The following is a 57,671-nucleotide window of genomic DNA, read 5'->3' as shown; positions in this document are numbered from 1 at the left end:
TAGTTTGGTTTAATTGAGCAACTGAATCCGAGTCATCCGATATAAGATTAGCTACTCGCCCATCTGGAAAAACAGAAACCATACTGTTATAGGTGTGATCTATACCTACGACAATATATCCATGACTAACTAACTGTTCGATCTGGAAAGTGTTCTGATTTTTGTGTCCACTGAAGCCATGTGAGAAAATAAGTACAGGATAAGTAGATTCCTGATTGGATATCCTCGCATTTTCAATGGCATGTGTTTTAACATATCCAAAAGTTGTAAATAAAAGTTTAGGTAGATTCATCATGCTACCGTATGCCTTGGCAAATACATCCGCATTAGAATGGTACTTAACCCCTTCACCTTCAGCTGTAGCATCAGCAGGATACCAGATTTGTACCATTAACTCTCGCTTGTCGCCAGATTCCGGTGTCAGAGTTTCTTCCCGCTGATTATCCCGCCAATCATAGGTTACTGTACCAATTTTGTACGAGCCTGTCGGCTTCTCAAAGGTGAACACTGGAAGTATAAGTGGCAGAGCCACTGCTACGGATGAATAAATCACAGCTAGCGCTGTTAGCGTAATCCGCTTTACAGAGGATGCCTTTATAGCTACTCTCTCCTCAGGCTTGGATTTCAATCTGCTGGCTAGAATTACTAGTGGGACTACTGTCATCGTATAGGCAGGAATCATTTGCCAACGCATGCCTTCAATAACCCCATGCAGCAATGTAATGATGGCGGAAATACCAAAACCAATAAGTAACTGACGCTGCGATTTGTTCTTAGCGAATATGAACCAACCAAATAGAAAAATATTGAAAACAATCAACAACATTTCAAAAAACCTCATAATTTTATGACCTCCGCATGATGCTAGTTTGTCCATTTGCTAAACGCGAGCAGTTGGAAGATTGGTAGGATAGCGATCCACAATTGCTGTAGTCAAATTTTGTTCCCACTGAGAATTTTTCATTTTTTATAGTTTTCAAGGTGTTCTAGCGATTCTTTCGCGGTTAATTTTTCAGTCTCGTTAACACCCATTGCTCCAGCTAAATACATATAATCAACTAATCCGCTTGAACAAGATGTCTTATTGTCACAGGTTGCGCATGTGTTCCAAGAGAAGGTACATACTTCAAAATTGAATCATCTAGACTCAATTTACCTTCTTTCTCTAGCAGTAAAATTGCAAATGCTGTGAATTGTTTAGAGACTGAAGCAATATTAAAAATCGTTTTTGTCCTTATCGGCAGTTTTTTCTCTATCGAATCCAAACGAACGCCGTAACCTTGTACACTCTTGTGTACAAGATTTCTTTAAAAAGGAGAACTCCTCTATCGTGAGAGCTTGAGGATAGCTCAAAATTTTGAGCGGTAATTCAGGATGCCCTTTCTGAAGAGGAGGTTGCACATGTTCAAAGGATTAAGACGAAACCCCAATCGCTCATAAAAACATATTCTTTGCTGTGCCAAGTCCGTAACAGGAGGTTACACTTCCAATAAAATTGGCTTTACGGACTCTTCGATATACTTAAAAGTATCTTTACTGCCACCATGGCTATTAATATCTTGCTTTTCCAATTATGAGTGATATTCGACGACGATAATATTCATTTTTGTTCCTCCTTCCTACAAACGGTAATAATGGATGAGGATAAAGTAGAAAACGGAGTTTTATCCCAGTCTAAATATTGGCTTTCAATACAAAATCCGTGGCTTGTTAACATAGACTTAAGAGTATCATTATCAGTAAAACGACATGCAATTCGGGAAGTAGATTTCTTATATCCCCAATCACGGAAAGTAACCCAGTGCATGATATGATTTCTTTCATCATAAGATTGCGTTCCAGATACCTTCACGTGAAATCCATCCTTATCTATAAATTATCCCCAAGTTGTTTCTTCTTGGCTTGATAAGTCAGTTCCCATAGGGTTACGTGTGAAAAATTGCAGTCAAACCTTTTGCTTTAATCCGTGCATATTCAAGCATTGTTGAAGAAATATCAACACCAGTAATATTTATACCAGACTGTGATAAAGGTATTGTTGTTAATCCTGTACCACATGCAAGCTCTAGAACTTCTCCTGGGTTCGATTTAGCAAGTTCAAGATAAAAATTATTTTTTTAATCTCACCACCAAATTCTAGATCATAATTTACGGGGTCTCGATATTCTTCAAGATTATTGTGCTCGCTTAGCATAGTATCACACACCATTAACAAATATTCTGAAGTAATATAACTCTCACGATAGCATTTATAACGGATTCTTCAAAGTGTATTCAAAATGGTGTTATAGACTTCTTTTTAGCTTTACTAAGTTCATCAACCACTGGTGATACACGTTTAACAAAAAATGTAGATAGAAATCCCAACAGTAAGAAGCATGCCAAGATTGAGAAAGTGAGGACGTAATTATCCGTTCGGAGCAGCTGAATGGCTAGGATTGGCCCAATGGTAGCACCTGAATTCACTACAACCGAATAAATAGAAATCGCCGCACCTCTTGAGGCTCCGCCTAGTTCACCGACCAGTGAAACCAATGAAGGGATGGCGATTGCAATGCCGGATACAAATACGACGCTCATGACAATAATAAACACCATATTTGCACCAAATCCTAAGAGGATCAATCCGATAGCAGATAGGATTATTGAGCTTCTAAGTATCGGTAGCACGCTATATCGCTTAATCAGACCGCTGGAAAAAAGAGACACAAGCATCCCTAAAATCCCTACTAAACGCACATATAAAATCTGTTGGTTCGTGAATCTGAAAAGAGAACTGCTTAAAAATTCCCCCAATGTAGTGTACATGCCCACAAAGGAAAGTAGCATGACTAATGCGATTACATAAGCAAACCATAGTGACCTTTGCGCAAGTGTCTTTCTCATTTGATTAAATGCATTCGCAACACTAGTGCCGTTCGGCGGGAGATTTGGTATAAAGAATAATATTAGTAGTGTTAATAAAAAATAAATCGCCGCCAAAATGATGAACACATACTGCCAACCTAGATGAGAAGTGACGAAGCTACTGTACACTTGCCCAATAATTCCAGCCATTAGAAAACTTGTACTCATGCAGCTAACTGCAAATAACCTTTTATTTTGCGGGAACAATTCCATCACATAGGGAAGCACTACGGGAGAGAAAGTAGCTGCAGTCAAGCCTTGTATTCCTCTGAAAATAATAACTGAGGATAAACTGCTTTGAAACCCTAGAAAGATAGTAACAATCGTTAACGCAGCTAATCCCCAAAGCATGATTTTTTTTCGGCCAAAACGATCAGATAATGGTCCAAACAGTAAGCATCCAATAGCAAAACAAAGCGTAAACATGCTGCTTATCCATACAGTTTCCCCTTCTGAAACCGAAAAATCCTGTGAAAGCACGGGGATTAAGGGGATTGTAACATACAAGCTTGACATAATTACCAATCCCGCAAAAAACAATAACAATATAATGAAAGAATTAGGTTGTGCTGTTTTATCTAACTTCTTCATTCATTTTATCTCCTCTTAAAATTTTACTACTCAACTTAACGAAAGCCGCCGATTGGGCCAGCGGCTTTCGTTGGGAGTTTTACGTTGTTTAATTATTTTTTATCTGATATGAATTGTTTTAATGTATCAATATGAACAGCTCCAACAAATTTATCGATCGGCTCACCATTTTTAAAAAGAATCGTAGTTGGAAGGCTCATAATTCCATAATGAGCGGCAGTATTTGGTTGTTCGTCTACATTGACTTTTAGCACCCTCACTACTTTGCTATACTCCTGATCAAACCCCTCGAGTATAGGTGCAAAAGAGCGGCAAGGTCCGCACCAAGGCGCCCAAAAATTAACTAATGTAATACCTTCATTTTTCAAATCACTTTCAAAGGTTGTATCCGTAGAGTGACAAATAGTCATGTGTATCTTCCTCCATTTCATAATTTTTCACTACCAATAATGAATCGACTGGATATCATCACCTCCTTAAACAACACGTTTGAAATCGTAAAGCTTTGCTACGTACATCCCCAATCCAACTCCATGAAGATATTAAAGACTTTTTATATCCGTAATTAACCCGTAGGTGAACTCCCGCGATTTGTAAAATCTTCCTCCGTCAAATCCATATTTACGCTCATTGCGGTTCGGCTGCCGTCCGCTGCAGCATAAACCACTTGGGAAGGAGCCACGTACGAAGTATCTCCAGCGATATACAAACCAGGTATTGCTGACCTCCCCTTTCCGTCCGTCTCAATCCCGCCCGAGGTCGTCATTCCACAGCCTAATCGTTCTGCGAACGGAATGCTTTGCACAAATTTAGGAGTCACGAAGCCGCCAGCCCTCGGAATTTGAGTTCCGTCTGCAAAGCGAACATGTTCAAGCTTCCCATTTTGGCCAATGAAGGCTACAATAGGTTGCTCCATTACCACAATATCCTTTGATTGAAGCTGCTTTTTGTGCTCATCTGACAGGGACGTCTTGCCGTTCGTACAGACAACCAAATCCTTGCTCCAATTGAGAAGCAGTTTAGCCGTATGAAATAGGTTTGAATAGTCGGAGACAACAACAAGCGGTTGATCTTTGAGCTCCCAGCCGTCGCAATAGGGACAATTGAACAAGCTTTTCCCGTAAAGCGGATAAAAGCCTTCAATATCTGGATATATCTCCTTTACGCCTGTTGCCAAGATCAGTTTTCGCGCCTTAAGGTGAAGGCCAGCAGAATCAACTAACTCAAATCCGAATTGGGTAGTGTCAACGGAAACAACTTCGTTTTGAAGATGATCGACTAACGGATAACTTTTAACCTCCTCAAGAGCAATTCTGCGGAACTCGGACGGTGTTACGCCGTCTCTCGTAATAAAGCCATGAGACGCATGTGTAACAGCATTTCTGGGTCGATTGTTGTCAATGATAGCCACGCTTCTCCTTGCTCTTCCAAGGATGAGGGCTGCATTCAACCCGGCCGGTCCTCCACCAATAATGGCGCATTCGTAAATCATGATGCTCAGCTCCCTTATATAGACTTTAAAGACTCATTATATCTATGATTAGATAAAAAATATTTTTATATTATCAAACTGCTCTCCTCCTTTCAATATAAAATGGCTCAACCTTAAATCTGCGTTTGCTTTTGGACCAGATCCGTCAACTTCGTGTTTTTAAGATGGCTTTCCATTTTCTCTTCCGCTTCCTTCATTACAGCTTGAATCGTGCATTCGTCGCCGTGGACAAAATCACATTCAAATAAGGATGCGGTTCCCTCAATAGCGTGGATAATATCCAAAAATGTAATGTTGTCTTTTTTGCGAGATAAGCGATATCCTCCGTTGACTCCAGAAACAGACTCGATCATCCCTGCTTTCACGAGCCTTGTTAAAATTTTGGATAAATAGGTTGGTGAAACACCTTGCAATTCTGCTAACTGCTGAACACCTATCGGCTTAACTGGAGAAGCGTCAAGGAGCGCGAGCATGGTGTGCAAAGCATAATTTGTTGCTTTTGTAAATCTCACGGTAACACCCCATTCAAAGACTTGATGTATCTATAATATCCTCGAAATTGTCAATGTGTCAAGTTGTACCTTTTTATGATTTTCGCAATATATGCGGTTCGATGCTCACACTCATTGCCATCGCGTGTAGTGAGCCGCCGGAGGATTATTGCCGCTGGTCCGTTCGGTTGCTGCCAACCGCTTGAAGAAGCGCAAATTGACTGCGTCATGGCGGACATGGACCGATAACGGGGAACGGTGGGATAACCGCCGTTTTTCGCTCCCCCCCTCGATTGGCATTAGACTTCTCGGGCTGTTGGCGTGCCTGACACACAAGCGCTCACGACAATGACGGTGATTTTTCGCACCGACAAAGTACGTGAGCGCTGAACATTTTCGTTCCGCATTTTGGTTATCTATAACGTCTAATTCCACCCCCCGTTTGCCGCTTTAAGCCAGACGTCAAGGACAGCACGTTTTATTTGGCATCCAATGTAGGTCTTATTACCGTTTCTTCAACCAAGGTGCCCTTTTTGGTCGTGTGGTGATTGACGAAGCGGTAATTATTAGATTGATTATCCCACTTCACTTCTCTAAGTGTAGCCCCTTTGAAATTAGCGTCTTGATTCAAGACCGTTTTTGGCACTTGCGATTCAATTTCGTTCGCGTCGTCAAATTCCATGACTATCTGGCTTACACGTAAATCAGTTTTGTTTTGCGAAAAGTCGCTACTTAGTTGAACGGTAAAGTTCTTTCCAGTCAAGGCATACGTTACAAGATCTCTTAATTTAGCATTCTTGTCATCATAGTATCGATACATGATCACTTCTTTGTCAAATGCGTAGGTTATGTTTGGATACAGCTTTTTCAGCTCTTGAAGGGCCTTATCCTGATCCTTTTTACTGATTTTATGGAGTGGGAGCTTCTCGCTAACAGTTATATACTTAACGTCTTTAGTATCAAATAAGATTCCAAATTTTCCGTCTACCGATTCAACTTCCACAAACTCCGTTTCGACGGCATCATAACTGAACTCGCCAACATCCTGTAACTTGACCTCTTTCCCTGCTACTTGCTTTAACACTTTTTGCAGCTTTGCGGCTACCGTTTGGTCGAGCTGAATCTTCTTCTTCTCTGGTTGCTGCTGATCTTGCGTAGCCTCAGCAGCTTTTGAATCCTGCTCTGCTTGCACGGAAGCCTTTTGCGGTATGCTCGCGGCGTTGCTTTCCTTAGCGTTCACCAACGTCACGCTGCCAAGCGCGAGAATCATTCCCAACCCCAAAATGGACAGACGATAGGATTTTTTGTTGAATTGTTTAATCATTATAAGTCTCCTTTTCATTTCTTTATGTGTCGCGGACAAGCCGGCAAGCCCCGGTTGATGATTGCCGCCTGAAAAATGCTCCAGCACATGAATAATGGTTTGTCCGTATGCACTATTTTGCTGCGGGCCCATCCGGTCCAACACGCATGCATCGCAGGCCATCTCCTGGGCCTGTCTTGCTTTATATGCGGCAAGCCATATCAATGGATTAAACCAGTGGAGAATAAGGATGATGTGTATCACCCAATTCACTGCCACATCCCGCCGCTGAATATGTGCGAACTCATGCGCCAGAATATATTGAAGCTGCTTCTTCCGCAACGTGACGAGCAGTCTTGGCGAAATGACGACCGCAGGTTCACGAAAACCGACTACGGCAGGTCCAGGAATCCGTTCCGATGCTACAAACCGAACTTTACGATTTATGCCCAATAGCTGCTTCGTCTCTTGAAACGCTGCCGATAAAAATGGCGTTTCGATGGATCGACCTGCACGCAGGGCCCGCTTTAATCGAAGCTGGTCGTATACCGTTTTCGCAGCAAGAAACAATACCCCCGCAAACCATACCAGCATCAGCCCATTGGTAAATCCCAGTTGCTTGATCTTATTCCACCAGAAGCCGCGCTCCTGCACGGTTCCCGATTCATGGGATAGAGCAGGTATTCCCGAAATTTCGCTTGTTTCCGGTTTTAAATAGCGTTCACCATGAACCGCCGCCTCACTTGCTCTCCCCGCTTCCCTCAAAACCGAAGGATCTTGGGTCTTCTGATGAATTCCGGGCGCTATGGCCTCCAGAGACAAAACATTGTACAGGCTAAGCGAAGATTCCGGCGCCCAAGGAAGCAGCAGACGAATCGCCACAGGCAGCCAAATCAAATATTTCCATCTAGCTTCTAGCTTGTTTTTTAATAGAAACTGCAGGATCAGGACAAGTAGGACCAGGGTGCCGGCCATAAATGATCCGCGGATCACCCAGCCAAAAAACGATAACAAGCTTGCATGTAATGTTGGACCCATCAGCTATCTCTCTTTTCCGGCCCGCCGTCTATGCAGTTTTCGTCAAATAAAGCCTTCAGATCCTCGATTTCCTGCGCATTCAGCTTTTTATCCTCTAAAAAATTGGCTAACATTGGCTTTAATGCACCTCCATACAACTTTTTCACAAAAGATGTGGTTTCAGACCGTAGATATTCCTGCTCGCTGATGATGGGGTAAAATAGCTGGGTACGCTTCGAACCCTTTTCCAGCTTTGCCCCCGCTGCTTCCTTCTGCACCAATCGATTCAGGAGTGTCCGCGTTGTGTTTGGGCTCCAGCCCATTTTCTCTGCCATCTGCTTTACGACTTCGCTGGAAGGGCAATCCCGATTTACCCATAACACGCGCATAATTTCCAGCTCTGCATCCGTAACCGCTGGTATTTGGTTCATACATGTAACCTCCAAGGTCAATTTATAAGACTACGTATGTAGTTATAAATCCATCCTACATTTGTAGTTTGGTAATGTCAACATATTGTTACATGCAAAAATCCGTTCATTTTGTATAGCTCCTCCCATATGATTATCATACAAACTACAACTGTAGTCTACTTCTTATATACTACAGTTGTAGTTATATGATGTCAATACCTTTGTTACAAAAAAATTTCATCTTACTATGCCTATTTTGAGAGCGGGCTAAAGTCCAATTGTTGCGATTGTGCATCCTTTTCAGGCGCTATGTGAGGGCATCCCCTTCACGCGATTTTGGAGAATTTCGGGGTTTGTCAAGTGTTTTCTTGAGAAATCAGCCACATTTTAAGCATATTTTTTCCAGATCGAAATAGGGATGCATAAAAAAATCCCCCTACGAAAGTGGGAGGATTGCAGATTAGGTGGCGCAAGGAAATCCTTGCCCCGCCTGCCTCGGCGAATGCCGAGAGGCTATTATAGCTATTATTTTGGACCAGTCTTGGTCATTGTGTTATCACCTATTTAATGAAAGAAAAACTTTCGCTCAAAAAAGTGATTTGTGTAGGTACAGCCCCCCTTTTCGGATTGTATTTAAACAGTTGTCTGCAGTAGGGTAAATGATTTACCCCACTGTTTGTTATTCATGAAAACAAACTTTTATAAAGGCAATAAAACGGTAAATATGCTGCCTTTACCCGATTCACTTTGAACACCAACGTCACCGCCGCAAAGTTCCACTATGCGTTTTACAAGTGGAAGTCCAAGTCCGTATCCTGTTTTGGAATGAGAAGTATCGCCCTGATAAAATTTATCAAAAATATGAGCTTTAGTCTGATCGTCCATGCCAGGTCCGTCATCTTGTATAACAAACCGAATCTTGTCATTTTCATAAGCAAGGGTAATATTTATAAAGCCACCTTGATAGGAAAATTTAATGGCGTTATCTAAAAGATTAAGCCATATCTGCTGTGTCAAATCTTCATTTCCGCTATAAATCACCTTATCTAAGTCCACATTTACGGTAATCTCTTTTGCAGACCATTTGGGCTCCATTAAAACGATAGACTTTCTAATTTGTTCATCCAGCCTGAACGGGGCTTTATCCGCAACAATTTCAAGGTTCTCGTATTTTGACAAAGTAAGAACATTGGTGGAAAGTGCAGCTAAACGCTCTGATTCCGTTATGATAATGTCAAGATACTCCCGTCGTTCTTCGTCCGAAAGATTATTTTCTTTGAGCAGTTTTGCAAAGCCACGTAAAGATACGATAGGTGTTTTAAATTCATGGGAAAAGTTGTTGACAAAATCGCTTCTCAGTGTTTCAATGCTCGAAAGTTCTTGTGTCATTTTATTAAAGCTCTGAGACAATTCTTCCAATTCTCCAATGCCTTTTAGATCTACCTTAACGCTAAAGTCTCCTCCGGCCACTTTATGTGTGGCATCAATTACCTTGCGGATGGGATTCAGCGCTTTTTTGCTGAGAAAGGCCGTAAGTGCAGTTCCAAGCAAAATGCAGAGACCAAAGGTTATAAATAACGGGAATAGAGGATTTCCATTGGTTCCTCTCGAATTCTGTGCAAAATGACCAGAAAGAGAAATAACGCCAATATGCTGTAATAAGACGACACTTCCTCCAATCAGCACAAATGTTGACACCATAACACCGAACACAAACATCACCAATGTTATAGCAAGACTCAATCGCTTCTTAATAAATTCTCTCATGTTTTTTTCACCGCCTTATAGCCAAGACCCCGAACTGTAACAATATCAAACTCTGACCAATCTCGAAATCTGTCCCGCAAGCGGTTTATATGAACATTAAGTGTGTGGTCATCGGTTTCGGATTCCATTCCCCAAATCTCATCCATAAGTTGAAGACGGGTAAAAATCATATTCGGATAAGAAAGCAGCTTAAATAATAGGTAAAACTCTTTTTGCGGCAGTGCAATAACCTTATCTTCACGGGATACAGTGAGCGCATCATAATCAAGTACAACCTTGTCGACTGTTAGCTTATGTTCACTGGCAATCTTTGCTCTGCGAAGAAGTGCCTTAATACGAAGTACCATCTCCTCCTCATCTACAGGTTTTGTCATATAATCATCCGTACCAACAAGAAAACCCTTCCTTTTGTCCTTTGGCTCCTGCTTAGCTGTAACCATCAAGATGGGCAGATTCTCCCATGAAAGCCGGAGTTGCCGCGTTAATTCATAGCCGTCCATATTCGGCATCATTAAATCAAGTACTACTAAATCAAAGTGCTGCTGTTCCATTAAATTAAGTGCGATGATGCCGTCCTCCGCCCAGTATGTTTCAAAACCGTTCTGTTTTAAAACGGCACACATTAACTTTCTGGTGTTAGTATCATCTTCTACGACTAATATTTTCAGCATATTCAATGCCTCCATTTACCTTATTATTGCTAATTAATTTTACCATCAAAAAGTAAACTGAAAATCAAGTGTATTGTTCCATCCAATTGATATTCAGTTTACTTTACACTGCTACCCTATTGGTACACACAAAAAAATGGAGGAATGTTTATGCTGAAACTCAAACTGGAGAAAATTAAAAAAACATATAATAGCGGCGAAGTAGTTACCGCCTTAAAAAGTATATCACTTGGATTTCGAGAAAATGAACTTGTTTCCATACTCGGTCCGTCGGGCTGTGGTAAAACCACACTTCTTAATATTATTGGCGGTTTAGACCAGTATGATAGTGGCGATTTAATAATAAACGGTTTGTCCACAAAAGAATATAAGAACAGTGACTGGGATGCTTACCGTAACCGTTCTATAGGCTTTGTATTTCAAAGCTATAATCTAATCGGACATCAAACGGTATTGCAGAATGTTGAAATCGCTATGACTTTATCTGGCGTATCAACTTCCGAAAGAAAACAACGGGCGAAGCAGGCACTAATAGAAGTCGGGCTTGCAGACCATTTGAACAAGACGCCAAATCAATTGTCTGGCGGTCAAATGCAGCGTGTTGCCATAGCAAGGGCGCTCGTGAACGACCCCGATATTATCCTTGCGGATGAGCCGACCGGAGCACTTGACAGTCATACCAGTATTCAAGTTATGGATATTTTAAGGGAAGTGGCCAAAACACGTCTTGTCATCATGGTGACCCATAACGGTGAACTGGCAGAGGAATATTCAGACAGAATTATCCGTTTTTTAGACGGTGAAGTTCAGTCGGACAGTAATCCAATTGTGGAAGCTGAAACAGGAAAAGCATCCGTACAATCACCCAAAGAACAGAAGTTTAAGAAAACCTCCATGTCACTGATAACAGCAACGGTGCTTTCCTTTAAAAATCTACTGACAAAACGAGGCAGAACGCTTATTACAGCATTTGCAGGAAGCATTGGCATTATCGGTGTTGCGCTTGTTTTGGCTCTTTCAAACGGACTGTCTACCTATATGAGCAGTATGCAGTCCGATACACTGAGCAGCTTTCCCATCACCATCGGCACAGGCGAGCAAATTATAGATTTGACCGAACGTGGTCCTGATGGTCTTGAAGGAAATAATGATGCTGCAGGATATACAGAATATCCGAATGAAAACGTTATGTACTCCTATGACAGTGAGAAAAACAGTACAAAGCATAGAAATATCATTACCGAAGATTATCTTAATTATATCGGAAAACTTGAAACTGAATTACCTAATGCAGTCAACAACATTTCCTATATGCACGGAGTAAACATCAATTTGTTGGCAAAAGGACAAGACACAGCCGTAAAGTTTGAAACAACTTCAGCTCCAAGCGGAATGGGAATGATGATGGGTAGCAATAGCACCTACTTGCAGGAGCTTCCTGAAAATAATGACTTTATTTTATCTCAATATGATTTAATTGGTGAAGGAAGCAGGATTCCTACAGGAAAAAACGAAGTCGTTTTAGTTATTGATAAATATAACCGCATTGACAAAGCATTTTTTGAAAAACTTGGTATTACTGAGGATACCGAAAATTATAAGCTGACCGATTTTATTGGCAAAACAATTTTAAAAGTAATACCGAATGATGATTACTATACTAGGAATGGTGATTTATTCACTGCGGCTGCGCCTACAGATTATGAAAAGCTATATGACAGTAATACTGGAACAAAACTCACGATTACCGGCATTCTGCGTTCCAAACAGGATGTGTCAAGCAGCTATTTGTCACCGGGTATTGCATATACCACGGCTCTCACCGCAGCTGTAGTTGAAGATGCGCAAAAGAGCGAAATTGCAACCGCCCAAAAAGATTCGGATAAAGATGTTATGCTTGGCACCCCTTTAGACAATAAGGCGAAGGATAATGCATTGATAATGCTTGGAGCTGATTCCACTCCAACGGGTATCAATATTCATCCAAAAGATTACGAAAGCAAAGACAAGATAAAGGAATACCTTGATAAATACAATGATGGTAAATCAGACGATGATCAACTGATTTATTCTGATATGGCGGAAATGATTTCTTCCATAACAGGAACACTACTTGATACCGTAACTTATGTTTTGACCGGATTTGCTGCTATTTCTCTCTTGGTCTCCACAATTATGATCGGCATCATAACGTATGTTTCGGTAATTGAGCGCACCAAAGAAATCGGCATCCTTCGCAGTGTGGGTGCACGTAAAAAAGACATTTCAAGGGTATTTAATGCGGAAACGCTGATTATAGGATTTACTGCAGGAATGATTGGGGTAGGTCTTTCATATCTGCTTCAAATACCGATCAATAGCATTATATCTAATCTGGCAGGAATTTCTGGAGTTGCAAATCTTAACCCACTTCATGCAGCAGTGCTTGTTGCCGGAAGTATGATACTCACCTTAATTGCTGGATTTATTCCATCAAGAATGGCTGCAAAGAAAGATCCAGTTGTTGCACTTCGAAGCGAATAGCATTCTTTAAAAGCTAAGCCGCCTACCTGGCATGAATAAAGGAGAACACATATTATGACTATATGTGTCCTCCTTTTATTCAATTAAAGCGCCCAATAACGATGTTTGATTTCAGCGAGTAGTCCAATGCCATTTCAGGGCTTCTTTTTCTATTTTTTTGACAAAATCATCTTTACCGTCACCATATCCATCAATGTCAGTTGGATATTGGTCTGCAAGCTTTCTTTTTAATTCTCCGTATTCCTTACATATTTCTGGGCTTTGGCGAAGATAATCTCTGAACGATAGGTGCCTTTCGATTTCTTGAATATTATCATACTGGAAAGCATGAATTTGATGAGTGCGATTGTCTCCACCCTTACGGAAGTATCTCCTTCCTTTAATTCCAAATTCGCCCATAACCTCATATCCAAGATTTTCAAATTGTACAGAGTAAGCATCTAATTCATTGATGTCGTTAACTACAAGCAAAATGTCAATGATCGGTTTTGCTTTTAAATTTGGAACAGAAGTACTCCCGACATGAAAACTATTCACAAATACACCATGGAGAATCTCCTTTATTGCATGTTCTTCTTTTAGATATTCGTTTTTCCAATTTGGATCATATTCTACTACTATGATATTCATTTCTTTGCCTCCTTATAAAAATAATTCCACGCAAAATTATATAAATAATTTTAACACAAACACTTGACCTTAGGTCTGACCTAAGGTGTATCGTTAAGATATTCCAAGCCTTATCCTTAGGAGTGAACTTTATGAAAAGTGAAATTACGATTAGTGAATTAGCCAAGCTTATGAACGTTTCTGTTCATCAAATTCGTTATTTTGAAGAGAAAGGTGTTCTTGGGCCCGCTTACACAGATAACAATCAGTATAGAATGTACGGCATCGGGCAAGTATACCAGCTTGCACATATTCTATTGCTTCGCAAGCTGGGAATGTCTGTTCAGTCCATAAATGATTGTATGACCTCCTATTCTGCGGATCAATATCAACAGCTTCTTCATCATTCCTTGCGGGAAGTGGATGCGGAGTTGCTCCGGCTCAAAGAGCTTCAGCATTTCATCAAAAAAGTATTGCATGAACAGCAGAACTTTAATTCGCAGTCCAACCACTATCAAATAAAGCGGCGAGACACCACCTATTTTGAACGTTGGATTGAAATGAATTCAAACACTAAGGTTAATGCCAAACTATTGGCTGAACAAGCGAAGCGCGTTCCGAACTTGTTCGAATCGGACATTCATTATGTATATGATCGTTCGAGCACAATTACCTTATGCTTAGAAACTCAAGGACCTGGCGATTTTTCTTTACCTGGAGGCAATTATCTTTCCATGCAGAGCCTAATTCATGAAGATGATGAGCTCGAACAAATGATTGAACAGTTGTACGACTATGCTGCTGCGCAATCATATACCATAGCTGGCCCCCTTATCCTTGTTGAAAGATCCTATTTATCGTTATTTAGCAAGAACGGGTTGCATTACGAGTTGCAATTCTTGATCGAATCCGAATCGGCAACAAAGGGGGAACCATCATGACTACAGCACCGATAACAATTGAACCCATGCAGACCAAGTATAATCTACAGGTCAGTCGCCTGCTTGTTCAAGGGTTTCGTGGAAAATTTCAAAAGTTAACGAACATGAATGATGACGATCTCGCTCTTTTTTTCGAAAAGCTGTTTGAACATTATCCCACCGAACCGGCAAGTCATAGAATGGTCGCCCTGCAAGATGGAGAAGTGATCGGAACGATATCTATCAAATGGATGCCCGAAGCTGACATAATGCAAAAGCAAGGACTTCCTTCGTCGAAGAGCTTTATTAGGTTGGGAAAATGGAACCTTTTAAAAATGCTGATCGGGTTATCTTTGTTAAATCATAAACCACAAGTTGGAGAATGTTATATTGCAGACATTGTTGTCCATCCGGACCATCGAAGTAAGGGGATTGGAAAGCTATTATTTCAGTGGGCGCAGCATTTTGTGCAAACTGAGCCACACCTAGATGTGCTGAGCTTACACGTCGTAGGTAGTAACCCACGTGCCAAGCATCTATACGAACTCCTGTCATTCCAGACTCATTTACAAAAGAAAAGCTTAGTGCGGCATCTTTTGTTCAATGAATCGAAATGGGATTATATGGTCTTAAATTTAAAATGATATGTAAATTTTTAAAGGGGCTATTGTAACAGCCCTAAGTGTTGGCATGGTGGCTTCAATGGGTACCTTTTTATTAGCAAATGGAGCGAAAAGGTTCCCTGATGTCAAAATTAGAGCAGTTACAATGGTTCCACACAATAATGAAGATGAACAAGTTTAACTACAAAAGACCGTGCATTTATTGACGGTCTTTTGTACGCATAATGAATATGAAAAAAATTATTGAACTAACCAAGTGTAAACTCTGCCCTTCATTCCACGCTCTGTAACGGTAAGTTTTCATGTATGCTACTTACAATTCAAAATAGGCAGGAATAATCAAATCAATCCGATATTAATTTTGAATAGATATTGAGATCGTTAAACTTTCCGTCTACTCTTTCATATTGTCTTAGTGTTCCTTCAAACGTAAAGTCTAGCTTTTGTAAAAGTTTTATTGAATTCACGTTTTCGGGTTCAACTTTTGCTTCGATTCGATTCATCTTTAAAGATGAGAATGCGTAATCTAACAAAGAATAGACAGCTTCTGAAGCATATCCTCTTCCCCAAAATGATTTAGCAATGTCATATCCGATTTCTGCTTTTGCATTTTCAAAATCCAAGGAATTATAACCACAAGAACCTATGATTTCATTGGATTCTATTTTAATTATAGAGAAACGAATAGCTTTTCTGTCTTGAGAAAGATCATCAAGGAGAGTAATCATTTCTTTTGCTTGATTTTCATTAGTTAAACAACTAACATTCATAAATTTAGTAACATCTGGATCAGACCAAATTTTAAACAAGCTAGACGAATCCGACACCTTCATTTTTCTCAAACGTAACCGTTCTGTGTGTAACTCTGTAATCAATACTTTTACCTCCATTATATTTTAATAGTTAGGTTGAAAATATTGACATCTGCGCATAGTTCAGTCCCTTCATATTTGAAGATAGTTTCATTAGGCTGACAAAAAAATTGTTATTTCCTATATCGCTGCTAATTTTAAAGCCTGCTCTTCAGCTTCTTTATATCCTTTTTTTAATACTTCATTTCTATCCAGAATAGCTGTTCCTTGAACTCGAATTGTTTCAAAATCTTCGATACCAAAGTAATTAAATATGGACTTCAAATATTTATGAGAGTATTCCACTTCGGTATACCAGTCATCATTGGTATAGATTGATCCACTAGCTTGAATTACAACCATACTTCTTCCATCTTTTAGAAGACCGACCGATCCAGTATCGAGATATTTAAACGTTTCCTTTGCAATCATAATATTATCCATATAATCCTTTAGTTTTGATGGGATATTAAAGTTATGCAATGGATAAACAATTACATACTTATTAGCACTTTTGAATTGTTTTAATATCTCATTCATGCGGTCTGTAACGTCTTTTTCTTGACTTGTTAATTCTTCACCTTTTGCTTGTTTCGCCCATGCTTTAAGAACAGTTTTATCTAACATGGGTACTTCATCGTCGTATAGATTAATTTGTTCAATAACTTCGTCATTTGGATGCTTCTCTTTGTATACTTTCAAAAAGTAATTAAGTACATCTAGACTTGCTGAGGTTTTAGAATCAAATTCTGGATGTGCATTGATGATAAGTAGTTTACTCATGGAAATTCCCTCCTAAAATTGAAAGTTCATTTAAATTATTGTCGATCATATTAATCGTCGATTATAGTAATCGTCGATTAATATAGTCTATAATAATACTTTCCTAATTGTATGTCAATTTATACAGCGATGTAATTATGTAAATTTACAAAATGAAATTGATGTTATACTATGTTTTTGGTAGCCTATTAACATGAAGGTAGGTGATTTTATATATGCAGTATAGTGTTATGGTTGAATATGCTTTGCATAGCCTTGTCTATTTAATAGACATACCAGAAGAGGAGAGCATAGGAATAAAGGATCTTTCAGAATTCCAAGGGCTTTCAGAAACGTATCTTTCGAAAGTTTTCGGTAAATTGTCTAAGGCTGGAATTGTTAGTTCTACACCTGGTGTAAAGGGAGGATATAAATTAGCTAAGATCCCTGAGGAAATTTCGTTTTGGGATGTAATTGAAGCGGTTGAAGGAAAAAAAACTATTTTTCAATGTAAAAACATATTAAAAACGAATTTAATGTATAGAGATAATGAAGAATGTACTTCATGTACTCAAAGCAATCCTTTATGTTTGATTAACTTGACAATGCTTGAAGCAGAAGAGCATATGCGCAAGGTTCTACGTAATAAAACTCTTGCTTGGTTAAATAAGGAACTGGATCGTGTTTTACCTGAGAAAGTACGAACTGATAGCCAAAACTATTTTAAGAATAAAAATTCAAACTAAAGCAATACAAAAATTTATAATAAAATGTATTTGCAAAGTACTACTCTATTTATTACACTAACCTGCCCCTTTCACGCAATCGACGAGGGGGACGTGAGAAGGATCCGCCGCGGCGGATCCTTCTGCTGTTTTATCGAGCTCCTACAATGGGCTACCAAATGTCGAACGTAAACTTCTTCACGAGCCCCCCCCTCCTCCTATGTGACATTCATGGAGCTCGAACAACCACAAAGAAGCCATTCCCTCAAGGGTATGGCTTCTTTGTAGTGTGGGTAAGAGTGAACTTCGCGCTCATTTTAGGACAACGCACTCGCTTCTGTTCGAGCTCTGAAGTTGAGTTGATGTCGAATCTGAATTCGGGCATATTCATCGCTTAGTAATAGCGAGACAGCTTGCTCGCCAATTGCAGTCTGATGATAATCCACACTTGGGAAACCTAATATTTCACTTATTGGCGTATTCTCCTCGCCAATAATCTCGAAATCTTGCGGGTAACTGTAGCCGTGCGTTTGGGCGGAAGCTATAATTCCTGCAGCGACTTCATCGCCATTCGTAAAAATCGCATCCGGGACGATCGAATTTCGAAACATGAGGTCGCCAACTCTTTTCCCATCTTGATAGTCGAAGCACTGGTCGAAGAACTGACTTTCATACGCTTCGGTGATGGTTTCTTGATACGCCTGAATACGTAATCGCGTGCTAGGACTCGATTGAAAATCTCTTCCCGATGTGAAATGTATACGCTTATAGCCTTTGTTCTTCAAATAAGTGAAGACTTCAATATACGCTGCAAATCGATCTGGGAACACAGACGGAACAAGCTCGACGGGGCAAGCCTCGCAGCATACGATTTTTCCCCACTCGGACAAGGCTAAGATCTGCTCAGGATGAAGTGTATGCGAAGTGAGTAAGATTCCATCGATCATTTTCTTTTTCAATAACGTAAGATAGCTACTCTCTATGACGTTCTCATAATACGAAGGCAGCAAGAGAACTTGATAGTGCAACTCATGCGCTTTCTTCAGAATGCCGTTAATGAGTTCATCATAACAAGAGTTATTGTTATACGGTACAATGACACCAATGGTATTTGTCTTTCCTTTACTTAGCTTCACCGCGTTGCCATTCACCGAATAATTCAATTCCTTCATAACCGCCATAACCTTTTCTTGCTTGTCCTTGGCGACATAAGGATACTCATTGAGAACGCGGGATACGGTTGCAATCGAGACACCTGCCATTCTAGCGACATCTTTGATATTCGCCATAAGGATCCCCCTTTTCTTCTGCATATTCGGAATCATTGTAACATGCCGATTTCTTTTTTAGAAATATGGTTTTGAATGCTTGACTTGAAACGCATTTCATTCTTTACAATGAAAACATCAGCAGGATGATCCCTATTTCTAGAAGGAGGTTAAGGCATGAGAACCTTTGCAATCGCTTCGTATTCATTGTATTTTCTAGCAGGACTTGTCATTACAACGATCGGTTCTGTGATGCCGCAATTGCTCGCTCACTATGAGCAATCTTATACGGTTGGCGGGCAGATGGTATTCGTGAGTGCAGTAGGCTTTATTGCGGGCGTGCCAATTTCGGCATGGCTCATGAAAGTGTTGATGAAGGAAAAATACGTACTCGCGCTCTCTGCGATCGTCATTGCGATTGCGCAGTTCAGTGTATGGTCACTTCCGCCATTCGGCTGGGTTGTGGCATTAAATTTCTTGAATAGTGTCGGTGTAGCAGCAATAGAGTGCGTTGTTGCGACATTGATGATGGAAGTATTCGTGGGCCGTCGAGCTGTGGTGATGAGTTATCTAGAGGTCTCGTTCGGGATCGGTGCGCTCTGTATGCCGCTCATCGCTAGTGTATTGATTGCGAATCAGGTTTGGCGGTATTCCTTCCTCGTGACGGCATGTCTTGGAATCATTATGGCGGTCATATGGTGCTTCATATCTTTTGCCAAGGAGGAAACAGAAGGCGCGGAATCTTTGGATGCCGGCATTGCACCGCCGCCGATGTTCAAGACCAAGCAGATGAAGCGGTACATTCTCTTCGCATTCGTCTTTTTGATTTTCATGTACAGCGGGATTGAGGGGAGTCTGAATCATTTCATGTCCTCCATCTTCCTGAATCATTTAGAGGTTACCCCTTACTACGCCTCGTTGAGCATTGGCTTGTTCTGGACAGCGATGGTGATTGGCAGGGCTGCTACAGGTTGGATTATTCGAAAAGTAAATTATGCGAGTTATTTGCGCTGGAGTATGTTCGGTACGCTCGTGGTGATCGTCATGTTTGCGTTATGGAGAGATGCTGTCGTCGGCTTTATCCTGGTCATCATGATGGGGTTAACGATGTCTGGTGTGTATTCGATCACGATGGTGTATGCGAATCATACGTTTCCCGGCATGACGCGTCTCGTGACCAGTCTGGTTACAGCTTTTGCCGGGTTCGGAGCCGCGGTCTTCCCTGCACTAATTGGATATTCGATGGACCATTCAGGCACGGTGTCTGCGCTGTGGTATATCGCTGGCTTTGCGGCGATCTATTTGATCATACTGCTGCTAGGTATCGGCAGATTCTACCGTAATCAAGCAAACGTGACCTTAAATTAATGCATAAGGGGAGGACTTGAACATGGATGTACAAATCATTGCCGTAGACATGGATGGCACGTTTCTGAATGACCGCAAGGACTATAATCGAGATCGCTTTCTGGATCAGTATGCGCAGATGAAAAGAAAAGGCATTCGGTTTGTTGTGGCTAGCGGGAATCAATATTACCAGCTGCGGTCGTTTTTTCCTGAAATTGAGCATGAAATTGCTTTTGTTGCGGAGAATGGCGCTTATATTATAGACGGGAAAGAGGAAGTGTTCACAGGTCGAATGTCTGATGAGACGATTGCGAAGACGCTGGAGCTTTTGAAACACTATCCTTCCTCGAACATTGCATTATGCGGCAAACAAGGTGCTTACATGCGGCATGATGAATCAGATGACTATTATAACTATTCGAAACAATACTACCATCGATTAAAGAGAGTAGAGAATCTAACGACTATTGAGGATCAATTGTTTAAATTTGCCCTTCGTTTTCCACTTGAAGATCTGGACCAAGCACTTGTGAACTTGAAGCTTGAGTTAGGGGAGGAAGTTACGGCCGTATCATGCGGTCATGGGGATGTGGATATTATTGTGACGGGCATTCACAAGGCTCATGGAATTCAGCTTCTTCAGCAAAGATGGCAGATTGCGGACGATAAGACGGCGGCTTTTGGTGATAGTGGCAATGATGTCGAAATGCTAAGGCATGTACATTATAGCTATGCGATGGAACATTCAAGTGAACTCGTAAAGAGGACGGCGAAATATCAGATCGGTTCGAATAATGCCGAAGCTGTGCTGGATGCGATAGACCTGCTATTATGATAAATAAAAGAAGCCATTCTGATGATGGTCAAGACCCCATTTAGTGGACACTGAAAAAAGACCCTAAGCTGCAAGCTGGTGTCGGTACTCAACCGGCGTCAGCTTCTTTAATTTGAATATATGTCTCAATTCTCCTTTGTGCTTCGTCTAATGTTCGGATATTATAAGGATAAAGTCCTTCCGTTTCAAGTTAGAATATCTCCAAGAGAAAGGGCTGACGCTTCGTTCATTTTAGTGCCATGACTTCTAAGGCGCCTGGATACTCCTGTACTCCACATTTGCAAGACTTCCCCTAGGAACCGTCTATTATTCCACCTCAGAATTAAGGGTATTTCCAATCATCTAAAAACTTCAGTTACTGGAAACGTGAATAAACTGTTCATGGAAATTCGTCCAGTTGGCCATAAGCAGGTCCGTTACCATAAGCAGATCTATTACCATTCCTGTAGAGCGTTAATTATTAGCTTTGCAAAAAATAAGCGCCTCGGTACGATGGGAGTACGCAACGGGTCATAGCCCTTAAAATCCCATCATCCAGGAGGACGCTCTAATATGAAGTTTAAATCGCAGGGCAGACAAAATCAACTCATTGAAAAAATTACCGCCCAGTATCTGGTCGTCGGGATTGACATCGCCCAGCAAACACATGTCGCTCGTGCTGTTAACTTTCGAGAAATCGCGGTCGGTAACCCCCTATCCTTCTCCAATGATGAAGAAGGCTTTCAAATCCTTCTTCGGTGGATCCAAATGTTGCAATCTACTCACGCTTTAACGGCGGATATTGTTGGCATGGATCCTACCGGACACTACTGGTTTAACCTATTCAACTGGCTCTCGGATCGTCATGACTACGCTTTTGCCTGGAGCTCCTGCAACCTGCTAGAAATTGACTCGCTGTCAGGAAATATTGCGGCAGCACAGGTCAGAATGCGGAAAGCGTCCTCTTTGTGGCCATTCCACGTTAATGCTTCGGTGATGCGCATAAATTCAAAATCCACTAGATAATGCTTGTCTTGTTGCATACTATTGATGCGATGATACTCTTCCATCGCCTTCTCCACTCCATTAGATACGACTAAGTCTGCAACTATGTGTGCCATTGATCGCTTTATTTGGTGAATGTTCGAACCAAGCAATAGATCAAGTATTGGATAGGTTACGCTACCCAGCCAGACGTAATCACAGTTGGTCATCACAGAAATAGCGATTTTTTCATCGGGAAGTAGAATTAGATCACTTAGAAAACCGGTATCCCATCCGGAATGTGAGACGATCCTGAACCCCTTATATTCTCCCAAAAACCAGCCCAGACCTATCTGCGCATTTTCTTGTCCGTATCCAGTAGCTGCATGAGGCTTCCACATTTCATCATAGCTGCCGGACTGCAAGGAATGATATCCATCCTTTGCAATTCCTTGGTTAAGATGCATTAGCATATATTGGCACATGTCTTCAACATTGGTATATAGAGTGGAACTGGGTCCATGCGCCCTGTTGTAAGGAAAAACATCACTGATATAGCCGCCATATCCATCGGAAGTCCTGAGCACATGAGGTGCGGCAAGATGAGCTTTCACCTCCTGTTTCAAAAAGGAACTGGACTGCATTCCTGCCGGTTCAAGAATATACTTTTTCATATACTGCTCGAAGCTTATTCCGCTAACCTTTGCTATCAAGTCTCCCAAAATCTCGTATGCTATATTACTATAAGCAAAATTAATACCAGGTTCGCTCAGAAGCTTGTGACGACGGATACTTTTTACGTATCTTTCAAGACTTTGCTCGTCGTATTCAGGCCGGTCCCATGCATAATCTTCTTCATCTGGCATACCAGAAGTATGGTTCAAAAGCTGCCTTATAGTAATATGTTGATACCGCTCGTCCTCCATTTTAAAGTAAGAAAGATATTTCGTGATCGGTGAATCCAGATCTACTTTTCCACGCTCAACCAATTGCATAATGGCCGTAACAACGAATGTTTTTGAGACGGAGGCTTGGTGAAACAAAGTGCTACGAACAACAGGATCACCAGTCGATAAATTGGCTGTTCCATATTCACCAGTAAAGATAATATGGTTGTCCTTCACTATTCCGACGGCTAATGCCGGAAACTGTCCATTTTCAACAAAATCGGTTAACATTACGTGCAACGAACTCTCAGTTTTCTGATATTTGTCCATTTTGTCCTCCCTAATATCCAGCATCAGCATTCCATGTGTTCACTATATCATTACCTAAGTTCACATAAAATGGATAAATCGATTTAAACTAAACTGCCCGGTATAGCTTCTCCTCCTGAGCTAAGAGCACTCCACATGTGTGGTTATGTTAATTTCATACTACCGATTCTATTCGCAACTCTACTTTTCGTTTTATGACTTTGATGGGTGATAAAAAACATCAAAAAAATACGAAATCAGAGATTCAAAAGCAAGCTTAGAAAAAGACAGAGCTTAATTCAAAGGTAGGAAACCTCAATGAATTAAGCTCCTATTTATTTATATTCCATATTTTCTTGCTAATTCTTTTTGCGGTATTTTCCAAAGCTCTATCCACTTTTTGATAGCGGCAATAATAATGATTAACCCTAAGACCAACATAAGGATGGAAAGAACGCCATTTAACATACTATAACTTTTGGAAGCTGTATTCAGATACACATTCTTAACCATCCAGTAGCCTGCTACGTTGACTGTTACATATAAGTAAGCAAGTGGAATCAAGCATGTGAGCATATACCAACGTTTATCTGCAATTTTCAGGACAATTGTTGCACCGATAATTAATCCAATGGATGCCATTAACTGGTTGGAAACTCCGAACAGTGCCCAGATCGAGCCGATATCCCCTGAATAGAGAAGATAGCCCCAAACAAAACACGCTAACGCACTTGCAAAAATGTTACCAGGTAACCAATTCGTCTTCTTTAATGGTTTATAGAGATCTCCGAAGAAATCTTGAATCAAATATCGTGCTACACGAGTACCAGAGTCGATTGCAGTTAAAATAAAGACTGCTTCAAAGAGAATGACAAATTGGTAGAAGAAAGAGGCTAAGCTTTCAAACCAAGGAAGTTTAGTGAAAATATAAGTCATACCCACAGCTAGTGTGACCGCTCCACCCGTACGTCCTTCTAGATCCATTCCAATCTCTGCCGCTAATTCTTTCAGATGAACGGTATCCATCCCGAGTGTTGCGAATACTTCAGGTGAGGAGTTAATTGCAAAATAATCTCCTGGCTGAAGGGAAACAGCAGCAATCAAAGCCATAATGGCTACAAGACATTCAACAAGCATAGCGCCGAAGGCTACAGGTTTAATATCTTTCCACCGATTTAACATTTTGGGTGTTGTTCCTGATCCCACGAATGCGTGGAATCCTGAAATGGCACCACAAGCAATCGTAATGGAGATAAATGGCCACACTGGACCTGCTACGACTGGACCTCCGCCATTAATAAATTCAGTAAAAGCTGGAAATTGGATCGTAGGATTTACATAAAACACCCCAACAATTAATGCTCCGAAAACTCCGATTTTCATGAAGGTACTTAAATAATCACGAGGTGCAAGTAATATCCAAACAGGTAATGCCGCAGCAAAGAATGCATATATGGGTAAAATAAGTGCAAGCGTGCTTGATTCAAGTGTTAAGAAATCTCCAAGCGCTGTACCTTGGATGCTCGGCCCAAGCAGAATTCCGACCATAATTAAGATAAAACCGACTATGGTGGCTCCTTTTAAGTGACCTGTAATCCGGTGGTAGATTCCCACACCCATTGCAATTGGAATCGTGATACCCACTGCAAAAACACCCCATGGATTGTTTTCTAAGGCATGAAGTACGACCATAGAAAGTCCTGCCATTGTTATCGTAATGATAAATAACATTGCGAGCCCTGCACAAAATCCCGCAACGGGACCCAGTTCCGCTTTAGCTACTTCAGATAAAGATTGTCCATTTTTTCGCATAGAAGCAAATAAGACAACAGCATCATGTACCGCTCCGCCGATAACGGCTCCAACAAGCAGCCATATAAGTCCAGGTAAATAACCGAATTGTGCGGCCAAGATTGGACCTACTAATGGACCCGCGGCCGCAATTGCTGCAAAGTGGTGACCGAACGTGACCCATTTATTGGTTGGTACATAATCTTTGCCATCCTCTAGCTCATGTGCAGGCGTTTTCATTGCGGCATCCATCGCCTCAAGTTTTAATATTTTAGCTGCCATGAACGTACCGTATAAGCGATAAGCAATTAATAAAATACATATAGACCCCACTACTATTGTAACTGCGTTCATATTAGAATCCCTCCATCTGTTTAAAATATAAGATAATCATACTCAATGAAAACTGAATTTTATGATTTTCATACTAAAACACAGAAAAGAGAAGGTGGATTACAAATATAGAACGGCGAAATACAAAAGCGCTTACATTTTACAAAATAGTGAGGTCTAAACAGCTTCTTAATCTAGAAACCTAATAGTTTTTTTAAATCTTTCACATAAGTACGACTTACAGGTATTTTGGATCCTTCTTTCATTATCAGATTATAGGTAGAATTAAACCAAGGCTGAATTTCAGATATGTGATCAATATTTACGATGAATCCACGATGAACTCTGATAAATCGATAGTGATTGAGTTTTTTTTCTAACATAATGAGCGAATCGCCCACCTTGTATTCACGTTCCAATGTCTTTATTGCACATTTGCCTTCACTCGAGCCTAAATATGCGATCATCTGACAATCGATTAAGACAATTCGTTCTTCAACTAGGACAGCTATCCTCCCGAATTGTTCAACAGGTATGACGAATGGCGTAGCTTGATTATCCTTCTTCGGAACTCTTTGCATACTATGAACTTTTTCTAAAGTTTGCTGGATTCGCTTCTCATTAAATGGTTTTAAGATATAATCGACAACATTTACTTCAAATGACTTAAGGGCATATTCATCATAGGCCGTAGCAAATACAATTGCAGGAGTCGGATTAAAGGTAAGCAATTGTTTGGCTAACTCAAGCCCGCTATCTTCTGCAAGCTCTATATCCAAAAATACAACATCTGGCCTCACGGATGTAATTTGCTCAAGTGTGTCTTCTATACAATCTGCTTCACCGACGATTTCTACCTGTTTACTCCGAAGCAAAAGATACTTTAACTCATCCCTTGCAAGTGGTTCATCATCTACGATAAATGCCCTCAGCATTACTCATTCTCTCCTTTATGATCAAGGGGGATAGCCATTGTAATTAGGGTTCCTTTTCCAACTTCACTTCGGATCATCAATGAAGCTCTCCCATTATAAATGCCTTCCAAGCGTTCAGTAATATTATAAATTGCCGTTCCAGTACCTTTCTTGGAATCTACAGTTTGCCCACCAAGTACACGCATCCTCTCACTCTTGATGCCTATCCCATTATCTTCAACTACAATATTCATGAATTCATTTTCGGCATAAATGCTGATGATTATTTTTCCGTTCTTCTTTATATTTGAAAAGGCATGGTGAATGGCGTTCTCCACTAATGGCTGCAAGGAAAATGGAGGTAGAAGGACTTTCTCTAGACCTGACTCCATTTCCCAAACAATTTGATACTTATTCGGAAAGCGGGCTTGCTCTAGTGATAAATAGGCCTTAACATGTTCTAATTCTTTTTCTAAGGGAATGAGTAATTGACGTGCACCCTGCAAATTACTGCGAAAAAAAGCACTCAGATCAATGAGTAGTTCTCGCGCTCTTTCGGCGTCAGTACGGCATAATACAGAAATCGTATTCATCGCATTAAATAAGAAATGTGGATGGATTTGGGCTTGTAAGGCTCTGATTTCCGCATCTTTCAGTAGCTTCGTTTGTTGCTCAGCTTGAGCTAATTCTAGCTGGGTGGAAAATAAATTGGCTAATCCTTCAGCTAATTCTTGCTGAACTTCATTTAATTTTTCAGGATGTGTGAAATACATTTTAAGTGCGCCAACCGTTGTATTATGGACTTTCAATGGGATCACAATAGCGGCCTGCAAGGGGCAGTCATCTTGAAAACAATAAATATCTTTCTTTGCTCTCGCTACATGAATTACGCCTTGTTCAAGCACTTTTTTAGTTAATCCTGTTGCCAGTCCCTCAAGAGGTGTATGATGATCAGAAGCAGCACCAACATGTGACAGTACCCTGTGGTCGTCAGTAATAGCAACAGCATCTGCATCCGTTCCTAAGAGCAGAATTTCGGAAATTTCTTTACACGAAACTGGATTTAACCCTTGTCTAAAAAAAGGCAGCGTTTGATCAGCAATCTGAAAAGTGCGATTTGTTTGGAATGCGCGGGTCCTCTCTTCATCACCCAGCACAGACTGAATAATAACGACAAATAACAACGTCCCAAAGCCGTTCCCAATAATCATTGGCAGTCCAATTACCTTAACAAGCTCCCAAGCATTTGCGAATGGTTCTGCCATTATCAAAATAATAATCATTTGGACAGCTTCTAATGTCATCCCTACTGTTACCGTAAAAAACGGAGTGATTTTCCTAGACTTCCTGCGCCATTTTCCTATATATCCCGCAGTAACGCCTGCCAATATGGTTGATATGGCACAGGCTGTAGCAGTAAAACCTCCAAGTGAATAACGGTGTATACCAGCAATCAGCCCACTTCCCAATCCAACTACGGGTCCTCCTATCAAGCCTCCAATGAAAACACCCATGATTCTCGTGTTAGCAATTGCATTATCCGAACCAATAGTGACTAACCAACTATGGTTGGCAATTGCATTGTGATGGATTTCGATCCCCGTATAGTTACTTATAATTCCAAAGGCTCCGAACAGGATGGTGAGTTGAATTTTCCCACTTGTTTTGTGTTCCCCTTGTACAATTTGACGAAATGATTTCATTTGAGAAAGTAAAAAAGCTACGATCACAATGATTCCTATTTTTTCTATCATGAAAGGCAGTAGATGTAACACCTTCATCCATCCGTTCTATTTATTCCTTAACATCCAATCTGGTTTATCTTATAACAAAAAACAAAGATTTGTCGAATCCTGTCTATTATATAAAGACAAGCTATCTTCTCTTATAGTATGTCGTTTAATTTACAGCTTGATGTGTTTTCAATGGAAAACATGGGAGTGCCCCCTCTCTCCTATTCCTATATATACGTCAGATTAATGGTCAAGAATGGGGACTCTATTTAGGTGTCGAGGCGATAGAGGAAACTTTTTTACAACAGGAATTTGAAGAGGGTACAGGGGGATTTATATAAGCTTGATGATAAACTTAAAAACACTTGCCGTTATCGAACAGGCAAATGAACAACCACTGTCGTACCTTGGCCTACCTGACTTTTCATTTCGATGCTTCCACGATGAAGAGTCACGATTTTCTTAGCGATGGCAAGCCCTAAGCCATTACCGCCGATGTTGCGGTTCCGCGACGGGTCCGTTTTGTAAAACCGCTCGAAAACATAATCGAGCTGCTCCGGCGCGATTCCGATTCCCGAATCGGTTATTGAGAAGAAGATTTCATTCACCGAATGGGTCATACGTATTTCGATATGCCCGCCCACGGGGGTAAACTTGATGCCATTGCCGAGTAAATTCATCCACACCTGGTTAAGTTGGTCCCGATCTGCCGTTAATTTGACTGCATCAGCCAATTCTAAATCGATATGAATGCCCTTAGCAGACCATTGGGGCTCACAAGTGACGACGATTTGTCTAATTTGCTCGTCGAGGTTGTACGTGATCGCCTCGAACGGATGATGCTCCGAATCTAGGGAAGCGAGCTCCAGCAAATTATCACTAAGTCTGGATAGTCGCCCGCTCTCTGCGATAATAATATCTAGGTAATAATTCCGATCACTGTCTGCTACCAAGTTGCTGTTCTTCATAGCCACAGCAAAACCGGAAATAGACGTTAGCGGGGTCTGAATTTCGTGAGAGACGTTCGACACGAAATCCTGCCTCATCTGCTCCAGCTGTTTAAGCTCGCTCGCCATCTCATTGAAACTTTGTGTCAAGGCTCCCATTTCATCGACACGTTTCGTTTGTATTTCCACATCGAAATCACCCTTCGCAAGTCGTTTGGTCGCTTGCGTCAATGCTTGAAGAGGTTTCACCAAATACCTAGCCGCAATGAGAATGCATAGGCTTCCAATCAATAGGCCGAGCAGCAATACAAGTAGCATCATCCGATTAATAATATTTTCGTTCTGTGAGGAAAACTGCATAAACATAGCATGCGGCTGCCCCTCGAATGGAAAGGGAAGACCGATGAACGTTTGTTCTACCTCACCGGGAGAACGATAAACTTGTCCCCGCAGCACCTGTTCAACCGCTTCCGGCGCAATTTCGACGTTGTTCGTATCGTCTAAGTCATAGAACGTTACGTTACCGGAAGCGTCATACATATGAATCGGATGGGCGGATACCTTCACCATACGCTTTAGGAACGCATCCCGATCATCGGGTTTTAATTGTTCATAGAGACGTATAATCTCCTCTCCTACTGCAATCATGTCGTTCTGTCCTGTATGGTTTATTTCTTTCTGGAATAGAAAGCGCCCAATAAAGAAAGAGGATAGCAGGCTGAAGATGATAACGGCCAGAAACGTGCAAATGATACGGACGTATAAGGTTTTGATCATGTAATCACCAACCGGTACCCGAGACTGCGGGCCGTTTCAATTTGAAAATGTTGCGAATCGCTAGCAAATTTTTCCCTTAGTCGCTTAATGTGAACATCGACGGTCCGGTCATCCCCTTCGTAATTCATCCCCCAGATAAGCGCGATCAATTGTTCCCGGGTAAAAATTTGCCCGGGATGGTTAGCCAGCTTGAACAGCAGCTCGAATTCTTTTAACGGCAGATTAAACGTCTCATCTCCGCGAATAACTTGAAAGTTACGGCGATTCAGCATAATGCCGCCCAATTGTACGGTCTGTGAAGAGACAATCATATAACGTTTCAGCAACGCTTTTACTCTCATCACAAGCTCCAGTGGATCGAACGGCTTCGTTACGTAATCGTCTGTTCCAAGCTGAAAGCCCTTCACCTTTTGCGCCGATTCCCCCTTGGCCGTAACCATCAATATAGGGATATTCAAATCTATGCGCCTGATCTCCTTGCACAATTCCCAACCGTCTAATTGGGGCATCATAATGTCGAGGATAACCAAATCTATTTGAGAATTTTCGACAATGGCTAGAGCTTCCGCGCCGTCTCTTGCCTCTAATATCTCGAATCCTTCATTCCGCAAAAATAAAGCGATCAGCTCGCGAATGTACGCATCGTCATCCGCGATAACAATTTTGGCCATGAGAGTGTACTCCTCCGATTTCTATCGTGTTCCTCCCCGAAGGGAGGATTGTTGCTTCATCCAAACTGCCACCCCAATAGATTCCAATGATAGAAGAACAAACTCATCACCACTGCCGCTAGCACCACGAGTGTGTAATGCACGCGCTTCAGTACCGTCCAATACTTGTTTTTCCATGCCATTACGCTTAAAGCCATTATCGCCACGGTCAATCCGACAAGTATAATAGGCATGAACAGATAGAGAGCTAACGGTAACGGAATGCGGCTAAGCCGATCCAGCAGATCCATGTTAAACAGTATGAAGAACGTTGCGACGCAGGTCGCTAGCGCCCAAGCGGCGGTAGCTGCCGACAGCCGAACTGCCCACTTCTGCGGTTTCGGCATCGCTTTGATTTCACGCCTGCGAAAAGCGAACCCAATCAAAATACTGATGAATAGAACTACTGAGATCCCAAGCAAGAGCAACCAGAACTTAGATTGATCGAGCAGCGGCGTGCGTTCGAGTGGCATGGGATTAAGTTCATCAAGAAACAGATAAGTGACCTTTCCGGATGCATCGGTGCGGAATCCCATCTGATGTGTGCCTCCGACTTCTTGGAATAAATCCCGTCCGATCGGAGCGTATACTCGCTGTTCTGCTCCGCTTCCAATGGATAGTTGGTTATTGGAAACCGTAATGCTGATCTGGGACAGAAAACTGAAAAACTTATCTATATCCGTGTGGTTACGGCGCGTGAATTGATAGGAACCGGCGTATTTCTGCACGGAATCCTCAAGATTGGCGGATGTAGGAGGCAGTTTGACTTCCTGCATCGGAAAGTAACGATCGAAAAAGGCTTTCGCCACCCCTGCTGCTGCTGCTCCACCATCCCCCCCGCTATAGGATACGAAAATGCCGATTTGCTTATCGGGTACAAGATAAAGCCCAGTATTGAACAGCGTGTCGGCGCCCCCATGGGAAATAATGCGCAGTCCGTTCATCTTCATCTCATAAAAGCCAAGGTCCATTGCTGGTAAACGCTTGTCAAACTGAAAAGCCGGTGAATGCATCAATCTGGCGGTTTCCGGTTTGAGAATTTGTTGATCTCCATAACGTCCGTCCTGTAGATGGGCGATCATGAACCGGGCCATATCGAGAGCCGAGACCGAGCCCGATCCCGCGGGGCGGAAACCTCCCTCGAACGTAGGGGGCTTGGTTACAAATCGGTCGTTCTCTTGGGCATAGCCTAGCATGGCATAGGGCTCAAAAGACGCGGGAATAGGTTCCTGGACTGTTGCGTATTTCATTCCGAGCGGGTCGAAGATGTTTTTCTGAATATAGTCATTATAAGCAATTCCGCTAACTTCCTCAACGATTAGTCCCGCTAACGAGGCGCCATAGTTGGAATAAGACAACATCTCGCCCGGAGGCCGAACCAGTGCCGGCATATGCTTAGCAAGCGTTTTTGAAATCGACACTGGCAGTTTCTCAGGATCCGTGGTGATTTGATAGCCGACGCCCCCCTCCTCAAACCCGGCGGTATGGGTCAAGAGATGACGCAAAGTAATCGGCTGCGGATAGGTTTTCGGTATTTTTACCGTTTTTAAATAGGTGTTGACGTCAGTATCGAGATCAAGCTTACCCTGCTCGACCATTTGCATCACTGCCGTCCATGTAAACAGTTTCGTTGTCGAAGCGATCCGAAACAGGCTGGTCTCAGGGTCGACTAACTTGCCTTCTTCGAGATTGGAGTGACCGTAACCCTTAGCGAACAGATTCTTTCCATCCTTAACAATAGAGATGACTCCGCCTGGAATTTTGAAATCGTCCATTTGCGATTTCATGACACGATCAATGAATGCTGTTAGCTCAGTGGCGTCGTTCAAATCGGCCGCCAATCCCTCTGGTTTGTCGGATGGCAATGTCGAAGCGGGAAGCGCTTCCGATGCGGACGCCTGAGCCCCATACAAATTCGCTCCCACCCCAACAACCAGCAACACCAATAACAATATTACGCAGGATCTGTTCCTCATAGATGATAGCATGATAAGCCTCCAATATTCAGAATATTTGTGATAACTAACTCTCGACTTTCATTGGAAAGCATATCAAAAAAATATGAACGGAGCGTGAACCTGGCATTCACAAAAGCGGAGACTCGTCAGACTTCCAAAAATACACATTGAAAATACTCCAACGAATGGGTCATTCTGTAAACTAATACTCTCTTTTAACCGATAAGTACATATGCTGGATTTGCAAGATAGTAGTAGAGGCCTATCTCAGGATCGGCGGAATGCCCGTTATTAAAAAACCACAAAAGGAGACACCTATGGAAAACACCGTAACTTACGGTCACATCGAAATCATGCCTTATGAATTCGTCCGTCTTCATGAACTCAAAATCCTAAAAACGGTAAATGACCATGCCCACATGATATGTACAGGCATCATATCAGAGAAAAAACGAGAGCTATATGTACGTGCTTCGGATGAGGAAACCCAGGTCAAAGCCTTTATCACGGACACATCCGGCAATCGACATCCCCTATTCCGAGGCATTGCTTTAGATGTTGAGGAAAGAGTCGTTCACGGGGTTCATTACCTGACCGTCAAAGCGATATCTCATACCTATGAATTGGATATCAAACGGCATAAACGCTCATTTCAGAATCCAAAGCTCACTTACACGGGGCTGATCGAGAGCATTATGTCAGACTACACCAAAGCGGAAGCCATGGATGTCGTGTCCCACAAGAAACCCATAGGTATGTTTATCATGCAATACGATGAAACCGACTGGCAATTTCTAAAACGGATGGCTTCCCACTTTTATTCCCCTCTCGTTCCTGCGGTGGGCTATGGAGTGCCCAAGTTTTATTTCGGCTTGCCTATGGGGTTGAGCAAGGGAGAAATTCAATCCAACAATTATAAGGTAACCAAACGGGTAGCCGATTTTCAAACCGCCTCGGAGAACCACATTCCCGGCGTGCACGATGCTGATTTTATTCAGTATGAAGTCGAGACAGAGAAACTACTGGAACCCGGCTATGAAGTGTCCTTTAAAGGCCATAACTTGCTGGTTGCTGAGGTGATAACGGAGATGAAAGACGGGGTGTTAATACATACCGCAAAACTATCACCACGAAGCGGGTTACGTCCTATTAAAGATTACAACCGCTCCATTATCGGTGCTTCCATTCAGGGCAAGGTACTCAGCGTTCGTCGAGACAACATTCGCGCCAAACTCGATATGGACGACCAGCAGGACCCAAGTACTGATTACTGGTTTCCCTACTCTACTATCTATGCATCTGCGGATAACACAGGCTGGTACTGCATGCCTGAGGACGGCGATAGCATTCGTATCTATTTCCCCAGCTATAAGGAGGAGGAAGGGTACGCGATCAGTTCGGTTAAAAGAGAACCGCAGCACTCGGCGGGAAAATCAGCTACAGCTTCTGGACAAGCAGCAGCAGGGCACACAACGTCCTCAGCACATTCGACTGCCTCACCTTCGTCTGTCGGATCAAAATCTTCTTCAGCTCTGTCGGCAGCAGCTCCTGCAGAAGATCGAATGGCTGACCCTGCCATCAAAACACTACGAACCAAATACGGCAAAGAAATTATGCTGGCCCCGGATCAAATCGTCATCTCAGGTAACGGGATGTCCATTGTGATTAACGATAAAACCGGAATTGATATCGTAAGCGGAAAAAATGTGAGTATTAGCGCAGTCTCAGATATCGTCATGAAATCCGGCACCATCCAGCTTTCAGCCGGAAAAATTGAGCTGTCCAGTAAAGATAATAAGATTACGTTGGCTGACAAGACCACCTTCTCCGGTACAGAAATCAAAATGAACTAGCAGAAGGAGGGATCAGCGAAATGGATAAACAAGAGGCGTTACAACATTTTAAAGAACATTATTTTATACCCATGCTGGAAATTCAGTTGGACACGCTCGAAGCCAAGTTTTATCGTTGCCAAGCTCAACTTATTTCCGACTTCAAGAAGTCGTTCATGGATTTATGCATCCACATTCTAAGCATGCAGCAACAAGGCCATAAAGAACCGATTGGATATATCCACTACTCTTTCTTGCGTACTCAGATTCTTGAGCAGTCCTACTTCTATATGGTCGAAGCTTATTCAGCCGAATGGTATGAAGACAACTCGGATTGCAAGTTAACTTATGATGCTTCTTGGGCTTATGCCCCTATGAGTATCATGATAGAAACCTTGGAGCAGGAACGAAAAATATATATGGGGGCGATCAGTCCTGCGGACATCGAAAGATTGCTACTGGAGTCCACACCTTTTTTCCATCAATTCGTGAATTCGATCATGCGTTTGGCGATGGCAGAAGTTGTTCAAATTCCCGAGTATCAAACGATTTATAAGGCTGGGCGTTTGCTGATTCGGACGGGTGAGTATCGGGATATCAGCGAAAATCTATATGTAGAGGATATGGAGCCGCTTCGTTCAGATGAAGTGAGAGAACAATTGATGCCAACGGGTGAGAAAGAGCCATTTATCTACGAAAATCTCAAGCTGCTCTCTCTCCCCCATCTGCACCTCATGGAAAAGGACCTGCGCTACAACGATTTCAGCCACAGTGACTTACGGGGAAGCCAGTTTCATTCCTGCATATTGATGGGAAGCCGCTGGCAACAAGCGAATGTGGAAGGCGGTAGCTTTCAGGGTTGTCTGTTGAGCGATGCTGATTTTCGGTACAGCAATCTAAAGGGGGCCGATTTCAGCGGAGCCAGTGGACAATCTTATCGGGAACATGGACACCGGATGCCCGGGTTATGTGGACTACGTTTTGAACACGCCAATCTGGACGAGACCGATTTTACGAATATCCATGCTTTTGAACATGTCTATTTTGAGGGCGCGTCGATGCGAGGGACCAAGATCCCGCAAAAGTTCCAGCATCTATGGAAGCTCAGTGATACGCAACGTCAGTCCATCGTGTGGATGGAGTAAGGAGGAATCTATATGCGCCACTATTATGTACTGCTCAATGATAACCGTACTTCCTGTAGCATTGAACCCGTGAATATTGGACTTTTGAAAACGCCTTTTGATCGCATGCCACCGGCTCAGGTTTTGGATGTTCATGCATCGGCAAATGCCGAGTATACGGACTGGCTGTCTTTTTCAGCATCACAACCGCTACTTTCTGATCCCATGAAACGGATTTTAGAACTATACAATACACAAGCACGTTTTAAACAACTGTATATCGTGAACCGAGAACATAGCCGGCAGGAGTTATATTGGATTCCCCATGCTCCTGATATAGATGTGATTTCGGAGCACACCGAATTTTATCCGCATGATCAAACACTGAAACGGCTCGTCCTGGATGCACATAAGGTCAAAGAACACCATTTCTTCCAACTATCCCATGTAAGGGAACCTTATTTCATCATTAGCCTGGAGGCTGCGGAAAGCTTGCTTCGTCGGGGTCTAAGCGGTTTTCAGTTACAAAAGTTAGAACTCTTATAAGGAGGCTAGACCTTGACGGAGCACTGGGACGAATTTTTTTTGAAGCTGCATAACCAACAAACTTTGAAAGAGCAATTAGATGTGGCAGAAAACGATGAAAACTGGATGATGTTATCCATAGATGAGGCTATAGAGGGGATCTCGAAAGGCTTATTGACACTGCCGGATGGACAGGAAATTCAGTTACAGACCCTCTATGTCTTCGAGAATCAACTCGCGATGTCCCTTCCAAGTTCTCTGATTGCAGAAGCTCGGGCTAGGAAGGCCAAAGACCAGCCGGGCAGTTATGTGGTTCAAGACAAATCTAACGGAATCTTGTTCGGCCTTCACCAGACCAAGCAAGAACTACATCCTACGCAAGTGGAACTATATCTACAACAGGTTATAGAGCAAACGAGTCGTTTACAATCGGAAATGAAGCTGGTAGACCAAAAAATTATTCACATTCAGGGGGCTGCTTTCGGCTGTTATGAATCTCTTTTTGTGGCCACCCCCTTTCCTTATTACCAGATTACCTTTGTCTTCTCTTGGCGTGAAAAAGCTTGTATCGGGAGCTGTCAATTTAAGCTCGAAGATGCTCCTTTATGGTATCCGTTGACCTATGCCATGTTACATACAGCCAATTGGTCGGCGCATGCCTAATGTTATATACCCTTTATCTAAGGAGGTACTTACATGCTGTTACCTATACTCATTCGCGCATTGGCTCAAGGCGCACTCAGTGGAGAACATTCCTATGTGGTAAGAGGAGCCACATTACAATGCAGTCAAGGTACAGCCCCCGGCGTACTCAATACCATGTACAGCCATGGGATCTACATTAAAGATAAACCCGTGGTGAACGTGGACGATGCCATTTGCGGGGCCAATATTAGCAAAATCAATGCTTTTGGTTTGTGTAAATTGAAGCAAGGGCTCCCTTGCGAACCTGAGATTGCGTTTGGGTCCAAATGGACAGGCGGAAAAGAGGATGTGTTGATCGAGGGTGCACCCGCCCTACTCACTAACTCTACCTTAATGTGTAGCTGTACAGGTGTACAAGGCGTTGTGTCTTCGTATCTGGGTGTAGATAACTTCATAACTTCTGCCTTAGAACCCAGTAGCGGCGGTATCATTTCCATTATCGATGACGGACAGGATGGTTGATTTCAATTAGCAAGGAGATTAAGGAATGAGCATCGTAGCGAAAGATCGCTTTACCTATCAGCATCTACATGTCATCTGGCCCTATGGCAACTTACGTCTTCAACAGATTAAGCTGCGCCATGAGCTTGGAGAACACGCAGAATTGCTGATCTCGGGTAGTATTGAAGCCGAGCAAGCAGACACCTTGATAGCCCAAGGAAGCCATGACGACGATATCGAACTATGGTATACAAATGACAAAGGTCAGAAGCATCCTTTATTTTTTGGGCAACTGTACTGTATAGATATACAGCACATGCATCAAGAGATCGTGGTTACCCTCGACGTCATTTCCCACAGCTTCAAGCTAGATACGCAGCTCAAAAACCGTTCCTTTCAACACATTAACCAGAAATATGTGGAGATTGTGGACGCGGTACTAGCCGATTATAAAGGATCAGATAAGTCGGATGAAGCTTTTGAGAAAAAAGAGACAGGTCAATTCATGATGCAGTATCAAGAGACCGACTGGACCTTTTTAAAACGTTTGGCTTCCCATGTGGGAGCCCTACTCGTCCCTAATGTGATAGCACACCGTGTACAAATTTGGATTGGTATTCCACAGGCACGGCAGCACATTCAATTAAAAGATGTTCCATTTACATTGCGGCGCACGATCGCCCCCTATTTGGATCAGGAGGCCAATGGTTGGAAATCCGCCAACATTGAAGATTATACTCGATATACCTTTGAATGGGATCATATGCTACAACTGGGGGATGAGGTCAAGCGCAATCATGAAACCTATATCATCATCAAGCGTGAAGGTCAGATGATTCGTGGCTTGATGACCTGGTCGTATGAATGCGCATTGTCGGCGGGGTTGAAGGTCCCTAAGATATATAATCAAACCATCATCGGTGCCGCGATTGAAGGGAGAATACTGGAGGTTAGTCGCAATCAGGTTCGATTACATTTGGATATGGATGATCAGCAGAAACCCAAGGATGCTCAGTGGTTCCCCTATTCAGCCGAAGGTAATCAGGTCTGGTATCTGATGCCAGAAAAAGGCGCTCAGGTCAAGCTGTATTTCCCAAGTGCAGACGAAGATGATGCTATGGTCGTACAATCTGTGCGCACAAAACCATCTGGCGCTGCGGTCTCTTCATCTCATGCAACTCAAGGTGTTGTGATCGAATCACCTGCAGAGCGTCACCAACGTAAAACAGCCGATCCCGGAGTCAAGTCCTTTGCAAATCCGCAGGGAAAAGAGATTTCATTGGGGACCTCTGAACTGTCGATGAGCGCTAAGGAAGGGTCATTATATATCTCCATGAACACCCATCACGGCGTAAGTCTGAACAGTACCCAACATATACAGATTCAAGCCACAGGCAGCCTTAGTCTCTCTGCCGGAAGTATCATGCTTCAGGCAACTGACGGTTTGCACCTCAATACAACAACCGATACGCTGGATCTGGATCAGGAAGTCAACAGCCTTAGCTCTGAAATACAACTTAAAGCTTCGCTCCATCAATACTATCCCGAACCCCTTTTATCCGATTTTGAGAAGCAAGTCGCTGAACAGGGAATAAAAAAGGTTATGGGAAGTATCGCTCTCAATAATGTAGGTGAAACGCTACAGGGAGAATGGGACGCATCTGTTGATTTTGTCAAAGGTATGTGGGACTTTGTTGTCGATGTAGCAGACTTCGGGGTCATGGTCACCACACCTATGATCATGCCTGGTAACGTCACCGGCAAAGGTTTTCTGGAACGGAACGAGACTTTGGAGGGCGTGAAGCAGGCCGGAGGATATGCATGGGATACCGTGACTTTCCAAAAGTCAGGACAAGAGCTCCTGAATGATGGAAAAAAAGCATGGGATGGCATAACAGATCCTTTCGTCAAAAAGTGGGACAACTTCATTCCTAATCCACTAACGGATACGAAGCAAGAAAGTTACGATGCGGGATATGACAGCATAAAAGCCATTGAACGTGGAGTGGATGTAATTTCGGTCGTCAAGGGATCCGCCAAGCTCGCTAAAGACTTAGGAAAGGTTGGAAAAAAAGAAGCCTCTCTGTCTAAAGGACACAAAGATGTGGAGGAACAAAACGGAGGAAAAAGCGGTTCCCCTGCATTATTGGGGGAAACAGCGAAAGCGGACTCCGCTCTAGCCAAGGCTGGGGATGGAAAATTCAAAACCAATGCCATCCGTCTCCCGACCAATCTCGAATCCTTGGAGAGTTTCTTACAAAGTGTAGCTAAAAAGATGAATATTCGTGTAACTAAAGGGTCCCCCATCCCTGCAACCGCTGGCGGACATTGGAGTTTTCATAATCAGGGTCCCAAACCTCATACGTCTAAAGGTTCAAGTGCACATATTTCGCCGGAGAGACAAAAGCAAATAGATGCGTTAGAATCAGGAGAGTATACGGGTAAGAGTTCTAAGGGGACGGGTAATGTTAGTTGGAAACTCGATGATTTAAATAATACAGATGCTTTCAAAAAAGGAACGACGAGTAACGCATTAAATCATATTTTTGAGGGTGAAATTATAAAGGGTCAAGCAGTTGGATTTCATTATGAAGGTATGCCAAATAGTAAAGGAAAAGTTATTGGAAATGTTGATCCTCCTAATGAGCATGGTGTGTATAGAGCCAATATAGAGGTGGATGGAATACTAAAAAAAGCGAAGACTACTTTCTTTCCGAAAGATTGGACACCACAACAAGTAGTTGACGAAATAAATATAGCTTTCAATAACAAAGTTGTTTACAAGAATAATAGATATAGAGGGACTGCTAGTACAGGAATGACTATTGAATTTGTTATAAAAAACGGAAAAATTACATCGGCATATCCGTTGTACTAAGAAGATGGGAGTTAACAACATGATTAAATATTTGTATACAACTGAATATAAAGAAGATTTTAATGAAGTTATTTTGGATTTTGGTATAGATCAATCATTGAAGAATGGTTATCTGATCAGTAATTCTTTGGGCTCGGATGTTTTTGGAGACTTCGCTACTATCAAGGAAGAAATTAGGGGGTTGCTTACACTATTAGAAGGGAAAGTAACTTTATATGAGGGTGGGGGGAATGTAAACTTAATAAAATCTGACAAGCATTTTACAACCCTTGAAGATATTTTTGCTGAAGAAGACGAAGAAGATAGTATATGTAAAATTGAGACGTTAGAATATGTAAAGATAATATTGGTCTGGGCAAAAGAAAATTTTCAGTATAAAAGCCAGCGGGGCGTTATATTAAGAGAAGAAGCGGAATTAGTAGTAGACTGGATAAACAAAAAATGTGTTGAGCTGTATGAATTTGAGAGTCAGTAAGGTAGACTATTTTACAATTTAGTTATAGCCAAAATATGAATAAGCCGCTGTTATTGCGCCTTGTTTCTATCTCGGTTGTTGATGAATAGACCCCAGCCAGTGCCGAATGAGTCGGACGGTTGAGTCCAAGTAGACTTAACCAATGTAATACCCGTATAAAGATTTCGTCATTTTGTTTGTACGCACATCAGATGCTCAAATTATATAACCTAAATAACGCTATTGCGTTTCATTGAACAGGTCGATTATGGTCAGATACTACCATGATGAAGTGACCCCATAAAGTTAGACAGGTTATTTTGTTAGGCAGCTATTTGGGAATGAGTTCGGTATTGTACCGGACTCATTCCTTTTAATTTTGCCTTGATTCGTTTGTGATTGTAGTAGTCAATATATTTTTCGAGTTCTTGTTTAAAGTGTTCTACACTCTCGAATGACTTTAAATATAGGAACTCTGATTTCATAATACCTAAAAATTTTTCTATCACTGCATTGTCGTAACAATTGCCTTTACGAGACATGCTTTGCGTAATTCCGTACTTATTTAGCGTGTGACGATACTGCTTCATCTGGTAATGCCAACCTCGATCTGAATGCATTAGAAGTTTATCTTCGTCTGTTAATCGTTCAAATGCTTTCTCTAACATCTCTGAAACTAGTGAGTACGTAGGTCTAGCACCTAGTGTATACGTAATAATCTCCCCATTTGAATTTTAATTCATCCGTATACTTTTGAAATATTTGTCCTTTTTTAGCCAAAAAATATCCCCTCCAAGTTCACTCTTATCCACATGATAACATGCGGTTTTTTGTGTGAATAAATATTCAATGCGTACCCGTTCCTTTCAACACATTAACCAGAAATATGTGGAGATTGTGGACGCGGTACTAGCCGATTATAAAGGATCAGATAAGTCAGATGAAGCTTTTGAGAAAAAAGAGACAGGTCAATTCATGATGCAGTATCAAGAGACCGATTGGACCTTTTTAAAACGTTTGGCTTCCCATGTGGGAGCCCTACTCGTCCCTAATGTGATAGCACACCATGTACAAATTTGGATTGGTATTCCACAGGCACGGCAGCACATTCAATTAAAAGATGTTCCATTTACATTGCGGCGCACGATCGCCCCCTATTTGGATCAGGAGGCAAATGGTTGGAAATCCGCCAGCATTGAAGATTATACTCGATATACCTTTGAATGGGATCATATGCTACAACTGGGGGATGAGGTCAAGCGCAATCATGAAACCTATATCATCACCAAGCGTGAAGGTCAGATGATTCGTGGCTTGATGACCTGGTCGTATGAATGCGCATTGTCGGCGGGGTTGAAGGTCCCTAAGATATATAATCAAACCATCATCGGTGCCGCGATTGAAGGGAGAATACTGGAGGTTAGTCGCAATCAGGTTCGATTACATTTGGATATGGATGATCAGCAGAAACCCAAGGATGCCCAGTGGTTCCCCTATTCAGCCGAAGGTAATCAGGTCTGGTATCTGATGCCAGAAAAAGGCGCTCAGGTCAAGCTGTACTTCCCAAGTGCAGACGAAGATGATGCTATGGTCGTACAATCTGTGCGCACAAAACCATCTGGCGCTGCGGTCTCTTCATCTCATGCAACTCAAGGTGTTGTGATCGAATCACCTGCAGAGCGTCACCAACGTAAAACAGCCGATCCCGGAGTCAAATCCTTTGCAAATCCGCAGGGAAAAGAGATTTCATTGGGGACCTCCGAACTGTCGATGAGCGCTAAGGAAGGGTCATTATATATCTCCATGAACACCCATCACGGCGTAAGTCTGAACAGTACCCAACATATACAGATTCAAGCCACGGGTACCTTAGTCTCTATCCTGCTTCAGGCAACTGACGGTTTGCACCTCAATACAACAACCGATACGCTGGATCTGGATCAGGAAGTCAACAGCCTTAGCTCTGAAATACAACTTAAAGCTTCGCTCCATCAATACTATCCCGAACCCCTTTTATCCGATTTTGAGAAGCAAGTCGCTGAACAGGGAATAAAAAAGGTTATGGGAAGTATCGCTCTCAATAATGTAGGTGAAACGCTGAAGGGAGAATGGGACGCATCTGTTGATTTTGTCAAAGGTATGTGGGACTTTGTTGTCGATGTAGCAGACTTCGGGGTCATGGTCACCACGCCTATGATCATGCCTGGTAACGTCACCGGCAAAGGTTTTCTGGAACGGAACGAGACTTTGGAGGGCGTGAAGCAGGCCGGAGGATATGCATGGGATACCGTGACTTTCCAAAAGTCAGGACAAGAGCTCATGAATGATGGAAAAAAAGCATGGGATGGCATAACAGATCCTTTCGTCAAAAAGTGGGACAACTTCATTCCTAATCCACTGACGGATACGAAGCAAGAAAGTTATGATGCGGGATATGACAGCATAAAAGCCATTGAACGTGGAGTAGATGTAATTACGGTCGTCAAGGGATCCGCCAAGCTCGCTAAAGATTTAGGAAAGCTTAGTAAAAAAGAAGCCTCTCTGTCTAAAGGACACAAAGATGTAGAGGAACAAAACGCGGGGAAAAATGGTTCCCCTGGATTATTGGGGGACACAGCGAAAGCGGACTCCGCTCTAGCCAAGGCTGGGGACGGGAAATTCAAAACTAATGCCATCCGTCTCCCGACCAATCTCGAATCCTTGGAGAGTTTCTTACAAAGTATAGCTAAAAAGATGAATATTCGTGTAACTAAAAGGCCCCCCATCCCTGCAACCGCTGGCGGACATTGGAGTTTCCATGATCAGGGTCCCAAACCTCATACGTCTAAAGGTTCAAGTGGACATATTTCGCCGGAGAGACAAAAGCAAATAGATGCGTTAGAATCAGGAGAGTATACGGGTAAGAGTTCTAAGGGGACGGGTGATGTTCCTATGTTAAGCACAACTTTGCCAAGTAGAGTGCCTGATCCAAACGCTATTCCAAGGGGAAATCCGGCAAAAATAAGACCTCAAGATGATCTAGCAACTAAACGTGGACGAACTAGAGAGAATGAAGCCGCAAAAATACTAGCGAAACATGGCTATGATATTGAACAAAGTCCTAATATACCTAATACGGGTAAAAATCCGGATTTTCTTATCGAAAATAAAGTTTTTGATTGTTTTTCACCCGATAAAGGCAAATCTCCACGAAACATAGGATCAAAAGTGCAAGAAAAAGTAGATTCTAACCAAGCCAGTAGGATTGTTTTGAATCTTGCTGATTGGGAAGGCTATATAAATGCTTTAAAAAAGCAATTTGTAGATTACCCTGTAAAAGGATTAGAAGAAATAATTGTAATTTCCAAAGAGGGGAAAGCAATAAATTTCTATCCATAATGAAAAGTGTAAAGTGTATTTTATTAGACCAAGGAGGAACTATGGCTACAGAATATTCTCTCAAAATGGAAGATGAAACTCTGACAAAAGAAATTCTTATTAATGAAATGGAAATATTAGGGTATAATTGTAAAGAGATAATTACCTTACAAAAAGGTATTCAAATCGCTGATCTTTTCAATGAAATAGGTTTTTATATATTTTTGATGGATACATCTGATTCATTATTTGGGTGGGAATCAGAGTTTTTAGAAAATGATTTTAAAAATAAACAAGGATTAGTTTTCAGGTTAAATAACGATTATGATACGGAAAAAGCTGTTGTGAATATGTTTGCAATAATTTTTAATTTATTGAATCGTACTAACACAAATGTGCTGCTTTTGTTAAATGATGTAGAGATTCTATATAGAGAGAATGGTGATTTTTACATTAATAATAAATTTGGTTACTGGGATAATGAGAGCTATCATCGATTCATTGAGAAACTAAATTATAAAACCCTAAAACCAGTCGAGTGAAATTTCACATATTAAATCGTCAATTTAACTAATAACAGATGTAACCAATGTAGAACGCCACTATGCGAGTTATTCACCCGTATTGTGGTCTTTTTTACTTCAGCGTTGTAGGAAGCTAATGAATAGACCTCACCCAGTGCCGAATAAACCCTTCATTCATTTAATAAATAACACACTTAGCCCATGTAATACCGATACAAACATTTCATTATTTACATGTACGTACACAAAATGCTTGAAAAGTATAACCTAATTAACGCTAAAGAGTTACATAAAACAGGTCGATTATGGTCAGATACCACCATGATTGACCTGTTTTTTGTTATGTTCGTTTTCTCCCGATTTTTTCAAAATATAATCGCAACTGCAGAATACTTTGAAACGATATTGAAGGTGGGAAAGACATGAATCGTAACAAACGATTAGGATGGGACGACTACTATAGTAAAAACGGTAGACAAAGACGTTTACTTGTTCGCAACTTAACTAACCGTAGTAGCAGATATTATTTTGTGAGAGAATGACCAGTCAACATATACAGGTAAGGATACGTTTTAGGCTAGCCACCTTGCCCTCTAATATAGTCCGAAATTCGTTAAAAAACTATGCCGGAGAAATCAATTCTTATTTGTCCGATACCCTGCTCGTCCCTAATGTGATGGCACACCGTGTACAAATTTGGATTGGTATTCCACAGGCACGGCAGCACATTCAATTAAAAGATGTTCCATTTACATTGCGGCGCACGATCGCCCCCTATTTGGATCAGGAGGCAAATGGTTGGAAATCCGCCAACATTGAAGATTATACTCGATATACCTTTGAATGGGATTATATGCTACAACTGGGGGATGAGGTCAAGCGCAATCATGAAACCTATATCATCACCAAGCGTGAAGGTCAGATGATTCGTGGCTTGATGACCTGGTCATATGAATGCGCCTTATCGGCGGGGTTGAAGGTCCCTAAGATATATAATCAAACCATCATCGGTGCCGCGATTGAAGGGAGAATACTGGAGGTTAGTCGCAATCAGGTTCGATTACATTTGGACATGGATGATCAGCAGAAACCCAAGGATGCCCAGTGGTTCCCCTATTCAGCCGAAGGTAATCAGGTCTGGTATCTGATGCCAGAAAAAGGCGCTCAGGTCAAGCTGTATTTCCCAAGTGCAGACGAAGATGATGCTATGGTCGTACAATCTGTGCGCACAAAACCATCTGGCGCTGCGGTCTCTTCATCTCATGCAACTCAAGGTGTTGTGATCGAATCACCTGCAGAGCGTCACCAACGTAAAACAGCCGATCCCGGAGTCAAATCCTTTGCAAATCCGCAGGGAAAAGAGATTTCATTGGGGACCTCCGAACTGTCGATGAGCGCTAAGGAAGGGTCATTATATATCTCCATGAACACCCATCACGGCGTAAGTCTGAACAGTACCCAACTCAAGCCACAGGCAGCCTTAGTCTCTCTGCCGGAAGTATCCTGCTTCAGGCAACTGACGGTTTGCACCTCAATACAACAACCGATACGCTGGATCTGGATCAGGAAGTCAACAGCCTTAGCTCTGAAATACAACTTAAAGCTTCGCTCCATCAATACTATCCCGAACCCCTTTTATCCGATTTTGAGAAGCAAGTCGCTGAACAGGGAATAAAAAAGGTTATGGGAGGTATCGCTCTCAATAATGTAGGTGAAACGCTGAAGGGAGAATGGGACGCATCTGTTGATTTTGTCAAAGGTATGTGGGACTTTGTTGTCGATGTAGCAGACTTCGGGGTCATGGTCACCACGCCTATGATCATGCCTGGTAACGTCACCGGCAAAGGTTTTCTGGAACGAAACGAGACTTTGGAGGGCGTGAAGCAGGCCGGAGGATATGCATGGGATACCGTGACCTTTCAAAAGTCGGGACAAGAGCTCCTGAATGATGGAAAAAAAGCATGGGATGGCATAACAGATCCTTTCGTCAAAAAGTGGGACAACTTCATTCCTAATCCACTGACAGATACGAAGCAAGAAAGTTATGATGCGGGATATGACAGCATAAAAGCCATTGAACGTGGAGTAGATGTAATTACGGTCGTCAAGGGAACCGCCAAGCTCGCTAAAGATTTAGGAAAGCTTAGTAAAAAAGAAGCTTCTCTGTCTAAAGGACACAAAGATGTGGAGGAACAAAATGCGGGGAAAAGCGGTTCCCCTGGATTATTGGGGGAAACAGCAAAAGCGGACTCCGCTCTAGCCAAGGCTGGGGATGGAAAATTCAAAACCAATGCCATCCGTCTCCCGACCAATCTCGAATCCTTGGAGAGTTTCTTACAAAGTGTAGCTAAAAAGATGAATATTCGTGTAACTAAAGGGTCCCCCATCCCTGCAACCGCTGGCGGACATTGGAGTTTTCATAATCAGGGTCCCAAACCTCATACGTCTAAAGGTTCAAGTGCACATATTTCGCCGGAGAGACAAAAGCAAATAGATGCGTTAGAATCAGGAGAGTATACGGGTAAGAGTTCTAAGGGGACGGGTAATAGTGGAGCTAAACCAAAAGGGAATTACACTAAAGGTGATTCATATGGTGTTAAGAAAGAGAATGAAACAGCAGATATCTTTGCAGATCAGGGATATGACATTGAAATGTTAGATGAAGTAAATGGTGGAAATGGACGTGGTATAAAGGACACATCAAATCCAGATTTTCTAATTGAAGATGAAGTATTTGACTGTTACGCACCTACAATAGATACAAATGTGGACAATATTTTAAGAAATATTAGAACAAAGACAAAATCACAGGCAGAGAGAATTGTACTTAATTTAGATGGTTTCACTTCAGAAAAAATAACTGAGATCACTGAAGGGGTTCTAAGGAAAGCTAATCCAAACGGAGATTTAAAGAAATTACAAGAATTGTTAATTGTGGTTGATGGTAAAATCACACGGATATTTGGGGGATAGATATGCATGGATTTTGAATTGTTTTTAGAATCTAATTTGAGTTGCAAATCATTGGCAGAAGTTATTGAAAAAATAATAATCAACATTTTGAACGAAAAGGTATCGATTCACAATGATGAAGAAGAAATAGTTATCGGAACTGAATACTTTTCATTGGCTCTTGAACTTGAGGATATTTCTGACATAAATTTTGTTAGAAACCATTATGACTTAGATGTTAATATTTGCATTAGGGGTCAGTTATTTGGTAACACCTTTTATCAAGGACTAGAATCTTTGTTTAAAGTTATGGGGAAGTTTATAAAACAATGTGGTGGGAATCTGTTGCTTTTAGAAAATGGTTCAGATCAGCTACTTAGAAAAGAGAATGGCCAGTTAATTGTCAATAGTGATTTGGATCAATACCAGATAAAGTACTTAACCCCAAGTCTACTTAGTTTACTTGATCATTCTTATATCGAAGAAAAATTGAAAAAATAGGGTATTTCATCCGACTTTAACGGGGCTACCCAGTGCCGAATGAACTCATCATTAAACCAATAACACATATAACTCATGTAATACCCGTATAAAGATTTAGTCAATTTTCTTGTACGTACAGTAATACTTGAATAGTATAACCAATTAACGCTAAAGCGTTACATAGAACAAGTCGATTATGGTCAGATACCACCATGATTGACCTGTTTTTTGTTATCTTCGTTTTCTTGCGGTTTTTTCAAATTTATTCGCAACTGTAGATTATATACGATTTCCGAAAGAATACGTGAATATTGTGCTAAATCATGATGGCTCAGTACCTTATATAATAGATCTAAGTGGCGAAGCAATTACGGGTATTATAGAGGAACCGGGAAAATTAACATGGTCTATACAACTATTATCATTAATAGAAAAAGAAGTTCAATTGGAGAAGTTATTTCTCCAATTGAACTGGCACATGACACTCTAAGTGAGGCGTTTACCGGAAAATATATTCCCCTTTGCTATTAATGGAGCTGGTGATAAATTTTTATTTGATTATCGAGAAGGTGAAATAACAGAAGAGGAATTGGAAGAAAAATCACTTGAAGAATGGCAAAGTGAAACATTAGATTTTGTATGCAAATCATTTACAGCCTTTCTTGGTCTAATTTCTCCTAGGAAGTAGAAGGAAATATTCTTAAAGCTATGTCCTTAGCTGGTAACATAAATGGGTTAACTTAGTTGTATAATTTCGGAAGCGGATTATCTTTGATTTTGATACGGTATTGAAATCCTCTTTCCCCCACCGTCATCCTGACTCAGTAGAAGTGACAGATTCGTTTATGGAACTCATTGAAGAAGCCCCAGTATACGTCTGTAAAGTCAATGACAATACGGTCAATAGATACAGTGACCCCTTTCATGCTTAGCCTCCAACCGAAATTTTTTTAACGAATTTCGGACTATATTAGAGGGCAAGGCTGCTAGCCTGAAACGTCACCTTACCTGTTTATGTCAATTGGTCGTCACCAGATTCCTCCTTACACAATAAACATCGCTACATATGTTCAGATTGTTGCGGAGCAAAATAAAAATTCTTCTAAGTCCCTTTACCAGTGTTCGTCGGGCTATGTCGTTTTAGAGTTGCGGAATTCTCCTTCTCGCCCTCCCTATTGGGGCGGCGTATGCTACAGTTGCGTTTATTTAAAAAAACTGTAAAAAACGAACATAACAAAAACAGGTCAATCATGGTGGTATCTGACCATATTCGACCTGTTTGACTTAACGACATTACGTTATTTAGGCTATACTATTCATTTTGTGTACGTACATGTAAATAATGAAATGTTTGTGCGGTATTACATGGGTTACGTGTGTTATTTATTAAATGAATGAATGAAGGGTTCATTCGGCACTGGGTGGGATCTATTCCATAGTCACGTCACCATGCCAAAGCTGAGTGAAAAAACTCAAAACAGATGGCTAGCTCACAGGTAATCTATTCATTTTATATTTGTTCATCTGTTGAGCAGTTGTTTATTATCCACTGTACAGCTTCTTCACCTTCAATTAGGATCGGGATTTCTGGTGTACCAATATTAATACTTTTAATAAAAGCATCCTCTAATCCTTTAATACCTGATAATTTTGCTCCTTTTAGTAGAACTCCTTTAAATGATGAAGAACTAACATCTACATTTTTCAATGTTGCTTCACGGAAATCCGTAAGATATAAGGAACAAGATATTAATTTTGCATTCGTTAGATCCGCCTTGATAAAAATCGCTTCAGAACAATCACTTTTAGCATATCTTGCATTCTTAACATTTGCATTAGTAAAATCTACATACGATACATCCGCTTTATAAAAATCAGCATTTTCTAAATTTGTAGTTATAAATGTTGAGGAACATATTAATGATGAATGCATATCCTTTCCATATAAGTTCATACCGTCAAATGTACATGCAGTCAAATAAGCTTGATCTAATGGATACTTTATTAAGTCTATGTCTATATTACAAAAGTCAACTTCATCAAAACCTAATTTATTTCCTTCTTTTCCAAGTGTGTCTATCCAAAGTTGATGCGATTCCAATTGATGAATAATTTCTTCTTTATTATATGCTGTCATTGGTTCTCTCCCATTCTGGGTACCATATAATCTGATCCGAAATTCCTGCCTCTTTAATCGCCTCTTTTAGCAGATTAACATGTTCCGGAATTAGCTCTCTCTTATCAATAATTACATTATGACCACGATCAAATTCCTCTGAGATTTTTTCTTTCTTTTTTAACTGTAAATGCTCCTTTTTTAGGAGGACCATGAGGGTAAGACTCAAAACTTTTTATATCCCACTTTATGCCTGTTGTTCCATCGATAAATTCTGCACCTTTATCTGTATTAGGATCTCTCGTTATTTCTTCTAATTTCCCTTTATTTTCTAAATCCAACCCTATTTCTCGTTCCTTAATACCTTGCTCTTCGATTCTAAAGCATGAGAAGGATCTCTTGCTAAGTCATCTAATTCATCTAATTCATTTTGACTTCTTCCACCGGTATAACCCGTCCCCTAAGTTGTGATCTTAAACTGGGGAATAAAGAAGGTGGTCACTGTTTTACAATTACCATCCATTATATCAGCTTGCTTGGCGTTCTGTTAGCGTAGCCGCCGCTATGTACGGCGTTTTGTTCTTCATCATGGTTCAGTGTGTTATTGGTTGAATGATGGATTCATTCGGCACTGGGTAGCCCCCACCTACTAACCCCTTAAAAGTCTTCATCCCAGTTCTCTTTAGCTTCACTGAGTCTATCGGATAAGAAATCATAAAAGTTGTCTGCTCGTTTCCCACTGAATCCTGCCACTCTATCCCATGAAATAATTGGACATTCACCATCCAATAAATTCCTTGTATCAAGACAATAAAAAAATTCTTCACAATTTTCAATGACAATGTATTCAGGTGGTAGTCCGAGATTACGAAGTCTTTCAGTATTGATACTACAGAAGGAATTGATGATTTCCCACAACCTAGTGTATCTACACCAAACAATCCACCCGAACCATAGTTTTTCAGAAACCAGTTGTAGCTTTGCGGAAACTCAACCTTTAGTTCACTTTCAATTTTTTCGATGTTCTCATCGGAGATTCCACCAGTAAAATCAGTATCGTCAGAGTGTTCTTGAATAAAAGCAATCAATTCGTCACGTTCCAATTTCTACCCCTCCTGAAAAAACAAATTAGCTTACTCTTTCCCTTTAAGTTGTTTGGCTCTCCGTCTCCAGTACTTTGACCTGAAATTGTTGTACTGTTTTTCTAATGCAGGATTATTCCTAAAACTACCACCGTTTTCCCATCGATGACGATACTGCAAGTGTAAGTAAGGCAAAAAAAACGTATTTAAAACACTACAAATAGGAGGTGTTATAAATACGCTTTTCAGGTTATGTGATCCCATCCAAATGAGTTATTCCTCGAAATAACCCTACTTTGGCCACTCAAAAGATTCATCCTTAACCTCTCGCTTCAACTCATCGAAGAACCAAGTGACTCCCTTCCACCAATTCGGATCCTCCGCATAGGTTCGGTTTAACCATTGGATCGGGTGACTTCCCCCTGGTCGCTTACTGCTAATATTAGCTACCGTCTTGGCTGCAATGGAAGCTGAACGTGCAATCGTAGTATTGTAGCTCTCCCAACTGCCAAATACGTTAAACGGATTATTCGCTATTTCTTCTACCTGTGTATGAGCTTTTGAAACGAAGCCTTGCTCTTGTCCAGTGATGGCAAACAGCAATAGAGGGTGAACATCGTATTTCTTTCCAGCTTCCACAATCTCAGACAAATACGGTTCCTCGGCTAAAATGGAGTTCTTAGCACGTAAATATTGCTGCAAACGCTTCTTATCTATAGAAACATATTTGAGTTCCGTAGGGATTCCTGCGACTGCTTGCGATTCCAAGTTATCATGAATTCTGTGTTCCTGTACATTCATTATAGCGGTATTTATTGCGGGTGCAGATGATTGTTGATCTAGTGAAAAGACCAATATAAACATGAGTCCAACTGCAAAGAAACACGCTATTGCAATAGATTCCCTTCGAGTAAACCATGCTTTGTTCCAGTATGGAACGAAGGGCTCACTAGCAACTGCAATCTCATCACAGACACTCAAATCAGGTTGATCCCATTCCCGCTCCAAAGCTTGAAGTGAGATTGTAGGCACCACTTGCTGCGACCACCGATGAAGGATATCTCGCACCACTTCTTCCTGTAGGGGAAGTGCCGATTTGTTGCATGTCCATACGGCTAAGGGCGCTAAGATATCCTCTTCACTCAAATCCAAAGACATACAATGTTGAAGCACATCATCGGCATGAATGACTAGAGAGTCTCTATGCTTCTTCAGAAGTTCATGACATACTTCCTTCTTTACCTCATCTGGAAAAGAAGGAAGACGACCCTCAATAATACGATGAACCGCATCGGCTAATATGGATGCCCGTTGCTTCGGCTCAAGACCCAAGTGCTTGCGTTCAATATATTGTTTCAACCGTACAATTTCTCCAGCAGATAAAACATACTTTTGCATTCCTTTATCCCAGCCCATCCTGATGTTCAGTTAGAGAACTATTCCTCCATGGACTTCATTCCACATCCAAGCTGGAATTTCCTTCTTGATGTATGAGTAAATCAAATATCGAAAACCGAAGCTAAAGTTAAAATATGCTACCGAAAATTTATATTTTATAAGAAAATAGTGTAAGGTAATATATATTGACGCTTAATTCACCTTCGAAAAGAAGGTGCTGTCGCAATGAATGACTTTTTTAATTAGACCGGAGGTTTTTGTGTGAAGATTGTTTATATCCTTTCTCTAGTTCCTTTCATAGGTATATTAGGGCTTCTTCCTTTTGTTAACCGAATCGAACCTTATGTACTAGGAATGCCCTTTTATATGTTCTGGATGGCGATGTGGGTGGTCCTTACGTCCGTTATCTTGGGTATCATGTATAAGTTGGACCCCCGCAATCGAGAAGGTGACCCGGAATGAACATTGCCCTCCTCATTATTTTAGGATTTTTACTGTTGTCTATTTGGTTAGGGATTCGATCTACGAAAGGAAAAGACATGAATTTGGAACAATGGACAGTTGGCGGTCGTGGTTTCGGTGCTATCTTCGTCTTTCTGTTAATGGCTGGAGAAATTTATACGACCTTTTCCTTTCTTGGCGGCAGTGGTTGGGCTTATGGCAAGGGTGCACCCGCTTTATACGTCCTTATTTACATTACTTTGTCTTATGTAGTGTCATATTGGTTACTTCCGGAAATATGGGCATATGCCAAGAAAAATAATCTAATGTCTCAATCTGATTTCTTTGTAAGTAAATATAAGAGCCCATTTCTTGGAATACTGGCAGCGCTTGTCGGTGTAGTGTCAATGATTCCTGTCATTGTCGTGCAGCTTAAAGGGTTAGGGATTATTGTTTCCGAAGCATCTTATGGCGCAATATCCATATCTACCGCGGTGTGGATGGGAGCCATTAGCCTTACCATCTATGTTATGCTCTCTGGAATACACGGCTCAGCTTGGATAGCAGTCATTAAAGATATCCTGATGATCGTCATCATTGCGTTCTTAGGTATTTATTTCCCGATTCATTACTTTGGTGGTTTGCAACCCATGTTTGAAGCCATTAATGCAGCTAAGCCTGGGTTTCTGAAGCTTCCTGAACAGGGGCTTAGTGTTTCGTGGTTTATCTCGACGGTAATATTACTCGTATGTGGTTTTTACATGTGGCCCCAAGTATTCAGTGCAGTCTATTCGGCGCGCAGTGGGAAAGTATTTCGAAAAAATGCCATTATCAGCCCGCTATATACACTCATGTTATTGTTTGTATTTTTTGTAGGATTTACAGCCATATTGAAGGTGCCTGGACTGGAAGGTGCAGATGCAGATCTCTCCTTGCTGCGTCTTTCTATCGAGACCTTTGATCCATGGTTTATAGGCATAATCGGTGGAGCTGGAGTGCTGACCGCATTAGTACCTGGATCCATGCTTTTAATGAGTGTTGCAACACTGCTTGCCAAAAACGTCTATAAAGAATTTGTACCCGCTGTATCCGATCAGAACGTCGTACGAATAGCAAAGTCCCTCGTTCCTGTTATTGCACTTATAGCAGTCTACTTTACATTAAAAGGCGGCGAAACGCTGTCTGCATTAATTCTCATGGGATATAGCCTAATCACACAGCTATTTCCATCTCTTCTCTTTAGTCTCACCAAGAACAATGTGATCCATAAATATGGTGCAATCGCCGGTATCATCTGCGGACTTGCCATCGTAGCCTATATTACGCTCAGTCATTCAACCATAGGGACCTTGTTTCCGTCCTTACCTCAGGCAGCGAAAGATTTGAATGTTGGAATCATTGCACTGTCGATCAATACTTTGGTTATGATTACGGTAAGTCTCACGGTTAGAAAGCTCACGGTTCGTAGATCTATGAGGTAAAGGAATATCTACTTCAAAAAATAGAGTGACTGCAGGAAATTTACTTATTGCCACATTACCGTTTCCGTTATCAATAATGATGACTATGAATTCATCTGAAAAGCTGACTCCTGTTCAGCATTTTCAGATGAAAATAGTTTTTTTACTAATTACTATTTTCCAAAATGGCCTTAACGAGTATTCACCAATTTGATAACGTCGAGGCAGTTTAATCGATCATTTTACATAGTCTTCTTTTAAAAAACTGTATATTTCCAGATCGATGACGCCCTTGCCTGACCATATTGTTGCTTGTCTTAGTGTGCCCTCTTTGACGAAGCCGTTCTTCAATAACACCTTCTTTGAAGGCTCATTTGCTGGCATGACTTCAGCCTGTATTCTATTAACGTTGACATCCGTAAACAAGAAATCCAATAACATACTAACCGCTTCAGTAGCAATTCCTCTTCCCCAATGCGCTTCTGCCAAAAAGTAGCCAATTGAGACCATGTTTACCTTGAGATTGAAATCGAGCACTTCGATAATACCAAGCAATATATCACTTTCACTATTGGAGAAGATCCCCCACTTGACCCTGGACCTTTTATTATAGTCTCTCTCAAAATGCCCTATCATATTCTTTACAGTGTCTCTATTGTGTTTGGGTATAATGCCGCAGTATTCAAATACAGTGTCATTGCTATAAATCTGATAAACTTCATCAAGATGATGATCTTCCATCTTCTTCAATACCAAATCATCCGACATCAGGATAGGAAACTGCTCAAATATGGCTTCTAAGTTCATTCCGTCACCGCCCCATATTTTCTTTTTTATCGAAATATCCCAAAACTCCAACTCTTTTAAGAATGGATTGTTTGTTATTAAACCTTTTACCCTCTCTATTGTATTAGGTCGTTTGGGTACACCACCGTTTCTATTAAGCAATATCCACCTGAGACAAGCCAACGCTTCAAAAACTTCAAGTTCTTTCTGCTGAATATCATTTTCCAATAGATAAGCGGAACGAAACACATGTGCATGTCCATACGAAATGTATATTTTTTGTAGTGTAAGCGACCATGCAAAATCATATCTGGAATCCCCTAATTGTCCGTTCGTCCAATCTATTACGGTATATCGATCATTTCCCTCTACAATGTTTCCCAAATGAAAATCACCATGAATGATGTGATCTCGCTTTATTTGAATGATTTGAACCAGAGAAATTAATGCACTATTTAAGTCATTGTGTTCCTTTACTCCAGGAAAAAAGTAATCAATGAAATCGTACTTGGGAAGATGTATATTTCCTATCTCTTCTACGTTGATTTGATGAATTTTTGATAATATGTTCGCAATATCTATCATTTTCTTTTCTTTCAATTTATTAACGGGCGTCCCGTCAAAGGTAGTTAACAACACCTTTTCCCCGTTTGGATTTAACCCCCAGCCCACAGGCTTAGAGACTGATAATCCTCGTTCAAAAAGGACATTCAATAAATAAAATTGAAAACTAACATCAGGTTCGGAACTCTTATTCCATACTTTCAATACAAAACTCTCAAGATCTGAACTTATCTTCATAACTTCAGCTTCAAACCCATGATCCATTGGATGCGTGGTTAAGGTGTTCTCTTGATTTAATAATTCATCCATCTTTTCATTTTTTTCTACCCAATCCACGATACCTATAGAGGTTACCAATAAGAATCTTCCTTCCATACGATTATCTATATCTTTTTTTGATCGGTATGTATAAATCGACTTTACATTTCCCTTCCTTATCCTTCGCAGGATCATTCATACAGAATTCAAGGCATGGTCTATCGTCGGCATCATACTCACTACTCGGCAACCATAGGCTGAATACGCTTTGGTACGCCACTTCATAATCTGGAAGCTCTTTGATTGTTATCATGTTGTCCCACGCTCTTATTAAGAGCTGATTATTCCTATTTCTATTGTAATCCTCAAGAGGAGCTAACTCTTCTTGCTTATTGCTATATTCTAATGAAAAATTGCTATTCTTCCTTCCGCTATATCTAACGTCACTTGGAGTTGTGCCGTAGTGTCTCTTGAAGAGCGCATTGAAGGTTGACACCGATTCGAAACCGCATTGATTCGATATTTCTACAATGGGCTTGTTGGTTTCACCCAACAGATAAACAGCTTTTTGTAATCGCTCTTGATTTACAAATGCGACCGGGGTGACCCCGATTATAGATGTAAATATTCTTGTGAAATGATATTTCGAGAAATTTGAAACGCCGGCCAATATATCGAGAGTGAGTTTCTGATTACTATTGTCCTCTATGTATTTAATTACGTTATCCATTCTTTCCTTATATTCATTATTCATTTAGTCTAACTCCCCAATTACCAATTGTATATTATACCCAAATTATACATCGTAGATGACAAGAAGTTGATCCGATAATTGACAAGAAAATGATCCCATTCCCGATTCCCTTTCAATCATATCACACACAAAGAATTAGCCACTTTAGAAAATTGGCTATTTTTTTGATGTGAACTCACTACTTTATACAAAAAAGCACGTTTCAATGATTATTTTCAAGCTTCAATTTATGTGTAATTTTAGCATAGGTCATGGTCATTTCTGAAGTGACATTGGCTAACAACTGGTGTACTTGTACCATGTTTAACCCATTCTTTGTTAGATTGATTCCAAAACGATGTCGAAATGCATAGACCGTGAAATGAAAATACTCACCCTTTTCATCCACAATATTCACTCGCTCAGCAAACCGATCAAAGTGTCTTAGTACGGAAATTTGAAGAAGTAGTCGAACAGCTAAATAATATTTAAAGGAATACGCTAACAAGTATTCCTTTTTTCAATAAAATGAAGATCCATATTTTATGTAGTAATTTCTATAAAATATATGAACAAACGTCTTTATTGTATCGCTTCAAATTTCACTCATGGTCGAGCGGTGGAAGTGCTAGCGAGGTTGCAGACTAATTTACTGTGAACCGTGTCACAAATGAATAAGGACCTTTAATAATAGCCAGTTATCAACACTCTCTACTGCCCGTTACTTCAATAACAGCCCAATAATTAGCATAGGTGGCATTAGAATAAAATACTTCTTGTTATACACGTTCATCCCCTCCCTTCTTCAGCATATTCTGTCAGTTCAATGGAAAAGAGAAGCTGCCACGTAGCAAGCTCCTCTTGAGATCGGAACAAAATGCTGCCAACGGCACAAATTTCAAAATAGGTGGACTCCGCCTCTACCTGAAATTTTCTACACACTCATGCAAAAAGGCGTCTAGCGTGCGCGGCTCTCTGCCGAGCAAGCGCTTCACAGTGTCATTTGGACTTTCTGGCACCACCGTAGACATGGTTTGAATTTCCACAACGTGGTTCGCGAGCCAAGGAGGCATATGCCCGTTCTCTATAAGATTGCGGAATAGTACTTGGGGTTCCATGTT

Annotated in this window: 51 protein-coding genes and 6 pseudogenes (1 of these 57 running past the window's edge); 23 read left to right on the top strand and 34 right to left on the bottom strand. The window is 41.3% G+C overall.

All coding sequences use genetic code 11. From position 1 onward, the window contains the following. From PGLA_RS13850 to PGLA_RS13800, 12 genes and pseudogenes are all read right to left on the bottom strand, one after another. Positions 1-841, bottom strand: partial view of an alpha/beta hydrolase family protein gene (locus PGLA_RS13850; RefSeq protein ID WP_068533665.1) — the 5' portion only. The gene continues 569 nt to the left of window position 1, outside the view; 841 of the gene's 1,410 nt are visible here — the first part of the coding sequence; its start codon is at positions 839-841; its stop codon lies off the left edge, out of view. A 76-nt stretch (positions 842-917) separates the two neighbouring features. Beyond that, positions 918-1,271, bottom strand: a pseudogene (locus PGLA_RS26835) (serine hydrolase domain-containing protein); the annotation flags it as partial. A 329-nt stretch (positions 1,272-1,600) separates the two neighbouring features. Then, on the bottom strand, positions 1,601-1,852 hold the full coding sequence (locus PGLA_RS26830) for a hypothetical protein (protein ID WP_245699894.1): 252 nt from the start codon (positions 1,850-1,852) through the stop codon (positions 1,601-1,603). Between the two features lie 73 nt (positions 1,853-1,925). Further along, positions 1,926-2,039: pseudogene (locus PGLA_RS28985) on the bottom strand (class I SAM-dependent methyltransferase); the annotation flags it as partial. Positions 2,040-2,274: 235 nt separating this feature from the next. Then, the gene (locus PGLA_RS13835) at positions 2,275-3,498 is read right to left on the bottom strand and encodes an MFS transporter (protein WP_068533661.1); all 1,224 of its coding nucleotides are present in this window, start codon (positions 3,496-3,498) and stop codon (positions 2,275-2,277) included. 92 nt (positions 3,499-3,590) lie between these two features. Continuing rightward, positions 3,591-3,908, bottom strand: coding sequence for a thioredoxin (gene trxA / locus PGLA_RS13830; protein WP_068533659.1), 318 nt, complete (start codon positions 3,906-3,908; stop codon positions 3,591-3,593). Between the two features lie 155 nt (positions 3,909-4,063). Then, on the bottom strand, positions 4,064-4,990 hold the full coding sequence (locus tag PGLA_RS13825) for an NAD(P)/FAD-dependent oxidoreductase (RefSeq protein WP_068533657.1): 927 nt from the start codon (positions 4,988-4,990) through the stop codon (positions 4,064-4,066). A 113-nt stretch (positions 4,991-5,103) separates the two neighbouring features. Then, entirely contained in the window at positions 5,104-5,502 is a 399-nt protein-coding gene (locus PGLA_RS13820; RefSeq protein WP_068533654.1) for an Rrf2 family transcriptional regulator, read from the bottom strand. Between the two features lie 457 nt (positions 5,503-5,959). After that, the gene (locus PGLA_RS26825; RefSeq protein WP_084411081.1) at positions 5,960-7,822 is read right to left on the bottom strand and encodes a M56 family metallopeptidase; all 1,863 of its coding nucleotides are present in this window, start codon (positions 7,820-7,822) and stop codon (positions 5,960-5,962) included. Then, the gene (locus PGLA_RS13810) at positions 7,822-8,232 is read right to left on the bottom strand and encodes a BlaI/MecI/CopY family transcriptional regulator (RefSeq protein ID WP_068533652.1); all 411 of its coding nucleotides are present in this window, start codon (positions 8,230-8,232) and stop codon (positions 7,822-7,824) included. The genes PGLA_RS26825 and PGLA_RS13810 overlap by 1 nt, the downstream gene beginning before the upstream one ends. 681 nt (positions 8,233-8,913) lie before the next feature. Continuing rightward, positions 8,914-9,981 (bottom strand): HAMP domain-containing sensor histidine kinase, encoded by a 1,068-nt coding sequence (locus PGLA_RS13805; protein WP_084411079.1) that lies wholly within the window; start codon positions 9,979-9,981, stop codon positions 8,914-8,916. Then, complete coding sequence (locus PGLA_RS13800) at positions 9,978-10,652, bottom strand: response regulator transcription factor (RefSeq protein WP_068533650.1); 675 nt, start codon at positions 10,650-10,652, stop codon at positions 9,978-9,980. The genes PGLA_RS13805 and PGLA_RS13800 overlap by 4 nt, the downstream gene beginning before the upstream one ends. Positions 10,653-10,802: 150 nt before the next feature. Between PGLA_RS13800 and PGLA_RS13795 the strand changes: the two genes are divergently transcribed. Next, positions 10,803-13,175, top strand: coding sequence for an ABC transporter ATP-binding protein/permease (locus PGLA_RS13795; protein ID WP_068533647.1), 2,373 nt, complete (start codon positions 10,803-10,805; stop codon positions 13,173-13,175). 111 nt (positions 13,176-13,286) lie between these two features. On the opposite strand, the gene PGLA_RS13790 is transcribed toward PGLA_RS13795, so the two are convergent. Then, positions 13,287-13,805: a GrpB family protein gene (locus PGLA_RS13790; protein ID WP_068533645.1), complete on the bottom strand. Its 519-nt coding sequence runs from the start codon at positions 13,803-13,805 to the stop codon at positions 13,287-13,289. 131 nt (positions 13,806-13,936) lie between these two features. On the opposite strand from PGLA_RS13790, the gene PGLA_RS13785 reads away from it, so the two are divergent. Next, a complete protein-coding gene (locus tag PGLA_RS13785; protein WP_068533643.1) occupies positions 13,937-14,725 on the top strand; it encodes a helix-turn-helix domain-containing protein in 789 nt (262 codons plus the stop codon). Then, a complete protein-coding gene (locus PGLA_RS13780) occupies positions 14,722-15,348 on the top strand; it encodes a GNAT family N-acetyltransferase (RefSeq protein ID WP_068533641.1) in 627 nt (208 codons plus the stop codon). The genes PGLA_RS13785 and PGLA_RS13780 overlap by 4 nt, the downstream gene beginning before the upstream one ends. Before the next feature lie 323 nt (positions 15,349-15,671). On the opposite strand, the gene PGLA_RS13775 is transcribed toward PGLA_RS13780, so the two are convergent. Then, complete coding sequence (locus tag PGLA_RS13775; RefSeq protein ID WP_068533639.1) at positions 15,672-16,202, bottom strand: GNAT family N-acetyltransferase; 531 nt, start codon at positions 16,200-16,202, stop codon at positions 15,672-15,674. A 117-nt stretch (positions 16,203-16,319) separates the two neighbouring features. Continuing rightward, entirely contained in the window at positions 16,320-16,961 is a 642-nt protein-coding gene (locus tag PGLA_RS13770) for an FMN-dependent NADH-azoreductase (RefSeq protein ID WP_068533637.1), read from the bottom strand. A 215-nt stretch (positions 16,962-17,176) separates the two neighbouring features. Between PGLA_RS13770 and PGLA_RS13765 the strand changes: the two genes are divergently transcribed. Next, positions 17,177-17,686: an RrF2 family transcriptional regulator gene (locus tag PGLA_RS13765; RefSeq protein ID WP_068533635.1), complete on the top strand. Its 510-nt coding sequence runs from the start codon at positions 17,177-17,179 to the stop codon at positions 17,684-17,686. A gap of 296 nt (positions 17,687-17,982) precedes the next feature. Here PGLA_RS13765 and PGLA_RS13760 read toward each other — a convergent pair whose 3' ends face one another. Next, on the bottom strand, positions 17,983-18,954 hold the full coding sequence (locus PGLA_RS13760; RefSeq protein ID WP_068533633.1) for a LacI family DNA-binding transcriptional regulator: 972 nt from the start codon (positions 18,952-18,954) through the stop codon (positions 17,983-17,985). A 156-nt stretch (positions 18,955-19,110) separates the two neighbouring features. Between PGLA_RS13760 and PGLA_RS13755 the strand changes: the two genes are divergently transcribed. The 3 genes and pseudogenes from PGLA_RS13755 to PGLA_RS26815 all read left to right on the top strand — a co-directional run. Continuing rightward, on the top strand, positions 19,111-20,301 hold the full coding sequence (locus PGLA_RS13755; protein WP_068533631.1) for an MFS transporter: 1,191 nt from the start codon (positions 19,111-19,113) through the stop codon (positions 20,299-20,301). A 22-nt stretch (positions 20,302-20,323) separates the two neighbouring features. Beyond that, on the top strand, positions 20,324-21,115 hold the full coding sequence (locus tag PGLA_RS13750) for a Cof-type HAD-IIB family hydrolase (protein ID WP_068533629.1): 792 nt from the start codon (positions 20,324-20,326) through the stop codon (positions 21,113-21,115). Between the two features lie 552 nt (positions 21,116-21,667). Beyond that, a pseudogene (locus PGLA_RS26815) lies at positions 21,668-21,955 on the top strand (IS110 family transposase); the annotation flags it as partial. An 8-nt stretch (positions 21,956-21,963) separates the two neighbouring features. Here the strand turns inward: PGLA_RS26815 and PGLA_RS13745 are convergent. From PGLA_RS13745 to PGLA_RS13715, 7 genes are all read right to left on the bottom strand, one after another. After that, a complete protein-coding gene (locus tag PGLA_RS13745) occupies positions 21,964-23,256 on the bottom strand; it encodes a serine hydrolase domain-containing protein (protein WP_245699900.1) in 1,293 nt (430 codons plus the stop codon). 357 nt (positions 23,257-23,613) lie between these two features. Continuing rightward, on the bottom strand, positions 23,614-25,419 hold the full coding sequence (gene cstA / locus PGLA_RS13740; RefSeq protein WP_068533625.1) for a carbon starvation protein CstA: 1,806 nt from the start codon (positions 25,417-25,419) through the stop codon (positions 23,614-23,616). A 173-nt stretch (positions 25,420-25,592) separates the two neighbouring features. After that, complete coding sequence (locus PGLA_RS13735) at positions 25,593-26,333, bottom strand: LytR/AlgR family response regulator transcription factor (RefSeq protein ID WP_068533623.1); 741 nt, start codon at positions 26,331-26,333, stop codon at positions 25,593-25,595. After that, positions 26,333-28,066 (bottom strand): sensor histidine kinase, encoded by a 1,734-nt coding sequence (locus PGLA_RS13730; RefSeq protein WP_281197311.1) that lies wholly within the window; start codon positions 28,064-28,066, stop codon positions 26,333-26,335. The genes PGLA_RS13735 and PGLA_RS13730 overlap by 1 nt, the downstream gene beginning before the upstream one ends. Before the next feature lie 350 nt (positions 28,067-28,416). Further along, entirely contained in the window at positions 28,417-29,769 is a 1,353-nt protein-coding gene (locus PGLA_RS13725) for a HAMP domain-containing sensor histidine kinase (protein WP_068533619.1), read from the bottom strand. Next, complete coding sequence (locus tag PGLA_RS13720) at positions 29,766-30,440, bottom strand: response regulator transcription factor (RefSeq protein WP_068533617.1); 675 nt, start codon at positions 30,438-30,440, stop codon at positions 29,766-29,768. The genes PGLA_RS13725 and PGLA_RS13720 overlap by 4 nt, the downstream gene beginning before the upstream one ends. A gap of 56 nt (positions 30,441-30,496) precedes the next feature. After that, on the bottom strand, positions 30,497-32,467 hold the full coding sequence (locus PGLA_RS13715; RefSeq protein ID WP_068533615.1) for a serine hydrolase domain-containing protein: 1,971 nt from the start codon (positions 32,465-32,467) through the stop codon (positions 30,497-30,499). 287 nt (positions 32,468-32,754) lie between these two features. Between PGLA_RS13715 and PGLA_RS13710 the strand changes: the two genes are divergently transcribed. From PGLA_RS13710 to PGLA_RS13680, 7 genes are read left to right on the top strand one after another with little or no spacing between them, the layout of a single operon-like run. Further along, positions 32,755-34,290, top strand: a complete 1,536-nt coding sequence (locus PGLA_RS13710; protein ID WP_068533613.1) for a hypothetical protein — start codon at positions 32,755-32,757, stop codon at positions 34,288-34,290. A 20-nt stretch (positions 34,291-34,310) separates the two neighbouring features. Beyond that, positions 34,311-35,414, top strand: coding sequence for a pentapeptide repeat-containing protein (locus PGLA_RS13705; protein ID WP_068533611.1), 1,104 nt, complete (start codon positions 34,311-34,313; stop codon positions 35,412-35,414). A gap of 12 nt (positions 35,415-35,426) precedes the next feature. Beyond that, positions 35,427-35,939: a hypothetical protein gene (locus PGLA_RS13700; RefSeq protein ID WP_068533610.1), complete on the top strand. Its 513-nt coding sequence runs from the start codon at positions 35,427-35,429 to the stop codon at positions 35,937-35,939. A gap of 12 nt (positions 35,940-35,951) precedes the next feature. Next, positions 35,952-36,581 (top strand): hypothetical protein, encoded by a 630-nt coding sequence (locus PGLA_RS13695; RefSeq protein WP_068533608.1) that lies wholly within the window; start codon positions 35,952-35,954, stop codon positions 36,579-36,581. 33 nt (positions 36,582-36,614) lie between these two features. Then, positions 36,615-37,085, top strand: a complete 471-nt coding sequence (locus PGLA_RS13690) for a DUF4280 domain-containing protein (protein ID WP_068533606.1) — start codon at positions 36,615-36,617, stop codon at positions 37,083-37,085. Between the two features lie 25 nt (positions 37,086-37,110). Beyond that, positions 37,111-39,942: an EndoU domain-containing protein gene (locus PGLA_RS13685; RefSeq protein ID WP_068533605.1), complete on the top strand. Its 2,832-nt coding sequence runs from the start codon at positions 37,111-37,113 to the stop codon at positions 39,940-39,942. 19 nt (positions 39,943-39,961) lie between these two features. Continuing rightward, positions 39,962-40,417, top strand: coding sequence for a hypothetical protein (locus tag PGLA_RS13680; protein WP_068533603.1), 456 nt, complete (start codon positions 39,962-39,964; stop codon positions 40,415-40,417). Between the two features lie 302 nt (positions 40,418-40,719). On the opposite strand, the pseudogene PGLA_RS13675 reads toward PGLA_RS13680, so the two are convergent. Then, a pseudogene (locus PGLA_RS13675) lies at positions 40,720-41,124 on the bottom strand (IS3 family transposase); the annotation flags it as partial. Positions 41,125-41,230: 106 nt separating this feature from the next. Between PGLA_RS13675 and PGLA_RS13670 the strand changes: the two are divergent. The 7 genes from PGLA_RS13670 (at position 41,231) to PGLA_RS27440 (ending at position 48,400) form a co-directional block, all read left to right on the top strand. Further along, the gene (locus PGLA_RS13670) at positions 41,231-43,774 is read left to right on the top strand and encodes a CdiA C-terminal domain-containing protein (RefSeq protein ID WP_161487903.1); all 2,544 of its coding nucleotides are present in this window, start codon (positions 41,231-41,233) and stop codon (positions 43,772-43,774) included. 41 nt (positions 43,775-43,815) lie between these two features. Next, positions 43,816-44,295 carry a SitI3 family protein gene (locus PGLA_RS13665; protein WP_068533601.1) on the top strand — a complete coding sequence of 160 codons (480 nt, stop codon included), beginning with the start codon at positions 43,816-43,818 and terminating at the stop codon, positions 44,293-44,295. Positions 44,296-44,923: 628 nt separating this feature from the next. Continuing rightward, entirely contained in the window at positions 44,924-45,952 is a 1,029-nt protein-coding gene (locus PGLA_RS28015; protein ID WP_084411069.1) for a hypothetical protein, read from the top strand. 8 nt (positions 45,953-45,960) lie between these two features. Then, complete coding sequence (locus PGLA_RS29570) at positions 45,961-47,250, top strand: CdiA C-terminal domain-containing protein (protein ID WP_161487900.1); 1,290 nt, start codon at positions 45,961-45,963, stop codon at positions 47,248-47,250. Between the two features lie 6 nt (positions 47,251-47,256). After that, positions 47,257-47,730 carry a hypothetical protein gene (locus PGLA_RS13650; protein ID WP_068533599.1) on the top strand — a complete coding sequence of 158 codons (474 nt, stop codon included), beginning with the start codon at positions 47,257-47,259 and terminating at the stop codon, positions 47,728-47,730. Between the two features lie 286 nt (positions 47,731-48,016). Next, positions 48,017-48,202, top strand: a complete 186-nt coding sequence (locus PGLA_RS28005; RefSeq protein ID WP_161487899.1) for a hypothetical protein — start codon at positions 48,017-48,019, stop codon at positions 48,200-48,202. Beyond that, the gene (locus PGLA_RS27440; RefSeq protein ID WP_145939553.1) at positions 48,203-48,400 is read left to right on the top strand and encodes a hypothetical protein; all 198 of its coding nucleotides are present in this window, start codon (positions 48,203-48,205) and stop codon (positions 48,398-48,400) included. An 822-nt stretch (positions 48,401-49,222) separates the two neighbouring features. On the opposite strand, the gene PGLA_RS13645 is transcribed toward PGLA_RS27440, so the two are convergent. The 5 genes from PGLA_RS13645 to PGLA_RS13630 form a co-directional block, all read right to left on the bottom strand. Next, complete coding sequence (locus tag PGLA_RS13645; RefSeq protein WP_068533597.1) at positions 49,223-49,849, bottom strand: pentapeptide repeat-containing protein; 627 nt, start codon at positions 49,847-49,849, stop codon at positions 49,223-49,225. A gap of 128 nt (positions 49,850-49,977) precedes the next feature. After that, positions 49,978-50,169: a hypothetical protein gene (locus PGLA_RS27435; protein ID WP_145939552.1), complete on the bottom strand. Its 192-nt coding sequence runs from the start codon at positions 50,167-50,169 to the stop codon at positions 49,978-49,980. A 252-nt stretch (positions 50,170-50,421) separates the two neighbouring features. Beyond that, on the bottom strand, positions 50,422-50,931 hold the full coding sequence (locus tag PGLA_RS13635; protein WP_425415383.1) for an SMI1/KNR4 family protein: 510 nt from the start codon (positions 50,929-50,931) through the stop codon (positions 50,422-50,424). Positions 50,932-50,961: 30 nt separating this feature from the next. Next, on the bottom strand, positions 50,962-51,174 hold the full coding sequence (locus PGLA_RS29925; RefSeq protein WP_084411067.1) for an HNH/ENDO VII family nuclease: 213 nt from the start codon (positions 51,172-51,174) through the stop codon (positions 50,962-50,964). Between the two features lie 27 nt (positions 51,175-51,201). Beyond that, positions 51,202-52,326, bottom strand: coding sequence for a glucosaminidase domain-containing protein (locus PGLA_RS13630; protein WP_068533593.1), 1,125 nt, complete (start codon positions 52,324-52,326; stop codon positions 51,202-51,204). 243 nt (positions 52,327-52,569) lie between these two features. Between PGLA_RS13630 and PGLA_RS13625 the strand changes: the two genes are divergently transcribed. Together PGLA_RS13625 and PGLA_RS13620 are read left to right on the top strand one after the other, a co-directional pair. Next, complete coding sequence (locus PGLA_RS13625; RefSeq protein ID WP_068533590.1) at positions 52,570-52,770, top strand: DUF3311 domain-containing protein; 201 nt, start codon at positions 52,570-52,572, stop codon at positions 52,768-52,770. Next, positions 52,767-54,230 (top strand): sodium:solute symporter family protein, encoded by a 1,464-nt coding sequence (locus tag PGLA_RS13620; protein ID WP_068533588.1) that lies wholly within the window; start codon positions 52,767-52,769, stop codon positions 54,228-54,230. The genes PGLA_RS13625 and PGLA_RS13620 overlap by 4 nt, the downstream gene beginning before the upstream one ends. A 216-nt stretch (positions 54,231-54,446) precedes the next feature. Here the strand turns inward: PGLA_RS13620 and PGLA_RS13615 are convergent, their stop codons facing one another. The 5 genes and pseudogenes from PGLA_RS13615 to PGLA_RS28970 all read right to left on the bottom strand — a co-directional run. Beyond that, positions 54,447-55,016, bottom strand: coding sequence for a GNAT family N-acetyltransferase (locus PGLA_RS13615; RefSeq protein ID WP_068533683.1), 570 nt, complete (start codon positions 55,014-55,016; stop codon positions 54,447-54,449). A 279-nt stretch (positions 55,017-55,295) separates the two neighbouring features. Beyond that, positions 55,296-55,823: pseudogene (locus PGLA_RS28975) on the bottom strand (aminoglycoside phosphotransferase family protein); the annotation flags it as partial. A gap of 115 nt (positions 55,824-55,938) precedes the next feature. Next, complete coding sequence (locus PGLA_RS13610) at positions 55,939-56,571, bottom strand: helix-turn-helix domain-containing protein (protein WP_068533586.1); 633 nt, start codon at positions 56,569-56,571, stop codon at positions 55,939-55,941. Positions 56,572-56,773: 202 nt separating this feature from the next. Then, the gene (locus tag PGLA_RS13605) at positions 56,774-57,058 is read right to left on the bottom strand and encodes a site-specific integrase (protein WP_068533584.1); all 285 of its coding nucleotides are present in this window, start codon (positions 57,056-57,058) and stop codon (positions 56,774-56,776) included. A gap of 412 nt (positions 57,059-57,470) precedes the next feature. After that, positions 57,471-57,671 (bottom strand): annotated as a pseudogene (locus PGLA_RS28970) (SDR family NAD(P)-dependent oxidoreductase); the annotation flags it as partial.

Source organism: Paenibacillus glacialis, assembly GCF_001637205.1.
Lineage (GTDB): Bacteria > Bacillota > Bacilli > Paenibacillales > Paenibacillaceae > Paenibacillus_AQ > Paenibacillus_AQ glacialis.
The sequence above is the reverse complement of the archived record's forward strand: the minus strand, read 5'-3'. Positions and strand labels throughout refer to the sequence as shown.

Bases quoted from the DNA above. Each gene is read 5' to 3' on its own strand.
- PGLA_RS13835 (WP_068533661.1), bottom strand. From the start codon at position 3,498: ATGAAGAAGTTAGATAAAACAGCACAACCTAATTCTTTCATTATATTG.
- trxA (WP_068533659.1), bottom strand. From the start codon at position 3,908: ATGACTATTTGTCACTCTACGGATACAACCTTTGAAAGTGATTTGAAA.
- PGLA_RS13825 (WP_068533657.1), bottom strand. From the start codon at position 4,990: ATGATTTACGAATGCGCCATTATTGGTGGAGGACCGGCCGGGTTGAAT.
- PGLA_RS26825 (WP_084411081.1), bottom strand. From the start codon at position 7,822: ATGGGTCCAACATTACATGCAAGCTTGTTATCGTTTTTTGGCTGGGTG.
- PGLA_RS13810 (WP_068533652.1), bottom strand. From the start codon at position 8,232: ATGAACCAAATACCAGCGGTTACGGATGCAGAGCTGGAAATTATGCGC.
- PGLA_RS13805 (WP_084411079.1), bottom strand. From the start codon at position 9,981: ATGAGAGAATTTATTAAGAAGCGATTGAGTCTTGCTATAACATTGGTG.
- PGLA_RS13800 (WP_068533650.1), bottom strand. From the start codon at position 10,652: ATGCTGAAAATATTAGTCGTAGAAGATGATACTAACACCAGAAAGTTA.
- PGLA_RS13795 (WP_068533647.1), top strand. From the start codon at position 10,803: ATGCTGAAACTCAAACTGGAGAAAATTAAAAAAACATATAATAGCGGC.
- PGLA_RS13790 (WP_068533645.1), bottom strand. From the start codon at position 13,805: ATGAATATCATAGTAGTAGAATATGATCCAAATTGGAAAAACGAATAT.
- PGLA_RS13785 (WP_068533643.1), top strand. From the start codon at position 13,937: ATGAAAAGTGAAATTACGATTAGTGAATTAGCCAAGCTTATGAACGTT.
- PGLA_RS13780 (WP_068533641.1), top strand. From the start codon at position 14,722: ATGACTACAGCACCGATAACAATTGAACCCATGCAGACCAAGTATAAT.
- PGLA_RS13770 (WP_068533637.1), bottom strand. From the start codon at position 16,961: ATGAGTAAACTACTTATCATCAATGCACATCCAGAATTTGATTCTAAA.
- PGLA_RS13765 (WP_068533635.1), top strand. From the start codon at position 17,177: ATGCAGTATAGTGTTATGGTTGAATATGCTTTGCATAGCCTTGTCTAT.
- PGLA_RS13760 (WP_068533633.1), bottom strand. From the start codon at position 18,954: ATGGCGAATATCAAAGATGTCGCTAGAATGGCAGGTGTCTCGATTGCA.
- PGLA_RS13755 (WP_068533631.1), top strand. From the start codon at position 19,111: ATGAGAACCTTTGCAATCGCTTCGTATTCATTGTATTTTCTAGCAGGA.
- PGLA_RS13750 (WP_068533629.1), top strand. From the start codon at position 20,324: ATGGATGTACAAATCATTGCCGTAGACATGGATGGCACGTTTCTGAAT.
- PGLA_RS13745 (WP_245699900.1), bottom strand. From the start codon at position 23,256: ATGTTAACCGATTTTGTTGAAAATGGACAGTTTCCGGCATTAGCCGTC.
- cstA (WP_068533625.1), bottom strand. From the start codon at position 25,419: ATGAACGCAGTTACAATAGTAGTGGGGTCTATATGTATTTTATTAATT.
- PGLA_RS13735 (WP_068533623.1), bottom strand. From the start codon at position 26,333: ATGCTGAGGGCATTTATCGTAGATGATGAACCACTTGCAAGGGATGAG.
- PGLA_RS13730 (WP_281197311.1), bottom strand. From the start codon at position 28,066: ATGATAGAAAAAATAGGAATCATTGTGATCGTAGCTTTTTTACTTTCT.
- PGLA_RS13725 (WP_068533619.1), bottom strand. From the start codon at position 29,769: ATGATCAAAACCTTATACGTCCGTATCATTTGCACGTTTCTGGCCGTT.
- PGLA_RS13720 (WP_068533617.1), bottom strand. From the start codon at position 30,440: ATGGCCAAAATTGTTATCGCGGATGACGATGCGTACATTCGCGAGCTG.
- PGLA_RS13715 (WP_068533615.1), bottom strand. From the start codon at position 32,467: ATGCTATCATCTATGAGGAACAGATCCTGCGTAATATTGTTATTGGTG.
- PGLA_RS13710 (WP_068533613.1), top strand. From the start codon at position 32,755: ATGGAAAACACCGTAACTTACGGTCACATCGAAATCATGCCTTATGAA.
- PGLA_RS13705 (WP_068533611.1), top strand. From the start codon at position 34,311: ATGGATAAACAAGAGGCGTTACAACATTTTAAAGAACATTATTTTATA.
- PGLA_RS13700 (WP_068533610.1), top strand. From the start codon at position 35,427: ATGCGCCACTATTATGTACTGCTCAATGATAACCGTACTTCCTGTAGC.
- PGLA_RS13690 (WP_068533606.1), top strand. From the start codon at position 36,615: ATGCTGTTACCTATACTCATTCGCGCATTGGCTCAAGGCGCACTCAGT.
- PGLA_RS13685 (WP_068533605.1), top strand. From the start codon at position 37,111: ATGAGCATCGTAGCGAAAGATCGCTTTACCTATCAGCATCTACATGTC.
- PGLA_RS13680 (WP_068533603.1), top strand. From the start codon at position 39,962: ATGATTAAATATTTGTATACAACTGAATATAAAGAAGATTTTAATGAA.
- PGLA_RS13665 (WP_068533601.1), top strand. From the start codon at position 43,816: ATGGCTACAGAATATTCTCTCAAAATGGAAGATGAAACTCTGACAAAA.
- PGLA_RS29570 (WP_161487900.1), top strand. From the start codon at position 45,961: ATGGGAGGTATCGCTCTCAATAATGTAGGTGAAACGCTGAAGGGAGAA.
- PGLA_RS13650 (WP_068533599.1), top strand. From the start codon at position 47,257: ATGGATTTTGAATTGTTTTTAGAATCTAATTTGAGTTGCAAATCATTG.
- PGLA_RS13645 (WP_068533597.1), bottom strand. From the start codon at position 49,849: ATGACAGCATATAATAAAGAAGAAATTATTCATCAATTGGAATCGCAT.
- PGLA_RS29925 (WP_084411067.1), bottom strand. From the start codon at position 51,174: ATGGGATCACATAACCTGAAAAGCGTATTTATAACACCTCCTATTTGT.
- PGLA_RS13630 (WP_068533593.1), bottom strand. From the start codon at position 52,326: ATGGGCTGGGATAAAGGAATGCAAAAGTATGTTTTATCTGCTGGAGAA.
- PGLA_RS13620 (WP_068533588.1), top strand. From the start codon at position 52,767: ATGAACATTGCCCTCCTCATTATTTTAGGATTTTTACTGTTGTCTATT.
- PGLA_RS13615 (WP_068533683.1), bottom strand. From the start codon at position 55,016: ATGAACTTAGAAGCCATATTTGAGCAGTTTCCTATCCTGATGTCGGAT.
- PGLA_RS13610 (WP_068533586.1), bottom strand. From the start codon at position 56,571: ATGAATAATGAATATAAGGAAAGAATGGATAACGTAATTAAATACATA.